At 61.9% G+C, this 57,260-nt stretch carries 52 protein-coding genes (2 of these 52 only partly in view); 33 read left to right on the forward strand and 19 right to left on the reverse strand.

Features of this window, described 5'->3' with window-relative positions; genetic code table 11:
• On the forward strand, positions 1-1,033 hold the 3' portion of the coding sequence (gene thrS / locus RNA01_RS00805) for a threonine--tRNA ligase (protein WP_147177965.1). 974 nt of this gene lie to the left of the window's left edge; 1,033 of the gene's 2,007 nt are visible here — the last part of the coding sequence; its start codon lies off the left edge, out of view; its stop codon occupies positions 1,031-1,033.
• Between the two features lie 115 nt (positions 1,034-1,148).
• Positions 1,149-1,994, forward strand: coding sequence for a lysophospholipid acyltransferase family protein (locus tag RNA01_RS00810; protein WP_147177967.1), 846 nt, complete (start codon positions 1,149-1,151; stop codon positions 1,992-1,994).
• A gap of 10 nt (positions 1,995-2,004) precedes the next feature.
• Here RNA01_RS00810 and RNA01_RS00815 read toward each other — a convergent pair whose 3' ends face one another.
• Positions 2,005-2,952 carry an RgsD C-terminal domain-containing protein gene (locus RNA01_RS00815; RefSeq protein ID WP_147178243.1) on the reverse strand — a complete coding sequence of 316 codons (948 nt, stop codon included), beginning with the start codon at positions 2,950-2,952 and terminating at the stop codon, positions 2,005-2,007.
• Between the two features lie 108 nt (positions 2,953-3,060).
• On the opposite strand from RNA01_RS00815, the gene RNA01_RS00820 reads away from it, so the two are divergent.
• Both RNA01_RS00820 and RNA01_RS00825 read left to right on the forward strand, forming a co-directional pair.
• A complete protein-coding gene (locus tag RNA01_RS00820) occupies positions 3,061-3,645 on the forward strand; it encodes a nitroreductase family protein (RefSeq protein ID WP_147178244.1) in 585 nt (194 codons plus the stop codon).
• Positions 3,645-4,250: a flavin reductase family protein gene (locus RNA01_RS00825; protein WP_147177968.1), complete on the forward strand. Its 606-nt coding sequence runs from the start codon at positions 3,645-3,647 to the stop codon at positions 4,248-4,250. The genes RNA01_RS00820 and RNA01_RS00825 overlap by 1 nt, the downstream gene beginning before the upstream one ends.
• A gap of 5 nt (positions 4,251-4,255) precedes the next feature.
• Here RNA01_RS00825 and RNA01_RS00830 read toward each other — a convergent pair whose 3' ends face one another.
• The gene (locus tag RNA01_RS00830) at positions 4,256-5,011 is read right to left on the reverse strand and encodes an aldolase/citrate lyase/malate synthase family protein (RefSeq protein ID WP_147177970.1); all 756 of its coding nucleotides are present in this window, start codon (positions 5,009-5,011) and stop codon (positions 4,256-4,258) included.
• Positions 5,012-5,098: 87 nt separating this feature from the next.
• Here RNA01_RS00830 and RNA01_RS00835 point away from each other — a divergent pair, with 87 nt between their 5' ends.
• Positions 5,099-6,232 (forward strand): DUF2336 domain-containing protein, encoded by a 1,134-nt coding sequence (locus RNA01_RS00835; protein ID WP_147177972.1) that lies wholly within the window; start codon positions 5,099-5,101, stop codon positions 6,230-6,232.
• Between the two features lie 27 nt (positions 6,233-6,259).
• On the opposite strand, the gene RNA01_RS00840 is transcribed toward RNA01_RS00835, so the two are convergent.
• From RNA01_RS00840 to RNA01_RS23865, 4 genes are all read right to left on the reverse strand, one after another.
• Positions 6,260-6,709 (reverse strand): hypothetical protein, encoded by a 450-nt coding sequence (locus tag RNA01_RS00840; protein WP_147177974.1) that lies wholly within the window; start codon positions 6,707-6,709, stop codon positions 6,260-6,262.
• 114 nt (positions 6,710-6,823) lie between these two features.
• Positions 6,824-8,053, reverse strand: coding sequence for an AI-2E family transporter (locus RNA01_RS00845; protein WP_147177975.1), 1,230 nt, complete (start codon positions 8,051-8,053; stop codon positions 6,824-6,826).
• Complete coding sequence (locus RNA01_RS00850) at positions 8,050-8,403, reverse strand: hypothetical protein (protein WP_147177977.1); 354 nt, start codon at positions 8,401-8,403, stop codon at positions 8,050-8,052. Before RNA01_RS00850 ends, RNA01_RS00845 begins: the two co-directional genes overlap by 4 nt.
• A gap of 60 nt (positions 8,404-8,463) precedes the next feature.
• On the reverse strand, positions 8,464-12,492 hold the full coding sequence (locus tag RNA01_RS23865) for a putative Ig domain-containing protein (RefSeq protein WP_210245719.1): 4,029 nt from the start codon (positions 12,490-12,492) through the stop codon (positions 8,464-8,466).
• 127 nt (positions 12,493-12,619) lie between these two features.
• Between RNA01_RS23865 and RNA01_RS23870 the strand changes: the two genes are divergently transcribed.
• Positions 12,620-12,958, forward strand: coding sequence for a hypothetical protein (locus RNA01_RS23870; RefSeq protein ID WP_210245720.1), 339 nt, complete (start codon positions 12,620-12,622; stop codon positions 12,956-12,958).
• A 197-nt stretch (positions 12,959-13,155) separates the two neighbouring features.
• Here the strand turns inward: RNA01_RS23870 and parE are convergent, their stop codons facing one another.
• On the reverse strand, positions 13,156-15,225 hold the full coding sequence (parE, locus tag RNA01_RS00870; RefSeq protein WP_147178246.1) for a DNA topoisomerase IV subunit B: 2,070 nt from the start codon (positions 15,223-15,225) through the stop codon (positions 13,156-13,158).
• 220 nt (positions 15,226-15,445) lie between these two features.
• Here parE and RNA01_RS00875 point away from each other — a divergent pair, with 220 nt between their 5' ends.
• From RNA01_RS00875 to RNA01_RS00900, 6 genes are all read left to right on the forward strand, one after another.
• Positions 15,446-16,336 carry an alpha/beta hydrolase gene (locus RNA01_RS00875; RefSeq protein ID WP_147177979.1) on the forward strand — a complete coding sequence of 297 codons (891 nt, stop codon included), beginning with the start codon at positions 15,446-15,448 and terminating at the stop codon, positions 16,334-16,336.
• 157 nt (positions 16,337-16,493) lie between these two features.
• Positions 16,494-17,267, forward strand: coding sequence for a triose-phosphate isomerase (gene tpiA, locus RNA01_RS00880; RefSeq protein WP_147177981.1), 774 nt, complete (start codon positions 16,494-16,496; stop codon positions 17,265-17,267).
• 103 nt (positions 17,268-17,370) lie between these two features.
• On the forward strand, positions 17,371-17,772 hold the full coding sequence (gene secG / locus RNA01_RS00885; protein WP_147177983.1) for a preprotein translocase subunit SecG: 402 nt from the start codon (positions 17,371-17,373) through the stop codon (positions 17,770-17,772).
• 134 nt (positions 17,773-17,906) lie between these two features.
• Positions 17,907-19,544 (forward strand): CTP synthase, encoded by a 1,638-nt coding sequence (gene pyrG, locus RNA01_RS00890; protein WP_170253315.1) that lies wholly within the window; start codon positions 17,907-17,909, stop codon positions 19,542-19,544.
• A gap of 325 nt (positions 19,545-19,869) precedes the next feature.
• On the forward strand, positions 19,870-20,820 hold the full coding sequence (locus RNA01_RS00895) for a GGDEF domain-containing protein (RefSeq protein ID WP_147177987.1): 951 nt from the start codon (positions 19,870-19,872) through the stop codon (positions 20,818-20,820).
• Between the two features lie 300 nt (positions 20,821-21,120).
• Positions 21,121-21,654: a DUF992 domain-containing protein gene (locus tag RNA01_RS00900; RefSeq protein WP_147177989.1), complete on the forward strand. Its 534-nt coding sequence runs from the start codon at positions 21,121-21,123 to the stop codon at positions 21,652-21,654.
• Positions 21,655-21,753: 99 nt separating this feature from the next.
• Here the strand turns inward: RNA01_RS00900 and RNA01_RS00905 are convergent, their stop codons facing one another.
• The 7 genes from RNA01_RS00905 to RNA01_RS00935 all read right to left on the reverse strand — a co-directional run bounded on the left by RNA01_RS00905 (position 21,754) and on the right by RNA01_RS00935 (position 30,159).
• A complete protein-coding gene (locus RNA01_RS00905; RefSeq protein ID WP_147177991.1) occupies positions 21,754-22,989 on the reverse strand; it encodes a TadE/TadG family type IV pilus assembly protein in 1,236 nt (411 codons plus the stop codon).
• Positions 22,990-23,190: 201 nt separating this feature from the next.
• Positions 23,191-24,687, reverse strand: a complete 1,497-nt coding sequence (locus RNA01_RS00910) for an SLC13 family permease (protein WP_210245721.1) — start codon at positions 24,685-24,687, stop codon at positions 23,191-23,193.
• A 9-nt stretch (positions 24,688-24,696) separates the two neighbouring features.
• Positions 24,697-25,920, reverse strand: coding sequence for a molybdopterin molybdotransferase MoeA (locus RNA01_RS00915; protein WP_147177993.1), 1,224 nt, complete (start codon positions 25,918-25,920; stop codon positions 24,697-24,699).
• Positions 25,920-26,405: a cyclic pyranopterin monophosphate synthase MoaC gene (gene moaC / locus RNA01_RS00920; protein ID WP_147177995.1), complete on the reverse strand. Its 486-nt coding sequence runs from the start codon at positions 26,403-26,405 to the stop codon at positions 25,920-25,922. Before moaC ends, RNA01_RS00915 begins: the two co-directional genes overlap by 1 nt.
• Complete coding sequence (gene trpC, locus RNA01_RS00925) at positions 26,405-27,217, reverse strand: indole-3-glycerol phosphate synthase TrpC (RefSeq protein ID WP_147177997.1); 813 nt, start codon at positions 27,215-27,217, stop codon at positions 26,405-26,407. The genes moaC and trpC overlap by 1 nt, the downstream gene beginning before the upstream one ends.
• Positions 27,218-27,227: 10 nt before the next feature.
• The gene (trpD, locus tag RNA01_RS00930; RefSeq protein WP_147177999.1) at positions 27,228-28,250 is read right to left on the reverse strand and encodes an anthranilate phosphoribosyltransferase; all 1,023 of its coding nucleotides are present in this window, start codon (positions 28,248-28,250) and stop codon (positions 27,228-27,230) included.
• A 19-nt stretch (positions 28,251-28,269) separates the two neighbouring features.
• Positions 28,270-30,159 (reverse strand): peptidylprolyl isomerase, encoded by a 1,890-nt coding sequence (locus RNA01_RS00935; protein ID WP_147178001.1) that lies wholly within the window; start codon positions 30,157-30,159, stop codon positions 28,270-28,272.
• A gap of 274 nt (positions 30,160-30,433) precedes the next feature.
• Here RNA01_RS00935 and RNA01_RS00940 point away from each other — a divergent pair, with 274 nt between their 5' ends.
• Positions 30,434-33,070 carry a cation-translocating P-type ATPase gene (locus RNA01_RS00940; protein WP_235916336.1) on the forward strand — a complete coding sequence of 879 codons (2,637 nt, stop codon included), beginning with the start codon at positions 30,434-30,436 and terminating at the stop codon, positions 33,068-33,070.
• Positions 33,071-33,164: 94 nt separating this feature from the next.
• Here RNA01_RS00940 and gltA read toward each other — a convergent pair whose 3' ends face one another.
• On the reverse strand, positions 33,165-34,454 hold the full coding sequence (gene gltA / locus RNA01_RS00945; RefSeq protein WP_147178003.1) for a citrate synthase: 1,290 nt from the start codon (positions 34,452-34,454) through the stop codon (positions 33,165-33,167).
• A gap of 409 nt (positions 34,455-34,863) precedes the next feature.
• Between gltA and RNA01_RS00950 the strand changes: the two genes are divergently transcribed.
• Entirely contained in the window at positions 34,864-37,302 is a 2,439-nt protein-coding gene (locus tag RNA01_RS00950) for a ComEC/Rec2 family competence protein (protein WP_235916338.1), read from the forward strand.
• Here RNA01_RS00950 and lexA read toward each other — a convergent pair.
• Positions 37,283-37,990: a transcriptional repressor LexA gene (gene lexA, locus RNA01_RS00955; RefSeq protein ID WP_147178250.1), complete on the reverse strand. Its 708-nt coding sequence runs from the start codon at positions 37,988-37,990 to the stop codon at positions 37,283-37,285. The two genes, RNA01_RS00950 and lexA, sit on opposite strands and share 20 nt — an antisense overlap.
• A 201-nt stretch (positions 37,991-38,191) precedes the next feature.
• Between lexA and RNA01_RS00960 the strand changes: the two genes are divergently transcribed.
• The 16 genes from RNA01_RS00960 to RNA01_RS01035 all read left to right on the forward strand — a co-directional run bounded on the left by RNA01_RS00960 (position 38,192) and on the right by RNA01_RS01035 (position 51,896).
• Positions 38,192-38,734, forward strand: coding sequence for a DUF1003 domain-containing protein (locus tag RNA01_RS00960; protein ID WP_147178005.1), 543 nt, complete (start codon positions 38,192-38,194; stop codon positions 38,732-38,734).
• A gap of 45 nt (positions 38,735-38,779) precedes the next feature.
• Positions 38,780-39,673, forward strand: coding sequence for a VOC family protein (locus RNA01_RS00965; protein ID WP_147178007.1), 894 nt, complete (start codon positions 38,780-38,782; stop codon positions 39,671-39,673).
• The gene (kdsA, locus tag RNA01_RS00970; RefSeq protein ID WP_147178009.1) at positions 39,673-40,518 is read left to right on the forward strand and encodes a 3-deoxy-8-phosphooctulonate synthase; all 846 of its coding nucleotides are present in this window, start codon (positions 39,673-39,675) and stop codon (positions 40,516-40,518) included. The genes RNA01_RS00965 and kdsA overlap by 1 nt, the downstream gene beginning before the upstream one ends.
• A gap of 178 nt (positions 40,519-40,696) precedes the next feature.
• On the forward strand, positions 40,697-41,971 hold the full coding sequence (eno, locus tag RNA01_RS00975) for a phosphopyruvate hydratase (protein ID WP_147178011.1): 1,275 nt from the start codon (positions 40,697-40,699) through the stop codon (positions 41,969-41,971).
• Between the two features lie 142 nt (positions 41,972-42,113).
• Positions 42,114-42,434 carry an FtsB family cell division protein gene (locus tag RNA01_RS00980; RefSeq protein WP_147178013.1) on the forward strand — a complete coding sequence of 107 codons (321 nt, stop codon included), beginning with the start codon at positions 42,114-42,116 and terminating at the stop codon, positions 42,432-42,434.
• A 145-nt stretch (positions 42,435-42,579) separates the two neighbouring features.
• Complete coding sequence (gene pdhA / locus RNA01_RS00985) at positions 42,580-43,626, forward strand: pyruvate dehydrogenase (acetyl-transferring) E1 component subunit alpha (RefSeq protein WP_147178015.1); 1,047 nt, start codon at positions 42,580-42,582, stop codon at positions 43,624-43,626.
• Between the two features lie 15 nt (positions 43,627-43,641).
• Positions 43,642-45,015: a pyruvate dehydrogenase complex E1 component subunit beta gene (locus tag RNA01_RS00990; protein ID WP_147178017.1), complete on the forward strand. Its 1,374-nt coding sequence runs from the start codon at positions 43,642-43,644 to the stop codon at positions 45,013-45,015.
• Positions 45,016-45,030: 15 nt separating this feature from the next.
• Positions 45,031-46,374 carry a pyruvate dehydrogenase complex dihydrolipoamide acetyltransferase gene (locus tag RNA01_RS00995; protein ID WP_147178020.1) on the forward strand — a complete coding sequence of 448 codons (1,344 nt, stop codon included), beginning with the start codon at positions 45,031-45,033 and terminating at the stop codon, positions 46,372-46,374.
• An 18-nt stretch (positions 46,375-46,392) separates the two neighbouring features.
• On the forward strand, positions 46,393-47,031 hold the full coding sequence (locus RNA01_RS01000) for an SGNH/GDSL hydrolase family protein (RefSeq protein ID WP_147178022.1): 639 nt from the start codon (positions 46,393-46,395) through the stop codon (positions 47,029-47,031).
• A gap of 93 nt (positions 47,032-47,124) precedes the next feature.
• Positions 47,125-47,364 (forward strand): HP1242/YdcH family protein, encoded by a 240-nt coding sequence (locus RNA01_RS01005; protein ID WP_147178024.1) that lies wholly within the window; start codon positions 47,125-47,127, stop codon positions 47,362-47,364.
• A gap of 75 nt (positions 47,365-47,439) precedes the next feature.
• The gene (lpdA, locus tag RNA01_RS01010; protein ID WP_147178251.1) at positions 47,440-48,885 is read left to right on the forward strand and encodes a dihydrolipoyl dehydrogenase; all 1,446 of its coding nucleotides are present in this window, start codon (positions 47,440-47,442) and stop codon (positions 48,883-48,885) included.
• A gap of 65 nt (positions 48,886-48,950) precedes the next feature.
• Complete coding sequence (locus RNA01_RS01015) at positions 48,951-49,205, forward strand: GlsB/YeaQ/YmgE family stress response membrane protein (RefSeq protein ID WP_147178026.1); 255 nt, start codon at positions 48,951-48,953, stop codon at positions 49,203-49,205.
• A gap of 149 nt (positions 49,206-49,354) precedes the next feature.
• On the forward strand, positions 49,355-49,669 hold the full coding sequence (locus RNA01_RS01020; protein WP_210245722.1) for a hypothetical protein: 315 nt from the start codon (positions 49,355-49,357) through the stop codon (positions 49,667-49,669).
• A gap of 41 nt (positions 49,670-49,710) precedes the next feature.
• Positions 49,711-50,676, forward strand: coding sequence for a lipoyl synthase (gene lipA / locus RNA01_RS01025; protein WP_147178028.1), 966 nt, complete (start codon positions 49,711-49,713; stop codon positions 50,674-50,676).
• Positions 50,677-50,909: 233 nt separating this feature from the next.
• Entirely contained in the window at positions 50,910-51,437 is a 528-nt protein-coding gene (locus RNA01_RS01030) for a P-loop NTPase family protein (protein ID WP_307725721.1), read from the forward strand.
• A 9-nt stretch (positions 51,438-51,446) separates the two neighbouring features.
• Entirely contained in the window at positions 51,447-51,896 is a 450-nt protein-coding gene (locus RNA01_RS01035) for a type II toxin-antitoxin system RatA family toxin (RefSeq protein ID WP_147178032.1), read from the forward strand.
• Between the two features lie 6 nt (positions 51,897-51,902).
• Here the strand turns inward: RNA01_RS01035 and RNA01_RS01040 are convergent, their stop codons facing one another.
• From RNA01_RS01040 to RNA01_RS01050, 3 genes are read right to left on the reverse strand one after another with little or no spacing between them, the layout of a single operon-like run.
• Entirely contained in the window at positions 51,903-53,156 is a 1,254-nt protein-coding gene (locus RNA01_RS01040; RefSeq protein WP_147178034.1) for a family 8 glycosyl hydrolase, read from the reverse strand.
• 19 nt (positions 53,157-53,175) lie between these two features.
• Complete coding sequence (locus RNA01_RS01045; protein WP_147178036.1) at positions 53,176-53,673, reverse strand: CinA family protein; 498 nt, start codon at positions 53,671-53,673, stop codon at positions 53,176-53,178.
• Complete coding sequence (locus tag RNA01_RS01050) at positions 53,670-54,881, reverse strand: bifunctional 2-C-methyl-D-erythritol 4-phosphate cytidylyltransferase/2-C-methyl-D-erythritol 2,4-cyclodiphosphate synthase (protein WP_147178038.1); 1,212 nt, start codon at positions 54,879-54,881, stop codon at positions 53,670-53,672. Before RNA01_RS01050 ends, RNA01_RS01045 begins: the two co-directional genes overlap by 4 nt.
• 186 nt (positions 54,882-55,067) lie before the next feature.
• Here RNA01_RS01050 and dusB point away from each other — a divergent pair, with 186 nt between their 5' ends.
• The 3 genes in view from dusB to ntrC are tightly spaced (each overlapping or abutting the next) and all read left to right on the forward strand, a layout consistent with a single transcriptional unit that may run on beyond the window.
• Positions 55,068-56,057 (forward strand): tRNA dihydrouridine synthase DusB, encoded by a 990-nt coding sequence (gene dusB, locus RNA01_RS01055; RefSeq protein WP_170253326.1) that lies wholly within the window; start codon positions 55,068-55,070, stop codon positions 56,055-56,057.
• Positions 56,054-57,190, forward strand: a complete 1,137-nt coding sequence (locus RNA01_RS01060) for a two-component system sensor histidine kinase NtrB (protein ID WP_147178040.1) — start codon at positions 56,054-56,056, stop codon at positions 57,188-57,190. Before dusB ends, RNA01_RS01060 begins: the two co-directional genes overlap by 4 nt.
• Positions 57,187-57,260: the 5' end (the start) of a nitrogen regulation protein NR(I) gene (ntrC, locus tag RNA01_RS01065; protein WP_147178042.1), read on the forward strand. 1,378 nt of this gene lie beyond the right edge of the window; 74 of the gene's 1,452 nt are visible here — the first part of the coding sequence; the start codon lies at positions 57,187-57,189; the stop codon falls past the right edge of the window. The genes RNA01_RS01060 and ntrC overlap by 4 nt, the downstream gene beginning before the upstream one ends.

A 57,260-nucleotide genomic window follows, 5' to 3' on the forward strand; every position in this document is an offset into this window, starting at 1 on the left:
GTTCAAGGTGACCGTCGCTGGCGACGATACTGATGACGAGCGCGTCTTCGCCCTGAAGCCGATGAACTGCCCGGGTCACGTGCAAATCTTCAAGCACGGCTTGAAATCTTACCGTGAACTCCCTGTTAGACTTGCGGAATTTGGTAACGTACATCGTTACGAGCCGTCCGGCGCCCTGCACGGTTTGATGCGCGTGCGCGGTTTCACCCAGGACGATGCGCATGTGTTCTGCACAGACGATCAGCTGGCCGCCGAATGCCTGCGGATCAACGATCTCATCCTCTCCGTTTACGAGGATTTCGGTTTCAGCGAGGTCATTGTCAAGCTTTCCACCCGGCCAGACAAACGCGTCGGTTCCGACGAACTCTGGGACCGCGCCGAAAGCGTCATGATGCAGGTGTTGAAGCAGATCGAGGCGCAGTCGGGCGGGCGGATCAAGACCGGCATTTTGCCGGGCGAGGGCGCCTTTTACGGGCCGAAGTTCGAGTACACGTTGAAGGATGCCATCGGCCGCGAATGGCAATGCGGAACGACCCAGGTCGACTTCAACCTGCCGGAGCGATTCGGTGCCTTCTACATTGACCAGAACTCGGAAAAGACCCAGCCGGTGATGATCCATCGTGCTGTCTGCGGCTCGATGGAGCGCTTCCTTGGCATTCTGATCGAGAACTTCGCCGGCCATATGCCGCTTTGGTTCGCGCCGGTTCAGGCGGTGGTTGCGACGATCACCTCCGAAGCCGACGACTATGGCCGCGAAGTGGCCGAGGTGCTGCGCGATGCCGGTCTTGCTGTCGAGACCGACTTCCGCAACGAGAAGATCAACTACAAGGTCCGTGAGCATTCCGTGACCAAGGTTCCGGTGATCATCGTTTGCGGCAAGCGCGAGGCGGAAGAGCGCACCGTCAACATTCGTCGCCTCGGTTCGCAGGACCAGGTGTCGATGACGCTCGACGAGGCGATCGCCGCGCTGAGCGCTGAGGCGACGCCGCCGGATATGAAGCGCAAGCTTGCCGCTCGGGCCAAGAAGGCCTGACCAAGACAGAAGGGCAGGGCCGAAGGCTTTTCGGCCCTGTCAGACGGTTGTCATCCTGTTGCCATAAGGCATGGCCGTACACGATCGATCCATACTTCGGGTGCGGGGGAAGCCGTTGCGTTTTGAAGAACTGTCCTACGCGAATGAACGCGATCCACGTTTGAAGCGCTGGTTTATCCGCTCGATCGAGGGCGTCTCTGGGCGTGATCGATTCGCCCGTCTCTACGATATCTGGCGCAAGGACATCGTCGGCAAGACCGACCGTGTGTTCGGCAAGATGCTGGACCTGATCGACATCAGGCTCGTCGCACATGGCGCTTGGCCGCCCGTCGACATGCCCTCTGGTCCGGTCGTCATGGTGGCCAACCATCCGTTCGGCATCGGTGATGGTATCGCCGTTCTCGCTCTGGCCGAACAGTTGGGACGGCCATTCCGCGTTCTGATCAATGACGAGCTTCTCAAGGTGCCGGAGATGGCGCCCTATTCGCTTCCGGTTTCCTTCGAGGAGACGAAGGAGGCGATGGCAATCAACATGCGGACACGCCAAGAGGCGGTGCGACTGCTGAAGGAGGGCGTGACCATCATCGTTTTCCCGGCCGGCGGCGTTGCCACGGCGAAGAAAGGTTTGGGGAGGGCCGAGGACCTACCTTGGAAAGTCTTCCCGGCCAAGCTGATCCAGGCGGCCTGCGCCAATGTCATCCCTGTCTACTTCGAAGGCCAGAACGGCCGGCTTTTTCACATCGCTAGCAAGATTTCGCTGATGTTGCGGATCTCGCTGCTGATCCGTGAATTCCGCCGGCTCTCCGGCTCGACCATCACCGCCCGCATCGGCGAGATCATGGACTGGGACCGACTGAGGATGGTCGGTGACCGAAAGGCCCTGTTGGGGGAACTGCACCAAGCCGTTTTCGCCATGGCGCCGGTGGCGGGACGCTCGGCGAGGCCGCGACTCGCCGGTTGAGCAATCGGGGTCACTGCGTCAGCAAGACTTCCACGTCCTCGTTGCGGCCGGCATTGACGGCGAAATCCTTCTGATAGATCTTGTCCTTGTTGCGGGCCACTGCGGTGTATTCGCCTTCGGCCAGAACCATGACAGGGAAAGCGCTGACGCTTTCGGCGACGACGTCTCCGGAGCCAGCCAGCACCGACCACGCGGTGTCGGCGATCGCTTCGCCGCCCGGTTCCGCCACCAGCTTAAGGTTGATCTGCGAGGCATGATGCTGCATCACCGCTTCGGTGAGCTTGCCCGCCTCTATCTTGATGTCGGCGCGCACCACGGCATTGACCGAACCGTACTCCGATACGATGTGGTATGTGCCGGCATTGAGCCGAATAATGGTATTGGGCGGAACGTTTGCCAGCACCAAGCCTCGCTCGCCATCCGCTTGCACTTCGGAGGAGTAGACGTCGAACCTGAGATCCTTGACCGGGATGCGGGCATCCGGTCCTGACACAGCGTTGAGGATTATGCCGCCGGCGTCGAGCACCAGCACCTGCTTTTCCACTTCACCTTCGCCTGGAACCGTCAGTTTCTTGGTCGCCCCGGCGCGGCCGAAGGCAACGTTGACGAAATAGTCGCCCGGCGCCAGCTGGAAATCGGCGGCGCCGCCCTCTGCACTGGCGACAAGCGGCAGCTTACCATCGGCCCCGGGGATCGGGCTGAACACCCGCCACGACAATCCCTGCTGCATCGGCTCCCCATCGCTTGTCAGTCTCGCCTCCATGCTGACATTGCGCGCTGTCTGAGTCTGGATCGCTCCGCCCAGCGTGGCCGAGAAGGCGTTGAGCTTCGGCATCTTGGTCGAGCCATCAAGCTGCTTGAAGGACTTGAACGCATCTTCCCCATGCGCCGGCGTCAGTGCGAGAAAGATCGTCGCTACGACCGAAACGAAGCGGGCAGCACGGGATAGGCGATTCATAGGTGACACGGCAGGTTGACTTCCTCTCCAATGGCAGCAAGTTCAATCCGAAAGCGATGGCGATTTCAAGACGTCGCAGGTGTCAGAAGAGCCGTGAAAGTGCCGAATATGAAAAATGACATGAAACTTATCGATTATCTCGCGGTTCGCCGCTCTGTGCCCGCCTTCCAGATGTGCGAGCCGGGTCCGTCGACCGCGGAACTGGAGAACATGCTGACGCTTGCCGTTCGTGTCCCGGACCATGGCAAGCTGGCACCTTGGCGGTTCGTCGTCTATCGCGGTGCGGCGCGCGTCGAGATCGGCGAAGCCCTGTTGAAAATGGCGCTCGAGAAAAATCCCGCGCTGTCGGACGAAATGATCGCTGTCGAGCGGGCCCGTTTCACCCGCGCTCCAGTGGTGATCGGCGTGATCAGCACCGCCGGTCCACACGCGAAAATTCCTGAGTGGGAACAATTGATGTCGGCCGGCGCCGTCTGCCTCAACCTACTGATGGCCGCCAACGCACTCGGTTATGTGTCGAACTGGCTGACCGAGTGGTTCGCCTATGACGAAAGAGCTTATCCGCTGCTCGGCGTTCGGTCCGGCGAGAAGGTCGCCGGCTTCATTCATATCGGTTCTACCACCTTCCCAGTCACCGAGCGACCGCGTCCGGCGCTTGCCGATGTGGTGAGCTGGATGGGCGAAGGGGCCTGATGTTCTACGACACGACGAGCAACGCCCACGGACTGGCGCACGATCCCTTCAAGGCGATCGTTGCGCCGCGCCCGATCGGCTGGATCGGTACGAAGGGCAGGGACGGCGCGTTCAACCTGTCGCCCTATTCCTTCTTCAACGCCGTTAGCGATCGGCCGAAGATCGTCATGTTCTCCTCGAGTGGTCGTAAGGACACGCTGCGCAACGCGACTGAGACCGGCGTGTTTACCGTCAACTATGTCAGCGCCAATCTGGTTGGTGCGGCGAATGCGTCTTCTGCCGCCGTGCCCTACGGAACCGACGAATTTTCCCTGTCCGGGCTGACGCCGGTGATGGGGCAACTGGTCGATGCGCCTCTGGTCGGGGAAGCTTATGCCGGGCTCGAATGCCGCGTCACCGAGATTCATACACTAAGAACCGTCGACGGTACACTCTCGGACAGTCATGCTGTCTTTGGCCAAGTGGTCGGCATCCATATCGATGAAAAGGTGATACGCGGAGGCCGCTTCGATGTCGCGCTTGCCCGGCCCGTGACTCGCCTTGGCTATATGGACTACGCGGAGGTCCAACCGGTCTTCGAACTGCTTCGTCCGAAGGCGCCGTAGCGCGGTCAGCGGAAAGCCGCGGCTATGTCCTGCAAGTGATCCGGATTCCCGGTGATCAGTGCGCCGAAGCCATTGGCGCGCGCATCGGCGCAGGCACGAGACAGAGGCGTGGCCAAGAGATTCGGGTCGAGCCAATCCAGTGCAGTGACCCCGGCCGTGGTGGCTGCAAGGGCGGTAAGCCCGCGACCGAGGGAAATGGCGTCCGTCTGTATCTGTGCCCGTTGCCCGGTGTCGATCCCCATCTGATCAGCAAGCATGGCGGCTCTCCACCCGATCCCGCGCAGGCGCGTCGATTTTCCGGCGAAGCTTCCGGCAGCCAGCAAGCCGGAAGGATTGTCTCCCATGATCGCCACCAACGCTGTGGTGCCGGGTTCCCGCCCGGCCATGACCTCGGCCACCGACAGGGCGATGTCGATTCGCTGCAAGTCGGCTCCGGCGCGCACGCCGGTGACCAGTAGCCCGTCCGGCCGGGCCGGGATGATGACGGAGAGCCTTGCATCGAGTGAGTCGGCGTCGAGGGCGGAATCCGCCGTCACGAGGAGCGCGGTTTCACCGTCCGTCTGTCGGAAGCGGGTGAGCATCTCTGCGGCAATGGTCCAGTTCTCCGCTTGTGCACCCGGAGCGACGGCCACGGCCTCGGCGTTTGAGGGTGGGGGCTCGGACGAACTGGCCGCCGGAACGACGAGGATCGCGCGCAGGCTGCGGCCGCAAAGATGGAGGCTTTCGGGGGTGGGCAAGACGACCTCGACGTTAATGAACATGGTGAACCAAATCTAAACGTTTTGCCGCTAGCTTCAAACCATGGCTGATGCGGCTATGCGTGTTCTCTTCGCGGATTGGGTTTTTCGGTGATCGTTGCGGCTTTTCTTCGGTGGGTGGAAACGGCAAAGGCGGGAGACAGGGCGCGTGCGGCCAATGCTCTGGCGAGGGCCTACCTGCGCTCCGCCATGGCACCGGCCGAACGTCAGGCCGCGCATGTGGCGATGACCTATCTGCTTGACGATCCGTCGCCCCGCGTTCGTCTGGCGTTGGCCGAGGCGCTCGCGCCTTCGGCCGGTTCTCCCCGTGCCCTCATGATTTCCCTCGCGGAGGACCAGCCGGCAATCGCCTCTCTGGCGATCCTTCAGTCGCCTGTACTTAGTGATTCTGATCTCGTCGACCTGGCCGGGCGCGGCAATGGTCTGACGCGTGCGTTGATCGCCGCCCGCCCCAATCTGTCGCGCGGGGTGGCCGCTGCGCTCGCGGAGATCGGCGATGCGGAGGAGGTTGCCGTCCTTCTGGAGAACGGTTCCGCGTCGATCGCACGGGTCACGCTCAGGCGGATCGCCGAACGCCATGGGGCAAATGACAGCGTACGCGCACATCTGCTCGATCGCGCCGATCTGCCGGCGGCTGTGCGCCAATTGCTGGTGCAGTGTGTTGCCGCGGCGCTTTCCGGTTCCGCTTTCGTTCAAGCTGCCGTCGGATCAGCGCGAATTGGACGCATCACCCGCGAGGCGGGATGCGCTGCGACGATCGCCATTCTCGGCTCGGTGAGCATCGATGAGTTGCCGCTCCTGGTCGAACAGTTGCGTGCCGAGGGACGTTTGACCCCTGCCTTCCTGATGCATGCCCTTTGCGTTGGTCGTACGGACTTCTTCGCCGCCGTGTTGACCGCTTTATCGGGGCTTGAGGAACGGCGTGTGCGCGCGATCCTGGCCACCGCGCGCTATCACGCGGTTCGGGCGCTGCTCGAGTCAATTGGGCTTACGCGTGACATCAGTCCTGTCTTCGTCGAGGCGATCATGCTCTGGCGTCGCGCCGTGCAGTCGGCTGACCACTCGGTGGACAGTATCGCGCCGCTGCTTATCCATCGCCTCGATAGCCTCGGCTCGCTCTCGACCGTGGCTGCCGACCTCATGGATATGGTGGCGAAATTGGCGATCGCCGAGGAACGGCGGCGCGCGCGCGACTATGCCAACGATCTGGCGCTCGCAGCCTGACTTGTCGCCTTGGTGGTGGGCCATTCTTTACGGTGAAATCTTCTTTGCAACCCAGGAGTAGCTGCTGGCGACGACGTGCAACGGCGTCTCGAACACCATGCGGATGTCCGCTGTGTTGGGGATTACCCTGCGGATCTTGCTAACGGCGCGCGCGGCGAGCGACTGGCGCTCCTCTTCCGGCAATGTGGCTGCCGGGCCCGGCAGCGACGGCGCTTCTGTGGACGCGGCGTTGTCGGTCGTGGGGTTTGCCGTGCCGGCGGGTGGAGCCGGAATCTCCGCCGTTTGGCTCTCCGGGGGCTGGCATACGGCGACCAGCATGGGATAGCTCACGCCCGTGAAGCCCGCCAAAACTCTTTCCGATGCGGCATCGCATAGCTCGACCGACACGAAGTGCTCCTGCGCGGTGGAAACGTAGTGGCATTCGGTCACGTTGTCGTCGCAGCCGAGGATGGTCATGACGATTAAGGCGGTCTGCATGGGCTTGTCCGGTCTTTATGGTGGGGCACCCGGCTAGGCAGGTGAGACAAGTTCAAACAGAGGATTGCAGCCAAAGCAAGACGGATAGCGCTACGGCAACGAGCGCTGCGGCCATCAGTTGCGTGGGCGCGCGCGATCCAGTGCAACGGTTACCGCCGGGGTCTCAACCGCTGCGGTTGCACCAGCCTCGTTGGCAAGACCGGCGGCGCCGGTTTCCGCCGGGTCGGCCAATGCCACTTCGCGCATCCATTCACGCCAGATCGAGACGATCAGGGCCATCAACACCGGACCGATGAAAAGTCCGAGAAATCCCATTGTCTTCACGCCTCCGACCAGACCAAAAAAGGTTGGTAGGAAGGGGAGCTTGATCGGACCGCCGACGAGGCGGGGCCGGATGGTCTTGTCGACGATGAAGAGTTCCATCGTACCCCAGATGAACAGGGCCGTGCCCGGAATATAGGCGCCGCTGGCGACCAGGTAGACCGAGACCAGCGTGAAGGAGAGCGGAGCCCCGCCGGGGACAAGGGCCAAGACCCCAGTCAGCACGCCAAGCGTCACGGGTGACGGAACCCCGGCCAGCCAGTAGGCGGTGCCAAGCACAATTCCCTCGCCGATGGCGATCAGAGTCATGCCGGTGACTGTGGAACTGATCGTGGCAGGCACGACGCGCGATATGCGCTCCCAGCGGTTCGGCAGAATGCGCTCACCCAGAAGGTCGATCTGGCGGGAGAAGTTCGTACCGTCGCGGTAGACGAAGAACAGGGCGATCAGCATGAAGAGCAGCGTCAGTGCCAGATGGAACACGCCATTGCTAGCCGCGATCAGTGCCCGGTAGATATTGCCTATATTGGCGCCGCTGACGATCTGGATCAACTCGCCAATCGCGCCAGGAGAGCCGATATGCTCGCGCCATTTTTCCGACATCCATGTACCGACGCCGGGAAGGCGGATGATCCAGTCCGGCGGCGGCGCGCCCACCCGGTTGACCTCGATCGCCCAGCCGATCCATTGGCGAAGCTCATCGACCGTATAGGTGATGGCGATACCGATCGGGATGATGAGGAAAGCGAGGATGGCGAGCAACGCGAGTGTCGCGCCAAGTGTTCGATTGCCGCCGATCAGATCCAGTAGCCTGCGATAGAGCGGCCAACTGGCAAAGGCTATGACGAGGGCGGCGAGCACCGGCACAACGAAGCCATGGAAGAAGTAGATCGCCGCGATGACGATCAGTACCAGCAGCCAGCGGGCGGCGGAAATCGGAGTGATGAGCGCCGACCTACTCGGTGACGTAGGCCCGAGCCATCGGAGGCTTCGTTGCAGCTTGGGTTCTTCAGCCTTGCTCACGTCGATTCCCGGATCCGGTTTGTCTGGTACCCAAGCATATGGGGCATTCTCGGCGGGTGCGCAAGCGCGCAGGTCGAAGATCGAGTCCAGTCTATCGGGATTGGCTTGCAAGGCAGAAGCGAACCGCCTTGTTGGGTTCCATGCCGCGATGATTGGCCGTCCGGGTTCATGGATAGCCAGTGCTCATTGGGGCGATCCCTGGCCGGTTGCAGAGTCCGGTGGCTGTCGGCCGACGACCAAATATCCAGATTGTCCGCGAAGGCCGCGCGGTCCTGGATGAAGCGGAACCGCGCCTCGGGCTTGGTGCCCATCAGCGCATCGACGGCATCGCGCGTGCCTTCGAAATCCACCTCGTCGACCTCGACCTTTTTGCCCTTGAACCCGCCCGACCGGTCCGGTGAGCGGCCGTTCTAGAAACGGCCGCTCAGGTCAAGGTGAAACGTCTGGTTCAAGAGCCCGTCGCCGTTGAAGGCGGCGCGGTAGCGCGAGGAGAGTGAGGCGTTCTCCATGCCGATCAGGGTGAGGCCAAGGCCGAGGACAACATTGTTTTTGCGGTCGGTCATGCCCGGGATGACGTAGTCGATGGGCCAACTGCTGTCGGCATAGGTTGCGCTGGTGTCGCCGCTGTCGAACAGGCTGTGGGAGAAGTCGAGCGTAAACTCAGGCTTCAGCACTGCGTTGTCGAGCATGATGGCATAGGAGATGTCGAACCCGAGCGTCGCCGTCAGCGTTTCGATGGTCTGCCGCGCGAGCGACGCGTTCTCCCAGCCTGCGCCGGTTTCCGTGACGGAGTCGAGCACGGAACGGGACGCGCTGATGCGGCCGTGGGGTGAGAGCGTCCAGCCGTCGGCAGTCCAGTCATAGCCGCCGCCAAAGGCTGCGAAGAACTGATGGCCGTTGCGGTCCGCCTCGGCTTCAGCCGCATTGGCGGTGATCCGCAGTGATTTGAAGTCGAGCAGGCCGGCGCCGGCGAGACCGTCGAGGTAGAAGCCGCCGCCCAGCGTATAGAGACCATAGGTGGTCAGGCTGGCCGCCCTGTTGCGGCTCGTGGTGCCGTTCGAACCGATATCATCCTTGTCATTGGCGAAGCCGAGACCGAGGCCAGCGATGAAATGGTCACTCACGCGGTAGTCGAGGCCGGCGGTGACGTTGACAGTCGTGTAGTCCGAGCCGCTTGCGCCGGTGTTGGAGGCGTCGTCACCGAGCATGATCGAGCCAGCGGTCCAGAAGGCGAGGCTACCGCCCGCGATGGGCGAGCAGCCGGCATTGGCGCTGACGGGCGCGGTTCCGCCGTGGCCGTCGCCGGCATTCATTTGCAGGTTGTTTTCCAGGCACGCCTTGCCGCGCAAGGAACGCAGGTGATCCTGCACTGTGTCGATCTGTACGTCCGCGAGGCGAGCGGCGGCCCGCGCCTGCGCCTCAACGAGGCCGACGAGATCGGCGTCGTTGTTGAGCAGCGGCCGGGCGCTGACTGTCAGCGTTACCGTCGCGGGCGCCGAAGTGCCGCTTGCGCTGGTCAGTGTGTAGGTGGCTATGGCGGTGCCGGAAAAGGTTGGGTTCGCCGTGAAGCGCAGTTTGTATCGGCCCGACGAATAGGCGGCGGCGAAGGCTGCGCTAGCCGTCGAGGCTGCGGTGTCTTCGAGGACGATATAGGCCGTGCCGGAGCTTGGGGGCGACAGTGAAACGAGCGTGGCGCCGGTGAAGGGGCCGCCGCTGGCGCCGGTGGTCAGGTCGATTAAGCTGGTGAGGCCGGGGGTCGCGGACGCATTGATCGATGGGGCCGTTATGCCGCCGCCGTGGACGGTGAGGCTGAGGGCCGTGCTGGATGAGACGCCGAGAGCGTCGGTTGCGCTGAGCGTGAGCGGGTAGGAGCCGTTCTCCGTCGGCGTACCGGAAAGCGTCGCGGACGACGCATCGAAGGTAAGGCCATTCGGCAGGGTTCCAGACATGGCGAAGCTGTAGGGCGCGGTTCCGTTGCTGGCGGTGAAGGCCTGCGAGAAGACGTTTCCGACATTGGCGCTCAAAGAGCCGGACGGCGAGATGGAGAGCGTCGGGGCGCTGACCGTGATCAAAACCGTCGCCGGGGCCGATGTGCCGATGGCGTTGGTGGCGGTATAGGTGAAGCTATCGGTACCGGAATAACCGGATGTCGATGTATAGGTGATCGACGTGCCGCTGGCGGTCGCCGTGCCGTGCGCAGGCGCGGAAGCGGTCGATACACTCGTTGCCACACCGCCGCCGAGCGACAGGGTTATGGCGTTGCTGGAGGAATTGGCCGCGACGGTGGCCGAAACGGCCGAGGCGGTCGGGGCCAGATCTGTGGCGACAATCGAATAGGCCTGCGATCCGGTGGCGCCATTGGCGTCGGTCGCGGTCACGGTGAAGGAAGTCGTGCCGGTGGCGGACGGTGTGCCCGAGATCGCCCCCGACGCTGTGTTCAGCGACAATCCTGCGGGAAGGGCGCCGGCGGTTATGGCATAGCTGTAGGGCGCGGTTCCCAGACTTACCGACAGGCTGGCGCTATAGGCGGCGCCGACCGTGGCCGACGGCAGCGACGTGGGGCTGAGCGACAGCGTCGGCGCGCTGACCGTGATCGTGACGGTCGCGGCTGACGATGTGCCGGTGGCATTTGTCGCGGTATAGGTGAAACTGTCCGTGCCGGAATAACCGGATGTCGGCGTATAGGTGATCGTCGTGCCGCTGGCCGCCGCCGTGCCATGCGAAGGCGTGGATGCAACCGCGACACTGGTCGCGGCACCGCCGCCGAGCGACAGGGTTATGGCATCGCCGGAGGAATTGGCCGCGACGGTGGCCGAGACGTTCGCAGTCGTCGGGGCCTGTTCGGCCACGGCGATCGTATAGGCGCGCGATCCGGTCGCGCCAAGGTCGTCGGTCGCGGTCACGGTGAAGGAGAAGCTGCCATCGGCTGTCGGCGTGCCGGACAGGACGCCGGCAGACGACAGCGACAAACCGGCGGGCAGGGCGCCGGCGGTGACGGCATAGCTGTAGGGCGCGGTTCCCAGACTTGCCGACAGGCTGGCGCTATAGGCGGATCCGACCGTGGCCGACGGCAGCGACGTGGGGCTGAGCGACAGCGTCGGCGCGTTGACCGTGATCGTGACGGTCGCGGCTGACGATGTGCCAGTGGCATTTGTCGCGGTATAGGTGAAGCTGTCGGAACCGAAAAAGCCAGCTGTCGGCGTATAGGTGATCGCGGTCCCGCTGGCCGCCGCCGTGCCATGCGAGGGCGCGGATGCAAGCGCGACACTGGTCGCGGCACCGCCGCCGAGCGACAGGGGTATGGCGTTGCTGGAGGAATTGGCCGCGACGGTGGCCGAGACGTTCGCGGCGGTCGGGGCAGCTTCGGCCACGGCGATCGTATAGGCCCGCGATCCGGTGGCGCCAAGGTCGTCGGTCGCCGTCACGGTGAAGGAAGTCGTGCCGGTGGCGGACGGTGTTCCCGAGATCGCCCCCGACAATGTGGATAGCGACAAACCGGCGGGCAGGGCGCCGGCGGTTATGGTATAGCTGTAGGGCGCCGTGCCGAGGCTGGCTGACAGGCTGGCGCTATAGGCGGATCCGACCGTGGCCGACGGCAGCGACGTGGGGCTGAGCGACAGCGTCGGCGCGCTGACCGTGATCGTGACGGTCGCGGCTGACGATGTGCCGGTGGCATTTGTCGCGGTATAGGTGAAGCTGTCCGTGCCGGAATAGCCGGATGTCGGCGTATAGGTGATCGCGGTGCCGCTAGCGGTCGCCGTGCCATTCGCTGCATTGGTGGCCACCGCGACACTGGTCGCGGCACCGCCGCCGAGCGACAGGGTTATGGCGTTGCTGGAGGAATTGGCTGCGACGGTGGCCGAGACGTTCGAGGCTGTCGGGGCCTGTTCGGCCACGGCGATGGAATAGGCCTGCGTTCCGGTTGCACCATGGACATCGGTGGCGGTTACGGTGAAGGAAAACGTGCCGGCGGCGGTCGGCGTGCCCGAGATCGCGCCCGCGGACGACAGCGACAGGCTGGTGGGCAGGGCGCCGGCGGTGACGACATAGCTATAAGGTGCGGTGCCGTTGGCGCTGCTGAGCGAGGCGCTATAGGCGGTTCCGACCGTTCCGTCCGACAGGGTGGTTGGACTGATGGTGAGCGTCGGCGCGCTGACCGTGATCGTGACGGTTGCGGCTGACGATGTGCCGCCGTCGTTAGTGGCGGTATATTTGAAGCTGTCGGAACCGGAATAGCCGGATGTCGGCGTATAGGTGATCGCGGTGCCGCTGGCGGTCGCCGTGCCATGCGCTGCATTGGTCTCCACCGCAACGGTGTTGGCAGTGCCGCCGCCGAGCGACAGCGTGATGGCATTGCTGGTCGAATTGGCTGCGACGGTGGCAGAGACGTCCGCGGCGGTCGGGGTAGGTTGGGAGGCGACCGTGAATGTGACGGTCACGACATCCGCTCCGGTTGATAAGGAACAAATCACGTCAACCCAGGGGACATTCATAGTCACCGTATAAGTTCCCGGTGTCGTCGGGGTGCCGACGTACCGCAAATAAGCTTCGAATGAAGAGCCGGACGTGTCCGCCGATAAAGACAGGCCGGGCACGGAGCCTGACGTAATCGTGGGCGCCCCGTTCAAGTCGGCAGCATTACAACTACTGTTTGGTCTGACATCATGTGTAATGGAACTGGACACCGGCGTTCCCGCCGTGAGCGAAACGTTATGGCTGGCCGAGGCGGCGAACACTGGTGGCATGGCGGCCAGAAGACCGGCCATAACCACCACGCCGCGAAAGCCGAACCTCTGTGGCCGGGCTAGAAAACCAATGAAAGCCAGCAAAAAGCGCAAGCACCGACGAAGCAACGGCATAAAAATAAACTTTGATCATCAAGTGCCCGCTTTAAATAAATCCTGAAAAACAGATTCGAGCGGTAATGGATTCTTTCCGCGATGGAAACCGCGGCAGAGAGCTAAAAAGACAATGCACCAGAAAAAGCCGTCTCTTTACAGATCGGCCGTCAAGGCCGCGTTCCGGACGACACAATCGCAACCCCCCAGCGGTTGTGAAGACAATCCTGCCATGCTCCGTTGTGTCGTTCCTCGGGCAACGCCTCAGATGTCGAGATTGTCGGCAAACGCCGCGCGTTCCTGGATGAAGCGGAAGCGGGCTTCGGGTTTGGTGCCCATCAGCGCATCCACGGCATCGCGCGTGCCTTCGAAATCCACCTCGTCGATCTCGACCTTGAGCAGCGTGCGCTTGGCCGGATCCATGGTGGTTTCCTTCAACTGCGCCGGCATCATCTCGCCAAGGCCTTTGAAGCGTCCGACCTCGACCTTCTTGCCCTTGAACACGGTTTCCATCAATTCGGCGCGGTGGGCGTCGTCGCGGGCGTAGACCGTCTTGGCACCCTGGCGGATAACGTAGAGTGGCGGCACCGCCAGATAGAGGTGGTTGCCACGAATCAGTTCCGGCATTTCCTGATAGAAGAAGGTGATCAACAGAGATGCGATATGGGCGCCATCGACGTCGGCATCGGTCATGACGACGATGCGCTCGTAGCGCAGATCCTCGTCGCGGTATTTCGACCGTGTGCCGCAGCCGAGCGCCTGGATGAGGTCGGCGATCTGCTGGTTGGCCATCAGCTTTTCGCGGCTCGCGCTGCCGACGTTGAGGATCTTGCCGCGCAGAGGCAGGATGGCCTGATTGGTGCGATTACGGGCCTGCTTGGCCGAGCCGCCGGCCGAATCGCCTTCGACGATGAACAGTTCGGCGCCTTCGGCGGTGTTCTGCGAGCAGTCCGCCAGCTTGCCGGGCAACCGCAGCTTGCGCACGGCCGTCTTGCGGTTGACTTCCTTTTCCTTGCGCCGCCGCAGGCGTTCCTCGGCGCGCTCGATTACCCAGTCGAGCAGCTTGGCCGCCTCGTTGGGATTGTCGGCGAGATAGTGATCGAACGGATCGCGCAGCGCGTTCTCCACCAGGCGCTGGGCCTCGACGGTGGCGAGCTTGTCCTTGGTCTGGCCGACGAATTCCGGCTCGCGGATGAACACCGACAGCATGCCGACGGCCGAGATCATCACGTCGTCGGTGGTAATTTCCTTGGCGCGCTTGTTCTGGGTCAGTTCGGCATAGTTCTTCAGGCCCTTGGTCAGCGCGATGCGCAGGCCGGCCTCGTGTGTGCCGCCTTCGGCGGTCGGGATGGTGTTGCAGTAGGAATGCACCAGCGGATCGCCGCCGTACCAGGTGATCGCCCATTCCATCGCGCCGTGGCCGCCGGTCTTTTCGGTCTTGCCGGCGAAAATTTCGCGGGTGACGGTGAAATCCTTGCCGAGCGTGGCGGCCAGATAGTCCTTCAGGCCGCCGGGGAAATGGAAGACAGCCTTTTCCGGGATGTCGCCGCCTTCCGGCACCATGCCCGGATCGCACGACCAGCGGATCTCGACGCCGCCGAACAGGTAGGCCTTCGAGCGGGCCATGCGGAAGATCCGACCCGGATCGAATTTCGCATGGTCGCCAAAGATCTGCGGGTCGGGGTGGAAGCGTACGCGCGTGCCGCGACGATTGTGCACTTCACCCAGTTCCTCCAGGCCGCCGATCGGCACGCCGCGCGAAAAACGCTGGCGATAGAGCTTGCGATTGCGCGCCACCTCGACTTCGAGCAGGTCGGACAGCGCGTTGACCACCGAAACGCCGACGCCGTGCAGACCGCCGGAAGTCTCGTAGGCCTTGCCATCGAATTTGCCGCCGGCATGCAGCTTGGTCATGATCACTTCGAGTGTCGACTTGCCCGGCACCTGCGGGTGCAGTTCGACCGGGATGCCGCGGCCGTTGTCGGTAACGGTAAGGAAGCCTTCGACATCCAGATGCACGTCAATGAAATTGGCGTGGCCGGCAACCGCTTCGTCCATCGAATTGTCGATGACTTCGGCAAACAGGTGATGCAGAGCCTTTTCATCGGTGCCACCGATATACATGCCGGGGCGCATGCGCACCGGCTCCAGCCCTTCGAGCACACGGATCGATGAGGCGCCATATTCACTGTCGCTGGCCATCACTGACGCGGTCGGCGAAGCGGATGGCGCGGCGCGCGGCGTCTCGGCCTTCGGAGCGGCCGCAGGCGAGGAGGGGGCGTCCATCGGCTTGGGTGCAAGCGGCAGGGCGGCGAAAAGATCGTTGTCGTCCATGGTGTCGTTCAATAATCTGTCCGTTGCGTCGGCTTTGTCGGCAGAGCCGGAGGGGGCGCAGGCTGCCTCACGCCTTGGTCGCTCTTGCGAATCAGCGTGATATTGCCAGAAAGGCGGGGCAGGCGCGACTTTGCCGGCAGGCTGTCGCGTAATTTCGCCAAGCTTTGCGTGTCAGCGTCGGCGAAGGCAAGGCCTGACTCGAAAAGGAGTGCCCGCTTCTATGCAGATGTCCACAGCTCATTTCCGCGCGGCGGCGCTCTTGCTTTGCCTGTCGGGGCTCTTTTGCGGTGGCCTGGTGCGAGCCGAGGCGCTCCAGCCGTTCAAGGACGCACTGTTTTCCGACCAGCCGTTGCTCGAAACCCGTGACGGGGGCGATTTTCAGGTGGTCGACTACCAGGAAATGCGCGACATCAACGGGCGCGATCAGATCCCCGAGCGACGGGTGAAATCGAAATATGTCGATCTCGGTGTCAAACGCCAGCAGGTCAACGAGACGCTTCAGTTCGCCGCCGGCAATCTGGATGTGGCGCGGGTCGGTCCCGCCAGCGGGGCGGCCTTTACGGTAATCTTTATCCACGGGCGCGGCGGCGACCGGCGCCTCGGCGTCAACGACTTTTCCTTCGGCGGCAATTTCAATCGCCTGAAGAACCTCGCCGTGCAAAATGGCGGCGTCTATTATGCCCCTTCCGTTCGCTCCTTTGATGTCGCGGGCGTCCAGGCGATTGCCGGCCTGATCGGGTATGCCGCAGCCCAGTCGCCTGGCCGTCCGGTCGTGCTTTCCTGCGCTTCGATGGGTAGTTTCATCTGTTGGGGCATAACCCGCGACGCGGGCGTCGTCGCCGATCTCGCCGGCATGGCCATCCTCGGCGGGGCGACGGATCCGGATTTTAACAAGAGCGCCGCCTACAAGGCGAAGCTGCCGATCTTTTTCACCCATGGCAGCCGCGACAGTGTCTATGCCGCGACCGATCAGATTGCCCTCTACGACCGGCTGCACAAGGCAGGCTATCCGACCCGTTTCACCCTTTACGAGACGGGCTCGCACGGCACGCCGGTACGGATGAGCGACTGGCGCGCCGTCCTCAACTGGATACTGGTACAGCGTCGATAGTGCGGTAGTCCTCTCAGCCGTTGCTAATTCAAAGCGCAGAAACGCGCCTGATTTTCACCATGACGCCCGATTTTGCGGCATTTTCTCCGTCATGTGCTTTCCTTCCCCCCGTCGATTTGCTAGGCCCGGCGAAACGTTGATGGGGTGGGTTTTGATCATGACGACACCGAATGTCCGTCCGCTTGTCGCGGGTAATTGGAAGATGAACGGCACGCGCGCCTCGCTCGACCAGATCAAGGCCATGGCCGAGGGCGTCAAGGGCCCGCTTTCGGAAAAGGTCGAGACGCTGATCTGCCCGCCGGCCACGTTGCTCTATGTCGCGACCGCGCTCTGCGACGACAGCCCGCTTGCGATTGGCGCACAGGATTGCCACCAGAACGCTTCGGGCGCCCATACCGGCGACATCTCGGCGGAAATGATCGCTGACTGCTTCGGTACCTATGTGATCGTCGGTCATTCCGAGCGCCGCACCGACCATGCCGAGACCGACCATCTGGTGCGCGCCAAGGCGGAAGCCGCCTATGCCAGTGAATTGACCGCCATCATCTGCATTGGCGAGACGGCGGATGAGCGCAAGACCGGCCAGACACTCGATATCCTTAAGCGCCAGCTTTCCGGCTCGGTGCCGGATGCGGCGACCGCCGAAAACACCGTGATCGCCTACGAGCCGGTCTGGGCGATCGGCACGGGGCTGACCCCGACCACCGCCGATGTTGCGGAGGCACATGCCTTCATGCGCGCCGAACTGGTCAAGCGCTTCGGTGATGCGGGCGCCAAGATGCGCATCCTATATGGTGGCTCGGTCAAGCCGTCGAACGCAAGGGAACTGATGGGCGTCGCCAATGTCGATGGCGCGCTGATCGGCGGAGCGAGCTTGAAAGCTGCGGATTTCCTTGCCATATACCGCGTCTACGAGGACCTTTCCGTCTGAAAAGGCGGTGGGCGCGGCCCATAAGGGCTTTCTTTGCCGTGGCCTCTCATGTAAAGAGCGCCCAACCGATTGATAGTGCCCGTCGCGGGCAGGTGGAAAATTCATGCAGACCGTATTGATTGTCATTCATCTCATGATCGTGCTGGCGCTTGTCGGCGTCGTGCTGATCCAGCGTTCCGAAGGCGGCGGTCTCGGTGTCGGCGGCGGCTCCGGCTTCATGTCGGCGCGCGGCACGGCCAATGCGCTGACCCGCACCACGGCGATCTTGGCGACGCTATTCTTCATCACTTCGCTCGGTTTGGGTCTTCTGGCCCGCTACGAGGCCAAGCCGACCGATATTCTCGATCGTATTCCGGCCGGTACGGCCGCGCCGACGGGCAATGTGCTCGACCAGCTCCCGGGGGCGGCTCCGGCGACTACGACGGCTCCGGCTGAAAACGGTGCAACCGCACCGGCGCCTGCAGCCCCCAAGGCTGATCCGAACGCCGTACCCACCGGCAACTGATCGCTTGACTTCTCATCGCTCCGGCGGGCTCTCGGGTCCGCCGGTTTTCTTTTGTGCATATTCCGCCTCGCTTGACAAAAAAGTGGGAAGAAACCCATTTTGGGCTGGCGGAATCGAATTCGAAACGGTATCCGGTGAAGCCCATGGCGCGATATGTATTCATCACTGGCGGCGTGGTTTCCTCTCTTGGTAAAGGAATTGCGGCCGCGGCACTCGGAGCTTTGCTGCAGGCGCGGGGTTACCGCGTTCGTCTGCGTAAGCTGGACCCCTATCTCAATGTCGATCCCGGCACGATGAGTCCGACCCAGCATGGGGAAGTCTTCGTCACCGATGACGGCGCCGAGACGGACCTCGACCTCGGTCATTACGAACGCTTTACGGGGCGTTCGGCCACCAAAACCGACAACATCACCACTGGTCGGATTTACAAGAACATCATCGACAAGGAGCGGCGCGGCGACTATCTCGGCGCAACTGTTCAGGTCATTCCCCATGTCACCAACGAGATCAAGGATTTCGTCGTCGAAGGCAACGAAGACTATGACTTCGTGATCTGCGAGATCGGCGGCACGGTCGGCGACATCGAAGCGATGCCGTTCATGGAGGCGATCCGCCAGCTCGGCAATGACCTGCCGCGCGGCACCGCGGTCTATGTCCACCTGACCCTGATGCCCTATATTCCGGCGGCCGGCGAGTTGAAGACCAAGCCGACACAGCATTCGGTCAAGGAACTGCAAGCGCTTGGCATTCATCCCGACATCTTGCTGGTACGCGCCGACCGCGAAATCCCGGAAGCCGAACGCCGCAAGCTGTCGCTGTTCTGCAATGTGCGCGCTTCGGCCGTCATCCAGGCGCTCGACGTCGCCAATATCTATGACGTGCCGATGGCCTATCACAAGGAAGGCCTCGACAATGAGGTTCTGGCCGCCTTCGGCATCGAGCCGGCGCCAAAGCCCCGTCTCGACCAGTGGGAAGAGGTCTGCAACCGCATCCGTACGCCGGAGGGCGAGGTGACCATTGCCATCGTCGGCAAGTACACAGGCCTGAAGGACGCCTACAAGTCGCTGATCGAGGCGCTCTATCACGGCGGCATCGCCAATCGCGTCAAGGTCAAGCTCGAGTGGATCGAGTCGGAGGTCTTCGAAAAGGAAGACCCGGCGCCTTATCTCGAGAAGGTCAACGGCATTCTTGTGCCCGGCGGCTTTGGCGAGCGCGGTTCGGAAGGCAAGATCCACGCCGCCCAGTTCGCCCGCGAACACAAGGTTCCCTATTTCGGCATCTGCTTCGGCATGCAGATGGCTGTGGTGGAAGCAGCCCGCCATCTCGCCGGCATCGATAAAGCCTCCTCTACCGAATTCGGCAAGACCGATGAACCGGTGGTCGGTTTGATGACCGAATGGATGAAGGGCAATGCGCTGGAAAAGCGCGCCGCCTCCGGCGACCTCGGTGGCACCATGCGTCTCGGCGCCTACAAGGCCTCGCTGAAGAAAGGCACCAAGATTGCAGAGATCTACGGCTCGACCGAGATCTCCGAGCGTCACCGTCACCGCTACGAGGTCAATGTCGACTATAAGGACCGGCTGGAATCTTGCGGCCTCATTTTCTCCGGCATGTCTCCGGACGGCTTGTTGCCGGAAACCGTCGAATACCCCGACCACCCGTGGTTCATTGGCGTCCAGTACCACCCGGAACTGAAGTCCCGTCCGCTTGAGCCGCACCCGCTGTTCGCCAGCTTCATCGAAGCGGCGGTGGAGCAAAGCCGGTTGGTCTGAGCGGCTTTTTCAATTCTGCAGGAAATGCAAAACCCGGCGAAGACGCCGGGTTTTTTTAGGCTGCCGGCGATCCTTGGCTGATGTTCATCGGCGCATGAGCGCGTCGCCTCGCCTTAATGTGACAATGAGCACGCCAAGCCATCCGCTCTTCCTCAAGGGGCATCCTGGCCGCCGGACAGTTTCAGAGGCGACTTTTTTATTTTAGAACATTGAAACTTTCTAAGGATTTCCAGGGTATAAAAGGCTGGCGTAATTGCTGGAGCGCAGTCGGATCAACAGCCTTGGAGGAGGATGCCGGCTGCGACAACAACGGGATGTAACAAGCATGGCCGTACCGCAGAGCCCTTGTTTCGCAGACACTCGAATTAAAGGCAGGGTGCCGTTTTCGCGTGAAGAATTGCATTCCATTCTGTCTGCTTTGCCGGATCCGGCATTTGTCCTGACTCGAAGTGGGCGTTATGCCGCGATCTTTGGTGGGTCTGACGCGCGCTACTATCACGACGGAAGCAGTTTGATAGGGCAAAGTCTTTTTGACGTCATCGCCCATGAAAAGGCGCGATGGTTCACCCTGCAGGTCAGGGAAGCACTCGATTCAAGGGCCTTGCGCATCGTTGAATACAGCCTTTCGGGTAATGATGTGAAAGGGCTTGAGGATTCAGGGCCAGACGCTCCGATCTGGTTTGAGGGACGCATACAGGCGCTTGATTTTCTCGTCGACGGCGAAGACGCCGTCGTCTGGATTGCGAGCAATATCACTGAGAAAAACGCTGTCGAAAAACGGTTGCGCATTCAAAGCGAGACGTGCCCACTGACCGGCGTCTTCAATCGTAGGAAATTGCTGGAGGTCCTGGCTCAGCACTTCGAGCTGTTTACTCGGAATCGCATTCCGACATCGGTACTGATGTTCGATATCGATAACTTCAAGACGATCAATGACCATCTGGGCCATCAGGTGGGTGATCATGTCTTGGTCGCGGTTGCCGATGTGTGTCGGCAAGAGTTGCGCAAGTGCGATTATATCGCGCGCCTTGGAGGCGACGAGTTTGTCGTCCTGATGCCGGCCACGCGCCATGACCATGGCATCATCGTTGCGGACAGGCTGCGTCATCTCATTTCGTCCCGGCTTGAGGAGACATTCAAGCGGATCTGCACGATCAGCGGTGGTCTGACTGAGTTCTCGCCGCCAGACGTGTCATACGAGGCCGTCTTGCGGCGCGCCGATGACGGTCTCTATCGCTCGAAACGGGGCGGCCGGGATCAGGTCAGCGTCGTTTAAAGCCGTTCATGTCGCCGCCCGCTCCGTCTGGAATAAAACTCATGAATGCTGTGGATCTTCCGCGCCGATCCGTCTGATCCCTGCGATGGAATTGGGGGGATGCCGTATGCCGAGGGAGGCCGGCCCGGCCGGAACGCTTGCGCTCTGCGCGATACGCGAAGTGTGCGCCTTTCCACTGGCACGGGCGCCCTTTTGCCGCCGTCATTGGATCATTCTTTCGCCACGTGCGTTGACCAGAGTACACCCCTGCATCGGCCGACCGGCGCAGGCGGAAAATGAAATGACAAAGGGAATTCCGAGATGAATAAGACAATCACCATGGCGATCGCCGCACTGCCCGTGCTGCTGTCAGCCGGCATGGCCGTTTCCGCCGACGTGGTCACGGCGCGCGAGCCGGTTCCGGTCTACCAGGAGACCGACCGGGTCGACGGTGTGAAGATCGGCTATTTGACTTGCGATGTGGCCGGCGGCGTCGGCTACGTGCTCGGCTCGGCCAAGCAGGCAGAGTGCGTGTTTTCCTCGGTTATGGGTGGCGAGGCGCAAGACCGCTATTCCGGCACGATTCGCAAGATGGGCGTCGATGTCGGTTTCACCACGCGCTCTAAGCTGGTCTGGGCTGTTTTCGCCCCGACCGCCGGCTACCACCAGGGCTCGCTCGGCGGCCTCTATCAGGGCGCGAGCGTTGAGGCGACCGTTGGAGCGGGCGTTGGCGCCAATGTACTGGTCGGCGGGACCTCCGGTTCGATCCAGTTGCAGACGGTGAGCGTTACCGGCCAGCTCGGCCTCAACCTCGCCGCCACTGGCACTTCGGTAACGTTGACACCGGAAAAGTGATAGGTCGCTGCGACAGGGGCATTTGTTCCGGTCGCAGTCAGAAAAGCAAAAGTCCGGCTTATGCCGGACTTTTGCCGTGTTTCAGCTGCGGTCTGCGGCTTACTGGATCAGTCGCACATAAGCGCCGGTGGAGGGGGTGCTAGAGCCGCTGGTATAGGGTTCCAGCAGCCAGTTGGAGGAGTTCATAATCATCTGGTTCACGACCAACGTGATGCGGTTTACCTGATTGGTGGTGGAGTTGTAGGTCACGTTCCGGTTGGGCAGATAGATGATGCCCTCTAGAATTTCCCCCTTGGAACCGTTGAAGATATATTGCTGTTTATTGGCGTTGTTCGAGGCGTCGCTGGTTTTCTCGAACATCAAAAGGCCCTTGTAGGTCCCGGTGGTCGGCGCTGTAGCCGTGAATGTAAGCTCGCCGTTGGCGCGGATCTCGGAGTTGACGTCAGGGAAGTAGAAGCTGACACCTTGCGCGTTCACGGTTGCGCCGCTGTTGATGATCATGCGGCCCTTGATAATATGCAGGCCTGGCTGGAAGGTGATTGTTGGGCTTCCGTTGAAGGTGGTCGCGCAATGCACGCCGGGCTTCAGCGTGATCCTCTGCCCGTCCATGGTGCCGCTTGTGGTGCAGCTCGAAGAGACCATTGGTTCCGGCAGCGTGCCGGCATAGGGATCAGCGGCGGGCGTACAGCCCACTTCCAGATTGCTAAGCGTGCCGCCGTTCTTGATGTAGTTTGTGCCCTTGACACAGAATTTCGCGGTATCGATCTTTGCGCCGGAGTTCATAATGAAAGCAGGCGACGCCTTGGAGTGCACGTTCACACGGCAGGTCTTGGAATAGATATTGGCGCCGGAATTGATCAGCACGTCCTGTCCCTGGCTGGCAAGGACGTAGATGCAGTCCGTGCTTGCGGCGCTCTCCTCGCTGGCGAGTGCCGTCGCCGAGACTTTAAGGTCGAAGGAGGGGAGGCCGGCCAGTTGCAGGAAGTTGGTCTTTATCGAGCCGCTATAGGTGCCCGTCAGGCTCCCGTCAGCATTCTCCGCAAGCAGGACATCTTCTATGTCGAGGGGCTCGTCACTGGCTTTGGACAGCATTGCAGATGCGATAGCAAAGCGGGCGTTTTTGTCTGTCGTGCCTGCGGCAGCGAGCACTGCGGCGTCGATCAGACCTTGCAAACGTTCCTTTTCGGCGAAGGCGCGGGCCACGTCCACCGCGCCGCCTGCGGCGATCAACAAGATCGGCAGTATAAGGGCTGTAAGGATAGCGAAATTACCGTCTCTGTTCGTCAATATATGTATAAACCGAGCGGAAAATCCGCTGGGGGAATTCAGGGTCATGCTTCTTTTCTCCGGATGCAGTAGGGTCACTGCAAATTTGAATTTTTTTTGCACTGTAACGATGCAGCGTTAAAATGCGGTGTCTGATCTATCACCGTGTCGTGCGTCGTGCATTTTTCGCGAGGGGAAATTCGACTCTCTGCCGCTGAGGTGCGTTTGGGATCTGTCCGCTCGCGTTGTCGGCGCGGTAAGGCGCCTGATCTAGCGAAGGACCGAGAGGACTGGCCCCAGGGTGAGGGCGCCAGCCGCGACCAGGATGACCGAGATGATGTTCATGTAAACACCCGCCTTCATCATGTCGGCGACACGCAATTCACCAGTCGAAAAGACGATCGCGTTCGGCGGGGTGGCGACCGGCAGCATGAAGGCACAACTGGCGGCGAGCGCCACGGCGGAGGCAAGCACGACGAGATCGATGCCGGTCGCCGCCGCCATGGTGGCGACGATCGGCAGTAGGGCCGCGACCGTCGCGGTATTGCTGGCAAGCTCGGTCAGCAGCACGACGGTGAGTGTCAGTATCAGCAGGAAGGCGAAAGGCGACAGTCCGTCCAGTCCGGCAAGCGCGGCGCCGATCCATTGCGCAAGGCCGCTTCTATCCATCGCCGAGGCGAGAGACAGCCCGCCGCCGAAGAGCAGCAAAACGCTCCAGGGGATCTGCTGGGCGTCCTGCCAGCGCAACAAGAACTGGTTGCGTCCGGCAAGTCCGTTCGGGATCAGGAAGAGCGCAAGGGCGCAGGCCAAGGCGATGCCGGGATCACTGAGGTTTTGAAGACCCGGAATGGCGTTGAGCAATGGCCGGGTGATCCACAGCACCGCAGCCGTCAGGAAAACAATGGCGATCCGCCATTCGGCCGGGCTCGCGGGCGTGCCGCTGGCCAGCCGCGACACCACGGCGTCGGCCTTCATCGAGGCGGAGAACTCGGCGCTGACGGGAAAGGCGAGACGCGTCAGTACCAGCCAGCCGATCGGCAGGAAGACTATGACGAGCGGAATACCTACGGCGGCCCAGGCGGCAAAGGACAGATCGATGCCGTGGCTTTCGGAGAGGTAGCCGGCCAGGAGAGCATTGGGCGGAGTGCCGATCAGCGTGCCGATTCCGCCGATGCTCGCGCCGTAGGCAAGACCGAGCAACAGCGCGCGGGAGAAGCGGTGGACATTCTCGTCATCGGCGCCGTGCCCCTCCGCCAGGGCGGATATGACAGACGTCGCGACCGGCAGCATCAGCACGATGGCCGCCGTATTGCTGATCCACATGGAGATCGTGCCGGTGGCGACCATGAAGCCGAGCACAAGACGGCGCGGTTCGGTGCCGATCGCATGCACGACCGAATAGGCAAGCCGCCGGTGGAGGCCCCAGCGCTTGACGCCGGCGGACAGCAAAAAGCCGCCGAGGAAAAGAAATACCAGCGGATTGGCATAGGGCGAGGCAGCGGCATTGATCTCGCCCTCCCCAATCAGCGGAAGCAGGATGAGTGGCAAGATCGCGGTGATCCCGATCGGTATCGGTTCCGTCGACCACCAGATCGCCATCAGCAGCGCTAACCCCAGGGTGTGCCAGCCTTGGGTTGTCAGGCCGGCGGGTGGCGCGATCAGCAGTGTCGCCAGCAGAACGGCCACACCGGCCAGGAGGCCGATCAACGCGGAAGGGGCCATCAAGGCAGCGGGGCGTTCCGTCGGTGGGTTTACCGGCTCGCCCATCGTACCCCCTCAAAAATCGAGTGCGCGCAACAGGAGCACCGGCGTTTCCGCTCCGGCCGGATGTTCCGGCGCGTGCGGTGGGCGGATGATCAGGCAGTCGGAATTGGCAAAGATTTTCATCATCGACGAATCCTGCTTGCCGTAGCTCTCCACCAGGAGTTCACCTTCAGCATTGCGCGACAGCCGCGCTCGCAGATAGTCCTGCCGTTTGTCGTTCGGCGCAAGCGCGGTCGTGGTCCGCGCCGAGGCCAGACGCGCCGACGACGGACGCCCAGTCAGCCTTGCCAGCAGTGGTTCGAGGAACAGCAGGCCACAGACCATGGAGGAAACCGGGTTGCCGGGCAGGCCGAGAACACGCATACCATGGAGATCGCCGACCATCAGTGGCTTGCCCGGGCGCATGGCGATCCTCCAGAAGTCGAGCCGCATGCCGGCGGCGAGCAGCGTCGACTGGACGAGGTCATGGTCGCCGACCGAGGCGCCGCCGAGCGTCACCAGAACATCGACCTGAGCGGTCTTGGCCTTTTCGACGGCGGCGGTGATCTCGGCGCGGTCATCCGGCACGATGCCGAGGTCGATCACCTCCGCACCGGCCTGACGGGCAAGCGCGGCGATGCCGAAGGTGCTGGAGCCGATGATCTGATGCGGCCCCGGGGTTGTGCCGGGCGGCACCAGTTCGTCGCCGGTGGCGAGAATAGCGACCCGTGGTCGGGCGAAGACCTCGACTGTCGGGTGGTTCATTGCCGCGACCAGCATCAACCGGCTGAAATCGAGCCGCGTTCCGGCCGAAAGCACCGTCTCGCCTTCAGCGAAATCCTGCCCGCGTGGCCGGATGTGTCGACCGGCCATTACCGGAAAGGTCGTGCGGATCGCATGATCGTCCAGCTTTTCCGCGTCCTCCTGGATCAGTATCGCATCCGCACCCTTCGGAACCGGAGCCCCGGTGAAAATGCGCACGGTTTCACCCGGACCGACCGTGCCGGCAAAGCCGTGACCGGCGGCCGAGGTGCCTATTACCTTAAGGCTTGCACCGGGCTCCGGCGCGTCTGCGGCGCGCAGCGCATAGCCATCCATGGCGGAGGCGTCGAACGGTGGCTGGGTCAATCTTGCTTTGATGTCGGCGGCAAGCACGCGGCCATCGGCCTCGCCGAGTGCCAGCGGCTCGCGACGATCGATCGGCGCTGTGGCGTTCAGCAGTCTGTCCTGGGCCTCTTCGACCGAGAGCAACGACATCAACCTGCCTCCGGACGGTGGAATGTGCCTGACTTGCCGCCGGTCTTTTCGAGAAGCCGGACGCCGCCGATCTCCATGGCCTTGTCTGTTGCTTTTGCCATGTCGTAGACCGTCAGGCAGGCGACGGAGACAGCCGTCAACGCTTCCATCTCGACGCCGGTCTTGCCGGTCAACTTGGCGGTCGCGCTGATGCGAAGGCCGGGCAGGGCTGGGTCTTCTTCGATCTCCACGGTGACCTTGCTCAGCATCAGCGGATGGCAGAGCGGAATGAGGCTTGCGGTTTGCTTGGCGGCCATGATGCCGGCGATCCGCGCGGTAGCGATCACATCGCCCTTCTTGGCATTGCCGGCGCGGATCAGATCCAGTGTCGCCTGCGCCATTTTGACATAACCTTCGGCGGTCGCGCTGCGGGCCGTTTCGGCCTTGTCGCCGACATCCACCATATGCGCCTCGCCAGAGGCGTTTATGTGGGTGAGGCCGGTCATCAGGCGACCTGGGCCGGGGGCTGGCCGGTCAGCAGCAGACGGGTGGCGGCTGCCACATCCGCCTGACGCATCAGGCTCTCGCCGACAAGGAAGGTGGAGATACCGCAGGATTGCAGACGCTGGCAGTCCTCGAAGGTGAATATGCCGCTCTCTCCGACCAGCAGGCGGTCGGACGGAACCATGGGCGCCAGCCGTTCGCTGACCGATAGGCTGACCTCGAAGGTGCGCAGATTGCGATTGTTGATCCCGATCATCGGCGAGCCGAGCTTCACCGCCCGTTCGAGTTCTTCTTCGTCATGCACCTCGATCAGCACGTCCATGCCAAGCGCAAAGGCCTCATCCTCGAGCCGCCTAGCTTCGTCGTCGGACAGGGAGGCCATGATCAGCAGAATGCAGTCGGCCCCATAGGCGCGGGCCTCATGCACTTGGTAGGGCTCGAACATGAAGTCCTTGCGCAAGGCCGGAAGGGCGCAGGCGGCGCGGGCCTGGACCAGATAGTCAAGCGAGCCTTGGAAGCTTGGCGTATCCGTCAGCACGGAAAGGCAGGCGGCACCGCCGGCCTCATAGGCCGCGGCAAGGGCAGGCGGATCGAAATCCGGGCGGATCAGGCCCTTGGAGGGACTGGCCTTCTTGATCTCGGCGATCAGACCGAAATCGCCGGCCGCGTGGCGCGTGGCAAGCGCGCGATGGAAGCCGCGCGGGGCGGCCTGTTCTGCGGCAAGCGCCTTGAGGTCGGCAAGCGAGCGAACGGCCTTCGCGGCGGCGATCTCTTCGCGCTTGTAGATTTCGATACGCTTGAGGATGTCTGCCATGGCTTTCGTGTCAGTCCCGTGGTGCCTGGTTGGAAATGGCGATCAGTTTTTCGAGCGCCTGGGCGGCGGAGCCGCTGTCGAGCGACTGCGATGCCAGCGTCATGCCCTCGCGAACGCTGGTCGCCTTGCCGGCGACGATCAGCGAGGCGGCGGCGTTGCAGAGCGCCACGTCGCGATAGGCGTTTTTCGCGCCGTCAAGCACGGCTTTGAGCGCTGCCGCATTGAAGGCACCATCACCGCCGCGGATCGCGTCGAGTGTAACGGTGGGTACGCCGAAGTCCTCCGGTGTCAGTTCGAAGGTCGTGATCTCGCCGTCCTTCAGGGCCGCGACCTGGGTCGGGCCGGTGGTGGTGATCTCGTCTAGACCGCTGCCATGGACGACCCAGGCACTTTCCAGCCCCAGATCGCGAAGGGCCTCGGCACCGGGCAGCAGCCATTCCGGCGAATAGACGCCGAACAGTTGGCGCTTGACGCTGGCGGGGCTCGAAAGCGGACCGACGATGTTGAAGATTGTCCGGGTTCCGAGCTCGACGCGGGCCGCGCCGACATGGCGCATGGCCGGATGATGAAGCTGGGCAAACATGAAGCCGATACCGGCTTCGCGAATACAGCGGGCAATGGTTTCCGGGTCAATGTCGAGACGCACGCCAAGAGCAGAAAGGCTGTCGGCGGCGCCCGACTTGGAACTGAGGGCACGGTTGCCATGTTTGGCAACCGGCACGCCCGCACCGGCGACGATCAGGGCCGCCAGTGTCGAGATGTTGTAGGTATTTGTGCCATCGCCACCGGTACCAACGATGTCGATAGCATCGGCCGGAGCGTCGACGGGGACCATCTTGGAGCGCATGATGGAAACAGCGCCGGCGATCTCGTCAACGGTTTCTCCACGGACGCGCAGCGCCATCAGAAAACCGCCGATCTGGGCCATGCTGGCCTCGCCCGACATCAGGACTTCGAAGGCGCCGCTCGCTTCCTCGCGGGTGAGAGCATGGCGGGTTGCGACTTTGGCGATATAGGGCTTCAGACCGGACATATGTTAAACTCCCCCGTCCTCAGCGGACCATCGCCTGTTCGGCGAGCTGCTGGTTAATCGTCACGCCATAGTCATTCTGCAACCGGTTGACCATCTGGTCGAGAATGTCGTCACCGGCGGCCTTGGCAATTTGGGTGATTTGAGCGTCGTCGTTCGCAAGGGCATCAGTCCTCGGCTGATCCTGGACGTCCGTCACCTTGAGCAGGATCTGGGTTTCCGGATCACCGCCCGTCGCGCTAGCCACTGTGCCGACCGGGCCGGAGAAGGCGGCGATTATGGCTGCCGGACCGAGGACCGCGTCTTCAGTCTGGCGGCGGATGCCGGCCTTGGTCTCGACCGCGATGCCAAGTTCGGCGGCGATCACGTCAAGCGTTTCGCCCTTGGCAGCACGTTCCTTTAGGCTTTCGGCCTTGGCGCCGAGTGCGGTCTTTTGCTGCTCGGCGACCCAGTCGGCCGTCGCCTTCTCGCGGACCTCATCGAGGGAACGATCGTGCTCGGCGAAGATGTCTTTCACTTCGAGCCAGATATAACCATCCTTGCCAGTATTGATCGGTAAGGCCTCGACGCCGACGTCGGTCGTGAACACTTCGGCCATGAGCGCGGCACGTTCGGGCAGGTCGGGAACGTCGCTACCGCTCTCGTCCTTACCGTTGCGGTCGGCCGCCTTGACGGAGATTGCCTTGAGTTTGAGCTGGCTGGCCGCCTCCTCAAGTGTCGAGCCACCGGCGCGCAGATCCTCGAACTGGTCATGCATGCTGGCGATATCCTCGATCGCGGCCGCTTCGGCCAGCGCCTCTCGGATTTCATCCTTGACCTCGTCCAGAGGACGGGTGCGGCCTTCCTTGACATTGGTTATACGGAGAATGACCGGCCCGAGCGCGCCATCAACGACGTCGGTCGTGCCGCCTTCCTTGGTGATGGCGAATGCAGCGGCGGCAAGCACGGGATCGGGAAGCTTTTCACGGGTGAAATCGCCAAGAAGTACGTCACTTGCGGTCTTGCCCTGATCGGCGACCAGCTGATCGAAACTGGTGCCAGACTTCAATTCCGTCGCTGCGGCCTCTGCCATTTCCCGGGTCTCGAAGGTCAGCTGCTCGATCGTGCGGGTTCCAGCAATCTCGTAGTTCTTCTTATGAGCCTCGTAATCCTGGCTGATCGCCGCGTCGGGAACCGCCGCCTTGTCGGCTATGTCGGTCGGTTCGAGTTTTACATAGGAAAAGCTACGGTATTCCGGCGCGCGATACCGTGCCTTGACCGTTTCGAACCATGCGGCGAGGGTCGCATCGTCGGCGGCCTTGATCGGGTCGATATTGGCATTGGTCAGCAGAAGATAGCTGATAGCGCGGCTTTCATTGCGATAGGCCTTGAGGGCATCGACAAGTACGTGCGGGGCGACGAAACCGTCGGAGGTCGCCTCGACGATCTGACTGCGGATGGCCACCTTGGAGCGCTCCAGGATATAGTCATCTTCGCGCAGGCCGGCATTGCGCAGCCGCGTGGTGAAGAGATTACGGTCGAACTGGCCGCTCTCTGTCTTGAAGGCCGGATCCTCGGCGATCAACTGGGCGAGACGGTCCTTGGACAGGCCGAGGTTCATGTCCTCGGACAACTGGTCGAGGGCGGCACCAGCGGCGAGCTGGGCATAGACCTGGTTCGGCACGCCGAGCGCCTTGGCCTGTTCCGTGGTGAGCTGGGTCCCGAAGCGGCGGCCTAGGTCGGAAAGCTGGCGCTGGTAGGCAAGACGGAACTCGCTGGCGGAGACCTGTTGGTCGCCAACACTGATGACGGTGTCCGTTGCCGCGCTGAAGAGTGATGCGGAAATGCCCCAGATCCCGAAGGACGCGACCAAGAGGAGCATCAGCAGTTTGGCGACCAGGGTATGGGCAGCTTTTCTCAGAACTTCGAGCATCGGAACTCAATTACCTCATTACGGGCCTTCGCAGACGGCGAAGCGGTTGACGTTCCTTAAAACAATCCGTTGCGGAAATGAAGGCATGTTCAGTGAAAAGGCGGCGGCCGGCCGCGCATCGCGGGGAAGCCGCCTTCGGTGACGCGGCGTTTGCGCCGTCGTTCGATGATGTTCGTGGATTTCGAAATGGAGAAGTAATGACGCGATCATTATAGGTACATACAAGATGCAAGATGGTGGCCTCGGGCTACTTCGCCACCGCATGGGAGCTGGGATGATTGATATCGATAACGGCAGAAGACAAGCGGATAGGGCGACCGGCCTGACCGGGGAGCAGGCCGCGCGTGCGCTCGAACGGTTCGGGCCAAACCGCCTGCCTGTCGGCGCAAGCCCATCTTTCATCAAGGTTCTCGCTCTACAGTTCCTCAGCCCGCTGATCTATATTCTCATGGGGTCCGCCGTGCTCTCGGCGCTGATCAGCGAGATCACCGACGCGCTGTTCATCGCCGTTGTGTTGATGCTCAATGGGATTGTCGGAGCGATCCAGGAATATTCGGCGGGTAAATCGGCGGCGGCGCTGCGGGCGCTGGAACAGCCGCATGCGACGGTGATCCGCGACGGTGCGCGCCAGACGATCGATGCGGCCGGGCTGGTGCCTGACGATCTGGTTCTGCTGGAATCGGGTGAACGCGTGCCGGCCGACATCCACCTCATCGACGTAAACGGTCTGCAATGCGACGAGGCCGCACACACCGGCGAGTCGCGCGCAGTTGCCAAGGATGCTGGCGATCTGGTCTTTGCCGGAACGATCGTGACACGGGGGCGGGCCCGCGGTCTGGTGGTGGCGACCGGCAGCCGGACCGAACTCGGGCGCATTGCGGGGGCCATCCAGGAGCGGTCGAGCGCCAAGCCGCCGCTGATGATCCGTATGGAGGATTTCACCCGGCTGATCGCGGTGTCGGTCGGGGTGGCCATCGTCTTCCTGATTGCCGTCGGGCTCTGGCGACAGATGCCGATCGGCGAATTGCTCACCATGTCGATCGGGCTTGCCGTCAGCGCCATCCCGGAGGGCTTGCCGATCGCCATCACGGTGGCGCTGGCGATCGGCATGCGCCGGATGGCGAAGGTCAATGTCGTGGTGCGTAATCTGCCGGCGGTCGAGTCGCTCGGCTCCTGCACCATGATCGCAACCGACAAGACCGGTACGCTGACGCTCAACGAACTGACGGTCACCGACATATGTCTGCCAGACGACAGCCATTGGCTGTTCGATACCGGTGCCGACCCCATTGCCGGCGGGATCCACAACGGTGACGGCGCACACGGTCCGGCGACCCAGGCGGTCCAGCGTCTGTTGCTTGCCGCCTCCCTTCCGAACGAAGGCGAAATCACTCGCAACCACGGCGGTGGTTTGGACCAGATGGGGGATACGGTGGACGTCGCGCTACTGGCGGCGGCCCACAAGGGCGGGCTCAGCAAGCGAGATCTGATGGACCGATACCGGCTTGAGAAGCGCATCCCCTACGAGCCTGAACTGAAATATGCGGCATCCTTCCATTTGGACAAGGACCATGTGCATATCTTCGTCAAGGGCGCGCCGGAAATGCTGAGGACCATGTGCGGCACCATGCAGGTCGGGGACCAGACGGTGCCGGTCGATCATGCGCTGTTACATCGGCAGATGGATGCGATGACGCGTAGGGGGCTCAGGGTCCTGGCCTTCGCCGAGGGCCGCTTGGCCCATAGCTGCAATGGCGATTATGGCGACCACATGCTGTTCGACCTCAATTTTCTTGGCTTTGCCGGGATGCAGGACCCGATTCGGCCGGAGGTGCCGGCGGCACTTGCCGCCTGCCGTACCGCCGGCATCGAAGTGGCGGTGATTACTGGCGACGATCCGCGGACGGCAACCGTGATCGCCCGCGAGGCCGGGCTCGTGTTCGCGCCCGAGGACGTCGCGACCGGCGATCAGGTCGCCGAGGCGCTGGCAGTTGGGGAAAGTGTGCTCGACGAACTCACTCGGCATGTGCGCGTGTTTGCCCGGATGAAGCCCGACCACAAGCTCGCCGTCGTCCGCTCGCTCGCCCGCAACGGGCATTATGTGGCGGTGACTGGAGACGGGGTGAATGACGCGCCGGCGCTCAAGCACGCGCATGTCGGCGTGGCGATGGGGCGGGCTGGAACGGATGTCGCCAAGGAGAGCGCAGACATTATCCTGACCGACGACAATTTCGCGTCGATCGTCGCTGGCATCCGTGAAGGGCGGGTCGCCTACAGCAATATTCGCAAGGTCGTGTTCATGCTGGTGTCGACCGGTGCGGCGGAAGTGCTGATTTTCCTTTTCGCCATGATCCTTGGCACACCGATGCCGCTGACGGCGGTGCAGCTTCTCTGGCTGAACCTCGTCACCAACGGCGGCCAGGATGTAGCCCTGGTGACGGAACCGGCGGAAGGTGATGAGCTTCAGCGTCCGGTGCGCCGGCCTGAGGAATCGCTGTTCGACCCGCTGATGATCCGCAGAATCGTCGTGGCGACGCTGCTGATGGGAGGCGGCGGCTTTGGCCTTTTCTATTGGTTGATTTCGACCGGAACCAGTGAGTTTGCCGCGCGCAACCTTCTGCTTGTGCTCTTTGTGCTGTTTGAGAACTTCCAGTGCATCAACAGCCGCTCGGAGCGGCGATCTGTCTTTCGTCAATCATTGCTCTCGAACCCATTCCTGTTGATCGGAATTATCGGTTCGCAGGCATTGCATATGGGTGCCATGTATATGCCGGGCTTGAACAACCTCCTTGGCGTTGCTCCAATCTCGCCGGAGCAATGGCTGTGGTTGCTTGTCCTGGCCTCCGGCCTGCTGGCGGTGAGCGAGTTTGAGAAGATCATCTACCGCCGGCAGTTGGCGGCTCGTCTCTGAAGCAGGCCGGAGGCAGACCAAAGAAGGCGCAAACCCAAGAAAAAAGCCGCCGGATTGCTCCGACGGCTTTTCACTTGACTGGGCTCTGCTGCGCTCAGCGCTGCGAAACCGGTGTATAATCGCGCTTCGGTGCGCCGGTGTAGAGCTGACGCGGACGGCCGATGCGCTGCTGCGGATCCTCGATCATCTCGTTCCACTGGGCGATCCAGCCGACGGTGCGGGCGAGAGCGAAGAGAACGGTGAACATGGTCGTCGGGAAGCCGAGGGCGCGAAGCGTGATACCCGAGTAGAAGTCGACGTTCGGGTAGAGCTTCTTTTCCTTGAAGTAGGGATCGTTGAGCGCGATCTTTTCGAGCTCGAGTGCGACCTGCATTAGCGGATCATCCGAATGGCCGGTGGCTTCCAGCACTTCGTACATGGTCTTCTGCATGATCTTGGCGCGCGGGTCGTAGTTCTTGTACACGCGATGACCAAAGCCCATCAGACGGAACGGATCGTTCTTGTCCTTGGCGCGGGCGATGTATTCGGGAATGCGGTCAACGGTGCCGATTTCCTGCAGCATGTTGAGGGCTGCCTCGTTGGCGCCGCCGTGGGCCGGGCCCCAGAGGCAGGCAATGCCGGCCGCGATGCAGGCGAACGGGTTGGCGCCCGAGGAGCCTGCGAGGCGAACGGTCGAGGTCGATGCGTTCTGCTCGTGGTCGGCATGCAGGATGAAGATGCGATCCATGGCGCGAGCCAGAACCGGATTCACCTTGTAATCGTCGCACGGTACGGCAAAGCACATGTGCAGGAAGTTCGCAGCATAATCGAGATTGTTGCGCGGATAAACGAAGGGTTGGCCGATGTGGTACTTATAGGCCATTGCGGCGATCGTCGGCATCTTGGCGATCATGCGCAGCGAGGCGACCATGCGCTGATGCGGATCGGTGATGTCGGTGGAGTCGTGGTAGAAGGCGGACAAGGCGCCGACGGTGCCGACCATGACAGCCATCGGGTGGGCGTCACGGCGATAGCCGGAGAAGAACTTGGACATCTGCTCATGCACCATGGTGTGGTGCGTGACGCGATAGTCGAAATCCTTCTTCTGCACGGCGGTCGGCAGTTCGCCGTAGAGCAGCAGGTAGCAGACTTCGAGGAAGTCGCCTTTTTCGGCGAGCTGTTCGATCGGATAGCCGCGGTGCAGCAGAACGCCTTCATCGCCGTCGATGTAGGTGATCTTGGATTCGCAGGACGCCGTAGAGGTGAAGCCCGGGTCGTAAGTGAAGGCGCCGGTGTTCTTGTAAAGGGCGCCGATGTCGATGACATCGGGCCCGATCGTACCGGTCTTCACGGTCAGGTCGACCGATGTTTCCCCGAGTTTCAAAGAAGCGCTTTTGTCCGTCATGCTAATCCTCCGGAATTGGCGGGAAGGCGTCCGAAAGGGCGCCTTGGGGTTAAGCGTAGGGATGTAGCTATATGATCCGGAAGTTAATGCCAAGCTATCCGAAGGGCAAATTGTGCGTCGCGAAAGGCCCTGAAACATGAATTGGTTTGGGCTAAATCGATTGAATAATTTTGACGGGAGATAGCTTTCCTGAACACGCATAGCTTGTTAGTTTGGCGCGGCGCCAAGACGCCTCCGGTCTCCGGCTAGAACCGGCGCGGATGCGGCGGTGAGGGAGCGGAACGTGGAGGTTCTGTCCGATCGACAAGGTTCGGCGACAAGGGGCGATGGGGTGCCAACCCCGCCGGTCATTCCGTGTGTCATGTTCCCTGTTGGGCCGGCTCGTCGTCGGACCACCGCTGGTTTCTCGGTGCGTGTGCGGGCCCTGTCGCGAAGGAGCCGGGAACGCTTTTCCACAGCACTCGGCCAGGAGGAGGACCATGGTCATTTCTTCCTCTTTGTGCCGGTCTTCCTCGGTGTTGGCGCGGTGTGCTGGTTTTCGCTCGGTCGGCCGGCGCCCACACTGGTCATTGCGGTCCTGTTTTTCATTGCGGTTGCAGTCTTCGCCCTTGCCGGATCGGGGCGGCGGGTGGGGCGCTGCGGTCTTGCCGCGGTGTCGCTGTGGCTGGCGGGCATGCTTGCGGCCGACTTCGAGTCGCGTCGTATGGCAACGACGATCCTCGATACCGGCGTAACGACGGTATTGACCGGCATCGTCGAGCGCCGCGAGCCCGGCGCGAACGGTGAATGGCGCTATGTCCTGCGCCTCTCATCCACCGCCGAACCACGGCTGAAGCGTCCGCCCGAACGGGTTTCGCTGGTGGCACGGGGCAGGCATCAGCCGGTCCTGCTTGGGGAGCGGTTGACGGGCAGGGCCAGGCTTTCACCACCCTCCGGACCGGCTTTGCCCGGCCTCAACGATTTCGCCTTCGCCAACTATTTCGACGGGGTTGGTGCCGTCGGATTCTTCCTCGGGGCCCCACAGGGGTTGGGATCAGCAGCGGAATTGGGCGAGGAGGGGGATTGGTCGATCGGCGAGCGTTGGCTCTTTTCCCTGCGCGACGGTATATCGGAACGTCTCCGCAATGTCATTGGTGGCGATGCGGGCGCCTTCGCCACGGCAATCATCACTGGCGAGCGGCGCTCCATGTCACGCGCGACGACAGAAGCGTTGCGGCTTTCGGGCCTTGCCCATATCACCGCGATCTCCGGCCTTCACATGGCGCTCGCCTCGGGCATCTTCTTCGTTGGGTTGCGCATGCTGCTCAGCCTCCTGCCGGGGGTCGCCCAGGGGTTTGCGATCAAGAAGCTGGCTGCTGCGGGCGCGCTGATGGCCGCCTTCGCATATCTCCTGATCTCCGGCCATCAGGTGTCCGCTGTCAGAGCCTTCGTGATGACCGCGATCATGCTCGTCGCGGTGTTGTTTGACCGCCCAGCGGTCAGTCTGCGTAATCTGGCGATCGCGGCGATCGTCATCATCGCCATTACACCTTCGGCGGTGATGGGGCCGAGCTTTCAGATGTCATTCGGCGCGACGGCGGCGCTGATTGCCGGCTATGCGGCGTGGCGGGCACGGCCGCGGCGTAATGCTCTCAAATTCAAATTTCCCGGCGCAGGCTTGCTCGGGGCCACGGGCCGACTGATCGGCGCGACATTTCTCACCTCGCTGATCGGTGGCCTGTCGACCGCCATCTTCGCCATCGCTCACTTCCACCGGTTGGCGCCGCACGGCATGGAGGCCAATCTGGCGGCCATGCCGATCATCTCCCTTATGGTCATGCCGGCCGGGCTCGGCGCGATGCTGCTTATGCCCTTCGGGCTCGATGCCCCGCTGCTTTGGCTGATGGGGCTCGGTCTCGACTGGGTCCTTTTGATTGCCCGGGCCGTGGCCGGATGGGACGACGCGATCGGATTTACCCGGATGCCGGCGTGGTTTCTACCGTCGGCTGCGACTGGTTTGCTGCTTATGACGCTGTTGCGGACACGCTTGCGCCACGTCGGAACGGTGCTGTTTGCTGGCAGCATCACCATAGTCGCAATGGCGCCAGCGCATGCGCCGGCGGAGGTGGTGATCTCGGAGGATGGAGGGCTGGTCGGTCTGCGCGTGGCGGAGAGGCGGCTTGCGACCAATCGCGTCCGCCCGCCGCGTTTCGTTTTTGAGCAATGGCGTGCCGCACTCGGCCTCGACGAGCATGTCGCCCCGGAAGAGCTCAGCATCCAGACCGAAGCAAAACCGCTGCCGCACCGCGCATCTGCCCCGTCTGCTGTGGGGGCTGATAGACCACAAACAGACACCCGTCGCCAGGAGCGGCAGTGGTCGAACGATGAACTGATCGCAGTGGGCAAGCGGATGCAAACGGCCTTGCAGGACGATGGGGTGGCGCGTTTTCGTTGCGAACCCAAAGCCTGGTGTGTGGCGCGGTTGAGCGGTGGCTGGACGATCGCGACGGTAGACGAAACTGCCTTTGTCGGCCCCGCCTGCGACACGGCGGACATCGTCGTCACCGCTCGCCGTATGGCCTTTCCCTCTTGCCGCTCCGGCGCGCGGCTGTTCACTGCCGAAACGCTCAGGGCCACGGGCGCGGTGGAGTTACACCTCGGACGCCTGGACATTCGCGAGGTGGTTGTGACCACATCCTTATCCGAGGATTTGCGCCCCTGGTCCGTTCACCGTCTCTATGACTGGCGCACCAACCGCTTTCTCGAGCCGGGCATGCCGGGCAGTCCGAACTCGCCGAAACCTGTTGATCCTGCGAAGCATCCAGGGGTCGTGAGGGTCCGGGATGACGTCAATGATAGCGGCGAATGAGACCGACCAGCTTGCCCTGGATCTTGACCCGATCCGGCGGGAAGATTCGGGTTTCATAGGCTGGATTGGCAGCTTCCAGCGCGATCGAGGCGCCGCGACGACGGAAGCGCTTCAGGGTCGCTTCCTCCTCGTCGACCAGCGCGACGATAATGTCGCCCGGATTGGCGCTTGCGGCGTTGCGGATGATGACGGTGTCGCCGTCGAGAATGCCGGCCTCGATCATCGAGTCACCCCTGACCTCGAGCGCATAGTGCTCGCCGGCGCCAAGCATCTCCGCGGGAACGGTGATGTCGTGGGTGTTGTTCTGGATCGCGGAGATCGGCACGCCGGCGGCGATGCGGCCCATGACGGGAACGCTGACCGAATTCGACGTGTCCTCAACGGCCTTAGACGCGACGGCAGGTGTCTTGCCGAGGCTGCCTTCAATCACGCTTGGCGAGAAGCCCCGGCGTGGCTGCAAGCTCGACGTATAGGCCTCGGGCAGCTTGATCACTTCGAGCGCGCGGGCGCGGTTCGGCAGGCGGCGGATGAAGCCGCGCTCCTCAAGCGCGGTGATCAACCGATGGATGCCCGACTTCGAGGCGAGGTCGAGCGCATCCTTCATTTCGTCAAATGACGGAGGGACGCCCGATTCCTTCATCCGTTCGTGGATGAACAGAAGCAGTTCCTGTTGCTTGCGCGTCAGCATATTGCAGTGCCCCAATTGGTGAAACAAATACAGAACAGACACTATCTGTTCCATTTGTGTTCCGCAAGGGGATAAAAAACCGTGAAGAAATCGAAACTTTGATGAAGGAACGGCTACACGACCGCTTTCGCATGGAGGCCATTGTCATGGCTGCGTTTTGGCGCGATGAGTTGGGCAAATCGTATTGGAGGCGTCGCATCGATGTTGGGTGATCTGGAAGGCAAACTGCTGGGCAAATCAGCGAATGAGTTGAACGCGGCCGAACGGCGAGTCCTGAAGCGCGCGCGGGAGCGACGGACGCTGTCGACCAATGCAAGCGAGGATTTTCAGGCTGCTGCAACGCCCAGCCAACGGCTGGCCGATGCGATTGCCCGCGTCGGGGGCTCCTGGACCTTCATAATCGCCTTCCTGGTGTTCCTCGTCGCCTGGGTAATCCTCAATACCGTCATTCTGGCGTCGGGAGCCCTTGATCCCTATCCGTTTATCTTCCTCAACCTGCTGCTGTCGATGCTGGCGGCAATCCAGGCGCCGGTGATAATGATGAGTCAGAACCGTCAGGCGGCGCGGGATCGCTACATGGCAGCCAAGGATTACGAGATCAATCTCAAGGCCGAGATCGAGGTTCTGGCCCTGCATCACAAGATCGACATGCAGGTGCTGACTGAACTGCAGGCGACCCGCGCGGACATTGCCGCATTGCGGCAGGTCGTCGAGACCCTTTCATCCTCTGGCCGGAGCCTTTAGGTAGGCTCAGGGATTATCTGCCAGGGGCCAAGGAGAATATTTCAAATGACAGCGAGACCGCAGGGCGTGGGCGCAATCGATCATCTTGTCTTGCCGGTGACATCGCTCGAGGCGACGCGTGACCGGCTGACCGGATTGGGTTTCACGGTTGCGGCTGATGCGCGCCATCCGTTTGGCACAGAGAATGCCTGCGTTTTCTTCGGCGACGACACCTATCTGGAACCGTTGGCGATTGCCAGCCGTGAGGAGTGCGAAGCGGCGGCCAAGGCCGGCAATACGTTCGTCGCGCGTGACCAGGCCTTTCGCTTCCGCAATGGGCAAGAGGGGCTCTCCGCGATCGTGATGAAGACCGGCGATGCCGAGGCGGATCACAGGCGTTTCGTCGCTGCCGGCTTTTCCGGCGGACCGATGCTGCATTTTGAGCGCGCCTTCAAGATGGCGGACGGCTCCGAGGTGGTTGGCGGCTTCAAGCTCGCCTTTGCCGCCGACCTGCGTTCTCCCGATTTCTTCTTGTTTGCCTGCGAGCGGGTCAATCCGCTGCCGGCGGATCGTGGCACGCTGGCCCGGCACGAGAACGGGGCGCTTGGCCTTTCGACGGTGGTGCTTTGCGAGGAAAACCCGAGTGATTTCCAATATCTGCTCGAAGGGGTTTTCGGGCAGCGCGAGGTCGAGGCACATTCATTCGGCCTTATGTTGCAACTGGCGAATGCCAAGGTTGAGGTGCTGACCCCGACGGGTCTTTCTGGCTACTTCGGGATCGATACCAAGGCCGGCGGACGCGGGCTCAAGGGCCTGCTTCTGGTCGTCAAGGTTGCGAATATCGGCGTGACAGAGCGGCTGCTCGCTGCTAATGGCGTCGCATACAGCCGCCATGGTGCGCGTCTGGTCGTTCCGCATGAGGCGGGGCAGGGCGTGCCCTTCGTGTTCGAGGAAGTTTGATGAGCAATCCGACCAATTCCGAAGTCGTCGTCGGCGAAGGTGCCGCCAAGGTCGTCTTTTCCAATTCCAAGCGCTTCTCGCTGATCGCCGGTCCGTGTCAGATGGAAAGCCGGGATCACGCCTTCATGGTCGCCGGCAAACTCTCCGAGCTTTGCCGTGAATTGAACCTCGGCCTGGTCTACAAGTCGTCCTTCGACAAGGCGAACCGCACGTCGCTGTCGGCCGAGCGTGGCATCGGCCTGGAAAAGGCGATGGAAGTTTTTACCGACCTCAAGAAGGAATTCGGCTTTCCGGTGCTGACCGACGTGCACACCGAAGAGCACTGCCGGCTGGTCGCTCCGGTCGTCGACGTTCTGCAGATCCCGGCTTTCCTCTGCCGCCAGACCGACCTGTTGGTCGCCGCCGCCGAGACCGGCCGGGCAATCAATGTCAAGAAGGGCCAGTTCCTTGCTCCTTGGGACATGAAGAACGTCCTCAACAAGATCAATGCCAGCGGCAATGCGAATGTCATGCTGTGCGAACGTGGCGCGTCGTTCGGCTACAACACGCTGGTGTCCGACATGCGCTCGCTGCCGATCATGGCGGCAATGGGCGCGCCGGTCATCTTCGACGCCACCCATTCGGTGCAGCAGCCGGGAGGCCAGGGTAGTTCCTCGGGTGGTGAACGGCGGTTCGTGGAGACGCTGGCGCGCGCAGCCATTGCCGTCGGCGTTGCCGGCGTGTTCATCGAGACCCATCAGGACCCAGACAACGCACCTTGCGACGGACCGAACATGATCGCTTTGGAAAACATGCCGCGCCTGCTCGAAAAGTTGCTTGCCTTTGACGCGATCGCCAAAGCCTGATCTCGCTCGCGCCAAAAAAAGTCATCGCTCATGAACGCCGGCCTGTGGCCGGCGTTTTGCGTTCATGCGCGAGTCCGGCATCGTCTATGGGCTTCTGTCATGTCGCCGCCATTGTATTTTCCGCATCATCGATTAAGACAGGCCATCCTCAATCCCCACCCAAAGCAGGGAGGCCCTCATGACTGCCATCACCGACATTATCGGCCGCGAAATTCTCGACAGCCGTGGCAATCCGACCGTTGAGGTCGACGTCTATCTGGAAGACGGCAGCATGGGCCGTGCGGCGGTTCCCTCGGGCGCCTCGACAGGCGCACACGAAGCCGTCGAACTGCGTGACGGCGGTAGCCGTTATCTTGGCAAGGGTGTTGAAAAGGCGGTCGAATACGTCAACACCGAAATCTTCGACGCGATCGGTGGCCTGGATGCGGAAAACCAGATCCAGATCGACAACCTGATGATCGAACTGGACGGTACGGCCAACAAGTCGCGCCTTGGCGCCAACGCCATCCTCGGCGTTTCGCTTGCCGTCGCCAAGGCGGCTGCCGAAGCCTCCGGCCTGCCGCTGTACCGCTACATCGGCGGCACCAACGCCCATGTCCTGCCGGTTCCGATGATGAACATCATCAACGGCGGCGCGCATGCCGACAATCCGATCGACTTCCAGGAGTTCATGATCATGCCGGTCGGCGCCGACACCATGCGCGACGCGGTGCGCATGGGGTCGGAAGTCTTCCACGTGCTCAAGAAGGAACTTGCCGCACAGGGTCACAACACCAATGTCGGCGACGAGGGCGGCTTCGCCCCGAATCTCAAAAGCGCGCCGGAAGCGCTCGACTTCATCATGAAAGCGATCGAGAAGGCCGGTTACAAGCCCGGCGAGGACATCTTCCTCGCGCTTGATCCGGCATCGTCGGAGTTCTTCAAGGACGGCAAATACGACCTGCAGGGCGAGGGGCGCGTGCTCGACAGCGCTGAAATGGCGGCCTACTACGCTGATCTCGCCGCCAAGTATCCGATCATCTCGATTGAGGACGGCATGGCGGAGGACGACTGGGATGGCTGGAAAATCCTGACCGACAAGATCGGCAATTCCTGCCAACTGGTCGGTGACGACCTGTTCGTCACCAATTCCGCGCGCCTGCGCGACGGCATCAAGATGGGCGTGGCCAACTCGATCCTGATCAAGGTCAACCAGATCGGTTCGCTCAGCGAAACGCTGGACGCTGTGTTTACCGCACACACGGCGGGTTATACCGCGGTCATGTCGCACCGCTCGGGCGAGACCGAGGATTCGACCATCGCCGACCTCGCTGTCGCCACCAATTGCGGACAGATCAAGACGGGCTCGCTGTCGCGCTCTGACCGCCTGGCGAAATACAACCAGCTGATCCGCATCGAGGAGATGCTCGGCCCGCAGGCCCGCTACGCCGGGACTTCGATCCTGCGCGCCTGATTACGCCGCCGCCGCTTGTTTGAAGGCCGTACCCCGATAAGGGGTGCGGCTTTTTTCTTTGGTCGCGGATTACGGTCAACGGTCGGTTAAACTATCACCGATAATTTGCTGGGATAGTTTTGCGTTTCAAGGCACCCTTCGCATGTGGACCAGGCACCATAAGAATAGAAAATTCGGACGCCTCATTCTTCCAGCCGTCACCATCGCCTTTCTCTCCTACTTCGGCTATCATTCGATCCATGGCGATTACGGTCTGCGGGCGGCCCAGGAATTCGAGCGTCAGCGCATCGCGCGCAGTGCCGAGCTGGCGGCGCTGGTCGAGCATCGCCAGCAGCTGGAGCGGCAGGTGGAATTGCTGAGCGACGGTTCGCTCGAGCGAGACATGATCGACGAGAAGGCGCGATATCAACTCAACATGTCGCGGCCGGACGAGATTGTCATTTTTGACAGTTTCCTCAATTAACCGAAATCTGGTTAATTGGAAATTTTTCATTGAAAACATACAATTATCGTGAATGCGAGCCATGCATTTATGGCATTGCGGGCGCGGTCATTCTTGCCTAGACTGTTGCTCAATCAAGATCCGACATAACCCTAGGGAGGGATGAATGGCGCCGCGAAAATCCGCGATTGCTACCGGCCGTAAAACTTCGGCCAAGCCTGCCAAAAAGGATTTCAGTGAGGGCGCGATCGCCGAGTTCGATCGTGAGGCCGAGCTTGCGTCCTATCGTGAGATGCTGCTGATCCGGCGTTTCGAGGAAAAGGCCGGCCAACTCTATGGCATGGGCTTCATCGGTGGTTTCTGTCACCTCTATATCGGCCAGGAAGCCGTCGTCGTCGGCATGAAGATGGCGCTCAAGGATGGTGATCAGATGATCACCGGCTATCGTGACCACGGCCATATGCTGGCATGCGGCATCAGTGCGCGCGGCGTTATGGCGGAACTCACCGGGCGTCGCGGCGGTCTGTCCAAGGGTAAGGGCGGCTCGATGCACATGTTTTCCAAGGAAAAGAATTTCTACGGCGGGCATGGCATCGTCGGCGCGCAGGTGCCGCTCGGAACCGGGCTGGCCTTCGCTAACGCCTATCGCGGCAACGGCAATATCTCGGTCGCCTATTTCGGTGATGGTGCGGCCAATCAGGGGCAGGTGTACGAGAGCTTCAATATGGCTGAGCTGTGGAAGCTGCCGGTCATCTATGTGATCGAGAACAATCGCTACGCTATGGGGACCGCCGTTTCGCGCGCCTCGGCGCAGACGAATTTTGCCCAGCGCGGTCTGGCCTTCAATATTCCGGGTCTGCAAGTCGACGGCATGGATGTTCGGGCGGTCAAGGCTGCGGGCGAGCAGGCGGCCGAATTCTGCCGTTCGGGCAAGGGGCCGGTCATTCTCGAGATGATGACCTACCGCTATCGCGGTCACTCCATGTCCGACCCGGCGAAGTACCGCTCTAAGGATGAGGTCCAGAAGATGCGCTCCGAGCACGATCCGATTGAGCAGGTGCGCGTTCGTCTGCTCGAAAAGGGCTGGGCGAGCGAGGATGAGCTCAAGGCTATCGACAAGGACGTGCGCGACATCGTCGCTGACAGCGCGGATTTCGCGCAGTCTGATCCGGAGCCGGATGCATCCGAACTCTACACCGACATTCTGCTGTAATCGGGGAGGGAACCCATGCCTATCGAAATTTTGATGCCCGCCCTTTCTCCGACGATGGAAGAAGGCACGCTTTCCAAATGGGTCAAGAAGGAGGGCGATACCGTCAAGGCTGGCGATGTGATCGCCGAGATCGAGACCGACAAGGCGACCATGGAAGTGGAAGCCGTCGATGAAGGCGTGCTCGGCAAGTTGCTGATCGCCGCCGGCACCGAAGGCGTCAAGGTCAATACGCCGATCGCCGTTCTGTTGCAGGATGGCGAAAGTGCTTCGGATGTCGCAGTGCCAAAGGCCGCCCCGGCTGAGGCTGCGCCGACACCTGTTGCTGCATCCGCCGCCGCATCTGCGCCCGTTCCGGCCGCGCCGGTCTCTGCGCCGGCCGCCGATCCGGATATTCCGGCCGGCACCGAAATGGTGACGATCACGGTGCGTGAAGCGCTGCGCGAGGCCATGGCCGAGGAGATGCGCGCCAATCCGGACGTCTTCGTTATGGGTGAGGAGGTTGCCGAATATCAGGGCGCCTACAAGATCACCCAAGGCCTGCTGCAGGAGTTTGGCGCCAAGCGCGTCGTCGACACACCGATCACCGAGCACGGCTTTGCCGGCGTCGGCGTCGGTGCGGCCATGGCCGGTCTTCGTCCGATCGTCGAGTTCATGACCTTCAACTTCGCCATGCAGGCGATCGACCAGATCATCAATTCGGCCGCCAAGACGCTCTACATGTCGGGCGGCCAGATGGGCGCGCCGATCGTGTTCCGCGGCCCGAACGGTGCGGCCGCCCGCGTCGGCGCCCAGCACAGCCAGGACTATGCGTCCTGGTACAGTCATATTCCTGGCCTCAAGGTCATTCAGCCCTATACGGCGGCTGACGCCAAGGGCTTGCTGAAGGCTGCGATCCGCGATCCGAACCCGGTCATCTTCCTGGAGAACGAAATCCTCTACGGTCACTCGTTCGAAGTGCCGAAGCTGGATGACTTCGTCCTGCCGATCGGCAAGGCGCGCGTTCATAAGGTCGGCAAGGATGCCACCATCGTCTCCTTCGGCATCGGCATGACCTATGCGGTCAAGGCAGCCGAGGAACTGGCCAAGGACGGCATCGACGTCGAGATCATCGATCTGCGCACCATCCGCCCGATGGACCTGCCGACCGTCATCGAATCGGTGAAGAAGACCGGCCGCCTGGTCACCGTCGAGGAAGGCTATCCGCAGTCGTCCGTCGGCACGGAAATCGCCACCCGCGTGATGCAGCAGGCCTTCGACTATCTCGATGCGCCGATCCTGACGATCGCCGGCAAGGACGTGCCCATGCCCTACGCGGCAAACCTCGAAAAACTTGCTCTGCCGAATGTCGGCGAAGTGGTCGAGGCGGTCAAAACCGTCTGCTACAAGTAACGGGAGGGTCAGCACATGCCGATCAATATCACGATGCCGGCACTCTCCCCGACCATGGAAGAGGGCAATCTTTCCAAGTGGTTGGTCAAGGAAGGCGATAAGGTCAAGTCAGGCGACGTGATCGCCGAGATCGAGACCGACAAGGCTACGATGGAAGTCGAAGCTGTCGATGAGGGCACGGTCGCCAAGCTGGTCGTTCCGGCCGGCACGGAAGGTGTCAAGGTCAATGCCCTGATCGCCATCCTCGCCGCTGATGGCGAGGATCTGGCTGCGGCCGCTGCCAGTGGCGGTTCGGTTGCGCCGGCAAAGGCCGAGGCTGCTGCCGAGGTCAAGGCGGAGGCGGCTCCTGCGACTGCTGCGCCGACCACCGACAAGGCTCCGGCACCCTCGACGCCAGCGGCGGTCGCACAGTCCGGCGCGCGCGTGTTCGCTTCGCCGCTGGCTCGTCGCCTTGCCAAGGAAGCCGGCCTCGATCTGAAGGCGGTCTCCGGTTCCGGTCCACATGGCCGCGTCGTCAAGAGCGATGTTGAAAAGGCGGCTTCGGGCGCTGTCGCCAAGGCTGCTCCGGCAATTGCGGGTGCATCTGCATCTGCTGCGGCCGCAGCGACCATGGCCAAGGGTGCCTCGGAAGAGGCCGTGCTCAAGCTATTCGAACCCGGTTCCTACGAGCTTGTACCGCATGACGGCATGCGCAAGACGATCGCCAAGCGCTTGGTGGAATCCAAGCAGACCATTCCGCATTTCTACGTCACCGTCGATTGCGAGCTGGACGCGCTTTTGGCACTTCGCGCCCAGCTCAACGATGCGGCTCCCCGCAAGGAGGGCGCAGCAGCCTACAAACTCTCGGTCAACGACATGATCATCAAGGCGATGGCCATGGCGCTGACGGCTGTTCCGGATGCCAACGTCTCCTGGACCGAGAGCAATATGGTCAAGCACAAACATGCCGATGTCGGTGTCGCCGTGTCGATCCCGGGCGGTCTGATCACACCGATCATCCGTCATGCGGAACTGAAGACCCTGTCGAGCATCTCCAACGAGATGAAGGATCTGGGCCGCCGCGCCAAGGAACGCAAGCTGAAGCCCGAGGAATACCAGGGCGGCACCACGTCGGTGTCGAACATGGGTATGATGGGTGTCAAGCAGTTCTCCGCCGTCATCAATCCTCCGCATGCGACGATCCTTGCGGTCGGCGCCGGCGAGGAACGCGTGGTGGTGAAGAACGGAGAAATGAAGATCGCCAATGTCATGACCGTGACCTTGTCGACCGACCATCGTTGCGTCGATGGCGCGCTCGGGGCCGAACTGCTCGGCGCCTTCAAGCGCTACATCGAGAACCCGATGGGTATGTTGGTCTGATAGCGGAGGTGCTCTGCGATGAAATCCGTTCTCTGCTATGGCGACAGCCTGACTTGGGGGTACGATCCCCAGACCGTTGGCCGGCATCCCCATAGCGAGCGTTGGCCGAGTGTTCTGGGAGCTGCGCTTGGTCCTGAGGTCAATGTCATCGCCGAAGGCCTGAACGGGCGCACGACCGCTTATGACGACCATCTCGCCGATTGCGAGAGGAACGGCGTGAAACTGCTGCCGAGTGTGCTGGAAAGCCACAAGCCGGTGGATCTGGTGATCCTGCTACTCGGCACCAATGACATGAAGCGGGGCATCGCCGGTACGGCGATCGCCGCGACCAAGGGGATCGACCGGCTGGTCAAGTTGATCCGGCATCACGATTGGGGATTCGGCTTCGAGGTGCCGGAGATCCTGATCGTTGCGCCGCCGGCGATCTGCGAGACGGCGAACGCGCATTTCGCGGCGATGTTCCGCGGCGCGCTCGACGAATCGGCAATGCTGGCGAGTTTCTACCGGGATCTCGCGGACGAGACTGGCTGTGGTTTTTTCGATGCCGGTTCTGTGGCGGTGACCAGTCCGCTCGACGGGATCCATCTCGATGCGGACAATACCCGAGCGATCGGTCGGGGGCTCGAACCGGTGGTCCGCATGCTGATGGGAATTTGATGGAATAGCCGGCGAAAGTTGATCAAGATCAAGGGGGTGGCATTTTCGGGCGAATAGGCTACAGGTATCGACCGACAACAGAGGAGATACCGAATGTCGAATACCCCGCACGAAATCCACGACGAGTTTCCGGAATTTGCGGACAAGATTCATGCGCTCAAAGTGAGCGACGAGCAGTTCGCGAAGCTGCTTGAAGACTACCGCGACGTGAACCGGACCATCCATCGTGCGGAGACGGAAGTCGAGCCGTTGGGCGATGTTGAGATGGAAAACATGCGCAAGCAGCGCATGGTTCTGAAGGATGAAATCTACGGGATGCTGACCAAGGCCTGATACGGTCCGGCTTCATCCCTCGGAGGGGCTCCGCCGTACGGTGGGGCCCTGCCGTCAAAGAGGAGATGAATGCCAGTGTCCAATGCCTATGACGTGCTCATTATCGGCTCCGGCCCCGGTGGCTATGTCGCCGCTATTCGTTCAGCCCAACTGGGCTTGAAGACCGCTATCGTCGAACGGGAGCATCTGGGCGGCATTTGCCTTAACTGGGGCTGCATCCCGACCAAGGCGCTGTTGCGCTCCGCCGAAATCCTCGACCTCTCCAATCACGCCAAATCCTACGGCTTGACGCTCAACGGTACGATGACCGCTGACGTCAAGGACGTGGTGGCCCGTTCGCGCGGCGTGTCGGCCCGTCTGAATGGCGGCGTCGGTTTTCTGATGAAGAAGAACAAGATCGACGTGATCTGGGGTGAGGCTAAGCTCACCAAGGCGAACGAGATTGTCGTCGGCAAGCCATCCAAGCCGGCTGTGCAGCCGCAGAACCCGGTTCCCAAGGGCGTGCTGGGCGAGGGTACCTACACCGCCAAGCACATCATCGTCGCCACCGGCGCACGTCCGCGCGCGCTACCGGGTATCGAGCCGGATGGTAAACTGATCTGGACCTATTTCGAGGCGATGAAACCCGATTTCATGCCGAAGTCGCTGGTGGTTATGGGGTCCGGCGCGATCGGCATCGAATTTGCCTCTTTCTACCGCTCGATGGGCGTTGATGTCACCGTCGTCGAACTGATGCCGCAGATCATGCCGGTCGAGGACGCCGAGATTTCGGCGATCGCTCGCAAGGCGTTGGAAAAGCGCGGCCTGAAGATCGTCACCGAGGCGAAGGTCTCCAAGGTCGAGAAGGGCACAGATTCGATCACCGCGCATGTCGAGACCAAGGATGGCAAGGTCCAGACGATCACGGCCGACAGGCTGATCTCGGCCGTTGGCGTACAAGGCAATATCGAAAATCTCGGTCTCGAGGCTCTTGGCGTCAAGACCGATCGCGGTTGCATTGTCATCGACGGCTACGGCAAGACCAATATAGCGGGCCTCTACGCCATTGGTGATGTCGCCGGCCCGCCGATGCTCGCTCACAAGGCCGAGCACGAGGGCGTGGTCTGCGTCGAGAAGATCGCAGGCCTGCCGAATGTCCACGCCACCGACAAGAGCAAGGTTCCCGGCTGCACCTATTGCAATCCGCAGGTCGCCTCCGTCGGCATGACTGAAGCCAAGGCCAAGGCTGAGGGCCGTGACATCCGCGTCGGCCGTTTCAACTTCAACGCCAATGGCAAGGCAATCGCGCTCGGCGAGGACAATGGCCTCGTGAAGACGATCTTCGACAGGAAGACCGGCGAATTGCTCGGAGCCCACATGGTCGGCGCCGAGGTAACCGAACTGATCCAGGGCTTCGTGGTGGCTATGAACCTCGAGACGACCGAGGAAGAGTTGATGCATACGATCTTCCCACATCCGACACTGTCTGAAATGATGAAGGAAAGCGTGCTCGACGCCTATGGGCGCGTGCTCAACGCCTAAGGGCAAGTTGTGGGGCTGTGTCCCGCCACCTATGTAGGGGCGGGACTTCAACGAAGGAGTTGGTAATGACGACATTTCAGATCGGCTGGTTCCTGACGATCATCGTCGGCGGCCTTGCCGGATGGCTTGCGGGCAAATTTATGGGCGTTCGCTTCGGGTTGCTGATGAACATCCTCATCGGCGTTGTCGGCGCCGTTGTCGCGTCCGCCATTTTCCGGCGTTTCGGCGTCGGGGTGGAGGGGGACTGGCTGGGCTATCTGGTCACCAGCTTTGTCGGCGCGAGCATTTTGCTGTTCGTGGTGAAACTGGTGAGGCGCTGAGGGCAAGGACAGCCGGCGCGGTTCTTTGGAGGAGGCAGGTCATGGTCGCAGGCATTGGCAGAAAAATCGTTTGTCTCGTTGCTGCAATGACGGCATTCGCACCAGGTGCGGTCTTGGCGGATTCCTGTTGGGACCATAATGGGTCGTTGATGCGGCTCACCGCCGCCGGCAACCAGCGCGCTTTCTATTACGAATATCCCAAGCAGGGTATGCGTGGTGCTGGGGTGCGGCAGGGGACGCTTCTGTTCAATGGCTCCAACGTCAATGGCTGGTATTCCGGTACGGCGCGGGTCTTTTCGAAATTCTGCCCGGGTTCTCCACTTGAGTATCATGTCGAGGGACCGGTCGATCGTAATCAGACGCGGGTGACGCTCCGCGGTACCCGCGAGGTGATGGAGCGCTGCCAGGCGACCGGACGTCGCACCACAGACACGCTGGTTTTCACCTACAGCCATCAATGCTAAGAGCGCCGGGCAAGAGCCCAGCAGGCGCGGAGTAACGACACGTGGTTACCATTCTCGACAAGATCAACGACCCCCAGGCGCGCGTGCGCCATCCGGAAAAGGCCCACCGGCCGGACACCGAGGTGATGCGCAAGCCCGAGTGGATTCGCGTGAAGGCGCCGACCTCCAAAGGGTATGCGGAAACTCGAGAGCTGGTACGCAGCCACAAGCTGGTGACGGTTTGCGAGGAGGCGGGCTGCCCGAACATTGGCGAGTGCTGGGACAAGAAGCACGCGACTTTCATGATTATGGGCGAGATCTGTACCCGCGCCTGCGCCTTCTGCAACGTCGCGACCGGCAAGCCGAACGCGCTGGATCAGGATGAGCCGGAGAATGTCGCCAAGGCCGTCAAGCAGATGGGCCTGCAGCATGTCGTCATCACCTCGGTCGACCGCGATGACCTGGAGGATGGCGGCGCCGAGCATTTCGAGAAGGTGATCTGGGCTATCCGCGCGGCATCGCCGGAGACGACGATCGAAATTCTGACGCCTGACTTCCTGAAAAAGCCGGGCGCGCTTGAGCGTGTCGTGGCCGCTAAGCCGGACGTCTTCAACCACAATATGGAAACCGTGCCGGGCAATTATCTGACGGTGCGTCCGGGCGCCCGGTATTTCCACTCGGTCCGCCTCTTGCAGCGGGTCAAGGAACTCGACCCGACGATGTTCACCAAGTCCGGCATTATGGTCGGCCTCGGCGAAGAGCGGAACGAGGTTCTGCAGTTGATGGACGATCTGCGTACCGCCGACGTCGATTTCCTGACCATCGGCCAGTATCTGCAGCCGACTCGCAAGCATCACCAGGTGATGAGCTTCGTCACACCGGATGAGTTCAAGTCTTACGAGACAGTCGCCTATGCCAAGGGGTTCCTGATGGTGTCGTCGAGCCCGCTGACGCGCTCGTCGCATCATGCGGGTGACGATTTCGCCCGGCTCAAGGCCAATCGTGAGAAGCTCTGGTCCTCCCGATAGCCCGCAGGCTTGGCGAATGGCGCTAGCTGCTCCCTGTCGATGATCCTCGCCTTGGCGAGCCTGTACCGTCCGCCTGCTGCTGAAGCTGGCGTGACATTCTTCGCATTGCGCCGGGACGGTCAAGTGACTGTCATGCGGACTTGTTACAGCATCCGCGAAAGCTGATGCGACACATGTTTCGTGAGGTCTGAATGGTATCCCGTCCGGTTGATTTGGCCGAAGGGGCGCGCTTGGTGCCGAATGCCGAGCGCATTCTGGTGATCGGCTGCTCGGGCAGCGGCAAGAGCACTCTGGCCCGGGCGCTGGCCGAACGTTTTCAGCTGCATTACATTTCAATGGACAGGGATGTGTTCTGGTTGCCCGGCTGGCAACAGCGGCCCCGCGAGGGCGCCAACCGGAGGATTGCCGAACTCGTCGCATTAGCCCGATGGGTGACGGACGGAACGAGCCCGAGAACTCTGCCGGAACGCCTGGCACGCGCGGACCTCGTAATCTGGCTGCGTCCGCCTCGCCGCGTATCGCTCTGCGGCGTCGTTACTCGCTGGTTCCGCTATGCCGGTCGCACGCGCCCGGAAATGGCTGAGGGCTGTCCGGAACGGGTGGATCTGGAGTTCCTGCGTTATATTTGGCAATTCGAACGCAACGAGACGCCGAAGATTATCGAAAAGCTGGCGGCGGAGAGGCGTGAAATTCCGCTTCTGGTGTTGAAATCGCATGGCGACAGTCGCGGACTACTTGCCAATCTCGACCGGCGACATTAGCTCTCGGAAATGCCGCAGTTTGAAACCCGCCGTATCGTCAGACATTCGCCCGAGCGGATGTACGCTCTCGTTGCTGACGTGGAGCACTATCCCGAGTTCCTGCCGCTCTGCGAGGCGCTGAACATCCGTTCGCGGCGCGAGCGTGACGGCAAGGAGCTGCTGGTGGCGGACATGACAGTCGGCTACAAGGCGATACGTGAGACCTTCAGCACCCAGGTGCTGCTCAACCCCGCCGAACTGGCCATCGATGTTAAGTACATCGAGGGGCCGTTCCGTTATCTCGACAATCGCTGGCGTTTCGAGATGAACCGTGACGGCGGTTGTTCGGTGCATTTCTTCATCGACTACGAGTTCAAGAACCGCATTCTCGGTGCGTTGATGGGGTCGATGTTCGACCGCGCCTTCCGCATGTTCGCTGAAGCCTTTGAGGCGCGCGCCGACGAGATCTACGTGGATTAACGGCGTTCAGGGCTTCGCCCAGTGACCGGTGACGGTGATCATCGCCATCAGTTTCAACGTGTTGCCGAAATAGTCTTCCGCTGTCGCCGGCCTGCTGTCCATGGCCGCCCACAGGGCGTCGAGCCAGTCCTCATTGTCTTTGTCAATCATGGCCGATACCGCGAGCATCGAGACGAAAGCCATCCCGCCGTGACCTGCGTCGGGGGCGGGCTTTCCGTCCAGGCGATAGGTGTCGGCGAAACGTTCCGGCTTGCCTTTCGTCGTCTGCCTTGCCCAGGCGTTCAGCGGCCGCAGTGCTTTGCGGGCCCGTTCGTCGCCGGTTAGCAGGAAATCGAGGCCGACGCGCCAGGGGTAGCGGGCAGCGTTCCAGGAAAATCCGCCATCGTAATCACCTTCGAGAAAGCCTGCCGGCGCAGGCTTGGGGTGCTCCGGAAGACCGACGATGAAATCGGGCATGAGGCCGGTGCGGCGGGAATACTTGTGGCCGACAGTGTCGATAATGCCATAGATCGTGTCGCGCAAATCGAGCCAGCGCTTGTCTGCCGTGCGCTCGGCGAAAGCGGCGAAGTGCGACTGCATGAAGTCCGACGAGCGGGTCGTTGCGGCATAGGTTGTTTCATCTGCCGCCTTGGCCCAATCGCCGATCAGCAGAATATCGCCAGGCTGTCGGACCTCATGGGCTAGGATGGCGGCAATCACGCGCCGAGCCTCGGCGCCGTAATCGTATGCTCCACCATTTCCCCAACGGCTCTCGGCCAAAAGCAGCGCATAGGCAATATCGAGATCGCCATCGGTCGCGCTGTTCGATCCCCCGACGTCCTTACCGGCGTTCGAGCAATCCTCAACCTGGTTCCAGGCCATCAGGCCTGGGTCGGAGTTTGCCGGGTGGTCGTGGAAGTAGAGCACCATGCCGTCGAACAGGCGTTGGGCGTCAGGATCGAAATCCGCCATCATGACGGTTGCGAGCATGCCGTAGCCATGCGCCTCGGAGACCGTGATGGTCGTCTTGGCCGAGCCTCCGTAGGTGGGTTTCCCATCACCGTCAGTCCGCACCAGCACGCGGCCTTCGCCGCAGCCCTCACGAAGATAGATCGATTTCCACTGGCCATAGAACGCAGCAAGAGCCCGATCAAGCGCGGGCTGGTCAGGGGTCGGAGCGATGGATCCGGGCGCATAGGGGGACGGTGCGGCCGAAGCTGCGGAGGCTGCCAGGCAAAGCGCGACGGCGGCCTTTAGCAATGTCCACGAGGTTGACGCCATCCAGCCTGTCCCGTTCATCTCACCTTGCCAGCTCGCCGAGCATCTCGAGCGCAGTTCTGACGGTCGCCAAGCGAATTCCCGATCGCCCCAGGTCACCATAGCACATCTCGCGATGAAGCACGGTGCCGTCGTGTCTTCTTGCGGCCACGTGCACGAGGCCGACAGGCTTTTCGTCACTGCCGCCGCCGGGACCGGCAATACCCGTGACTGCGACTGCGACATCGCATCTTGACCGTTGCAGAGCGCCGTTGACCATCTCAATGGCTGTAGGACGCGACACCGCGCCATGGTGCGCCAGGGTTTCGGCCGAGACACCGAGAAGGTCGATCTTTGCCTGGTTGGAATAGGTGATGAAGCCACGATCGACGACGGCGGATGAGCCGGCAATCTCGGTGAGAGCGCCGATGATCAGTCCGCCGGTACAGGATTCTGCTGTGGCGACCGTCAGTTTGCGGGCGGTGAATCCGGCGATGACACCGGCCGCGGCCACTTCAATATCGGCTGGATAGAGGCTCATTGCCCCGCTCCGCGAAAAACAACGGTCGCGGTGGCGATCGCGGCAATGCCTTCGCGCCGTCCAACAAAGCCGATGGTCTCGTTGGTGGTCGCCTTCACCGAGCAGCGGTCGAGCGAGATCTCGAGAATTTCGGACAGCTTCTCGCGCATGGCCTGGCGATGCGGGCCGATCTTTGGCGCTTCAGCGATCAGCGAAATGTCGGCATTCATGATCGTACCGCCGGCGTCGCGCACGATCCGGGCCGCATGCTCGAGAAAGATCCGGGACGGCGCACCCTTCCATTGCTGGTCCGATGGTGGAAAATGATCGCCGATGTCGCCTGCGCCGCAGGTGGCAAGCAGAGCGTCGGTCAGGGCATGCAACGCCACATCGGCATCGGAGTGGCCCTTCAGTCGTTGATCGTGCGGGATGAATATGCCGCACAGTGTTACGCCATCGCCGGATTCGAGTTGGTGGACGTCATAACCGTTGCCGGTCCGGACGTCGGGCAGGGCTTGGCTGTTGAGCTTGGCATCGGCCATGGCAATATCCCTCTGCACGGTCAGTTTCACATTGTCAGGCGCCCCTTCGACCAGTTTTACCGGCAGGCCCGCCCATTCGGCAATTGAGGCATCGTCGGTGAAGTCGGTCCGACCGGAGGCTTCCGCCGCCTCATGTGCCTTGAGTATTGCGGCAAAGGCGAAGGTCTGCGGCGTCTGGGCGGCGAACAGGTCATCGCGAGGCACTGTTTCGGCTACCAGCCCGGCTGGATCGCCGCGCTTCAGCGTATCGGTGACGGGCGTCGCCGGAAGAACGCAGACATGTCCTTCCTTGATCTCTCTGGTGATGCGTTCCAGCAGCGCAGTGTCAAAGAACGGCCGCACTGCGTCGTGGATCATCACGTGGGTCACACCGCAGTCGGAAAGGGCGCGCAGACCTGCCAGGACGGATTGCTGCCGTGTTTTGCCGCCGATGGTAACGGAGATCCTGCCGCCGTCGATGAGACCGCCCCGCGCCGCATCGAAGAGTCCGGCATCGTCCGGATGAATGACGGTCACGATGCGCGCCGTTCCCGACCAAGCCAGGAATTTCTCCAGCGTGCGGGTGATGACTGGGATTCCACCGATCCGCCGATATTGCTTCGGCCCTTCGATGGATTGGCCCGCGCGTTCACCGCGCCCGGCGGCGACAACGATGATGCCGATGACTATATTGGTGCATTGCTGCATTGCAGTGTCCGGTCTTGACATGGGGGTGCCGAGGGTGTGGTCTACCTATTGCTGGGGCGATATTCTACCATCTGTTTGAATTTAGTTACGGACCCAAGGAAAGCCCTTGGCAAGGTGATTTTTAGTGGCTAAAAATGAAGCAGATTGATTTGTTGCCCGAAAGATAGTCACTTGAGCTCAAGCTCCATGCAAGCACCCTTCGACATCGGCCCTGTGTCGATCCGCAATCGCGTGATCCTTGCTCCGATGTCAGGTGTCAGCGATCTGCCGTTCCGGCAGCTTGCGTGGCGCTTCGGCGCCGGCTTGGTCGTTACCGAAATGGTGGCCAGCAAGGAACTGGTCCATAATGCGGCTGAATCCTGGTCGCGGCTGAAAGGGGCGGGGCTGACGCCGCATATGGTGCAGTTGGCCGGCCGCGAGGCGCATTGGATGGCGGAGGCGGCGCGGATCGCCGAAGCCAACGGCGCCGACATCATCGACATAAACATGGGGTGTCCGGCGAAAAAGGTGATCGGCGGCTATTCCGGTTCGGCGCTGATGCGCGATCCTGATCATGCGCTGTCGCTGGTCGAGGCGACGGTCCGTGCCGTTAAGGTTCCGGTGACGCTTAAGATGCGGTTGGGCTGGGACGAGAATTCGATGAATGCTCCCGAGATCGCTGCGCGTGCCCAAGCGGTCGGTGTGCAGATGATTACTGTTCATGGACGCACCCGGATGCAGTTCTATGAGGGGCAAGCCAATTGGGATGCGATCGCTGCTGTGCGCGATGTCGTCACGGTGCCGCTGGTGGCCAATGGCGATGTCGCAAGCCGCGAGGACGCCGAGGCCATCCGCCGTCGCTCCGGCGCCGACGCGGTGATGGTCGGGCGTGCCTGCCAGGGGCGTCCCTGGCATGCCGGTTGGATCGCGGGGCATGACGGACCCGGGCGCGGAGAGATTCCCGCTCTGGCAGTCGAGCACTATGAGGCGATGCTCGCACATTACGGCTCCGACGTTGCGGTTCGTCATGCGCGCAAGCATGTCGGCTGGTATCTCGATCGATTCGCCCCGGATGTGCCGGCGGCTGAGAAAGTGGAAATCATGACGTCCAGGGATCCGGCTTTCGTCGCGAAGGCCTTGGCGCGTTGCCTGGCGCAAGCGGCAATGGGCGCGGACCGGCGGCGGGAGGCTGCATGACAGGCGACAACCTTAACAACGGCGTGGCGATGGCGGTCATCAACGCCATGCAGCACCCGGTCATCATGGTCGATGCCGAGGGCCATATCAGCTTTGCCAATTGGGAGGCCGAGGCCTTCTTCGGCGCGAGCGCCAGCCATTTGGCGCGTCATCGCATTTCGACCTTCATCCCCTTCGGTAGTCCGCTGCTGGCCCTGATCGAGCAGGTGCGGGAGCGTCGGGCGCCGGTCAACGAATACCGTGTCGACCTCAGTTCGCCGCGGCTCGGTCAGGAAAAACTGGTCGATCTTTATGTGGCTCCGGTCCTCAGCCAGCCGGGCAGTGTCGTCGTCGTCCTGCAGGAACGCTCGATGGCCGACAAGATCGACCGGCAACTCACCCATCGCACGGCCGCGCGTTCGGTGACAGGTCTCGCCTCGATGCTGGCCCATGAGATCAAGAACCCGCTTTCGGGCATCCGCGGCGCCGCCCAGTTGCTGGAGACATCGGTGCCTGACGAGGACCGGCCGCTCACGCGGCTGATCTGCGACGAGACGGACCGCATCGTTTCGCTGGTCGACCGCATGGAGGTGTTTTCAGACGAGCGGCCGGTAGACCGCATCGCGGTCAACATTCATTCTGTCCTGGACCATGTGAAGGCGATCGCCAAGGCCGGCTTTGCCCGCAACATCCGCATTACCGAGAACTACGATCCGTCTTTGCCGGCGGTCTATGCCAATCGCGATCAACTCGTTCAGGTCTTCCTCAACCTGATCAAGAACTCGGCGGAGGCGATCGGCGACCGGCCTGACGGAGAAATACAGTTGACGACGGCCTATCGTCCCGGGATTCGCCTGTCTGTTGCCGGTTCGCGCGAGAAAATATCGCTGCCGCTCGAATTCTGCGTGCATGACAATGGTCCCGGTGTTCCCTCCGACCTGCTGCCACATCTGTTCGATCCCTTCATTACCACCAAGACCAACGGCTCGGGTCTCGGTCTCGCGCTGGTCGCCAAGATCATCGACGGCCATGGCGGCATTGTCGAATGTGAAAGCCAGGCCAACCGAACGACGTTTCGCGTGTTGATGCCCGTCTCCAAGGACATTGCGCTTGACGACACCTTTCCGGCGAAATCCACAGGAAGCACCCGATGACTGCCACGATTCTTGTCGCTGACGACGACGCCGCCATCCGCACCGTCCTTAATCAGGCTTTGACCCGGGC

Source organism: Paenirhizobium naphthalenivorans (genome assembly GCF_007992095.1).
Lineage (GTDB): Bacteria > Pseudomonadota > Alphaproteobacteria > Rhizobiales > Rhizobiaceae > Allorhizobium > Allorhizobium naphthalenivorans.

Coding starts and splice junctions, on each gene's coding strand:
- trpD (WP_147177999.1), bottom strand. CDS start 28,250: ATGTCCGGTCTGAAGCCCTATATCGCCAAAGTCGCAACCCGCCATGCT.
- parE (WP_147178246.1), bottom strand. CDS start 15,225: ATGGACGACAACGATCTTTTCGCCGCCCTGCCGCTTGCACCCAAGCCG.
- dusB (WP_170253326.1), top strand. CDS start 55,068: ATGCAAGCACCCTTCGACATCGGCCCTGTGTCGATCCGCAATCGCGTG.
- gltA (WP_147178003.1), bottom strand. CDS start 34,454: ATGACGGACAAAAGCGCTTCTTTGAAACTCGGGGAAACATCGGTCGAC.
- RNA01_RS00980 (WP_147178013.1), top strand. CDS start 42,114: ATGTGGACCAGGCACCATAAGAATAGAAAATTCGGACGCCTCATTCTT.
- RNA01_RS00965 (WP_147178007.1), top strand. CDS start 38,780: ATGACAGCGAGACCGCAGGGCGTGGGCGCAATCGATCATCTTGTCTTG.
- RNA01_RS00815 (WP_147178243.1), bottom strand. CDS start 2,952: ATGAATCGCCTATCCCGTGCTGCCCGCTTCGTTTCGGTCGTAGCGACG.
- RNA01_RS01020 (WP_210245722.1), top strand. CDS start 49,355: ATGCGGCTCACCGCCGCCGGCAACCAGCGCGCTTTCTATTACGAATAT.
- RNA01_RS01060 (WP_147178040.1), top strand. CDS start 56,054: ATGACAGGCGACAACCTTAACAACGGCGTGGCGATGGCGGTCATCAAC.
- RNA01_RS00875 (WP_147177979.1), top strand. CDS start 15,446: ATGCAGATGTCCACAGCTCATTTCCGCGCGGCGGCGCTCTTGCTTTGC.
- RNA01_RS00935 (WP_147178001.1), bottom strand. CDS start 30,159: ATGCTCGAAGTTCTGAGAAAAGCTGCCCATACCCTGGTCGCCAAACTG.
- RNA01_RS01040 (WP_147178034.1), bottom strand. CDS start 53,156: ATGGCGTCAACCTCGTGGACATTGCTAAAGGCCGCCGTCGCGCTTTGC.
- RNA01_RS01050 (WP_147178038.1), bottom strand. CDS start 54,881: ATGCAGCAATGCACCAATATAGTCATCGGCATCATCGTTGTCGCCGCC.
- pdhA (WP_147178015.1), top strand. CDS start 42,580: ATGGCGCCGCGAAAATCCGCGATTGCTACCGGCCGTAAAACTTCGGCC.
- moaC (WP_147177995.1), bottom strand. CDS start 26,405: ATGACCGGCCTCACCCACATAAACGCCTCTGGCGAGGCGCATATGGTG.
- RNA01_RS00995 (WP_147178020.1), top strand. CDS start 45,031: ATGCCGATCAATATCACGATGCCGGCACTCTCCCCGACCATGGAAGAG.
- RNA01_RS01035 (WP_147178032.1), top strand. CDS start 51,447: ATGCCGCAGTTTGAAACCCGCCGTATCGTCAGACATTCGCCCGAGCGG.
- kdsA (WP_147178009.1), top strand. CDS start 39,673: ATGAGCAATCCGACCAATTCCGAAGTCGTCGTCGGCGAAGGTGCCGCC.
- RNA01_RS00910 (WP_210245721.1), bottom strand. CDS start 24,687: ATGGGCGAGCCGGTAAACCCACCGACGGAACGCCCCGCTGCCTTGATG.
- trpC (WP_147177997.1), bottom strand. CDS start 27,217: ATGGCAGACATCCTCAAGCGTATCGAAATCTACAAGCGCGAAGAGATC.
- RNA01_RS00840 (WP_147177974.1), bottom strand. CDS start 6,709: ATGCAGACCGCCTTAATCGTCATGACCATCCTCGGCTGCGACGACAAC.
- RNA01_RS00960 (WP_147178005.1), top strand. CDS start 38,192: ATGTTGGGTGATCTGGAAGGCAAACTGCTGGGCAAATCAGCGAATGAG.
- tpiA (WP_147177981.1), top strand. CDS start 16,494: ATGACGACACCGAATGTCCGTCCGCTTGTCGCGGGTAATTGGAAGATG.
- lexA (WP_147178250.1), bottom strand. CDS start 37,990: ATGCTGACGCGCAAGCAACAGGAACTGCTTCTGTTCATCCACGAACGG.
- RNA01_RS00830 (WP_147177970.1), bottom strand. CDS start 5,011: ATGTTCATTAACGTCGAGGTCGTCTTGCCCACCCCCGAAAGCCTCCAT.
- RNA01_RS00990 (WP_147178017.1), top strand. CDS start 43,642: ATGCCTATCGAAATTTTGATGCCCGCCCTTTCTCCGACGATGGAAGAA.
- RNA01_RS00915 (WP_147177993.1), bottom strand. CDS start 25,920: ATGTCGTTGCTCTCGGTCGAAGAGGCCCAGGACAGACTGCTGAACGCC.
- eno (WP_147178011.1), top strand. CDS start 40,697: ATGACTGCCATCACCGACATTATCGGCCGCGAAATTCTCGACAGCCGT.
- RNA01_RS01045 (WP_147178036.1), bottom strand. CDS start 53,673: ATGAGCCTCTATCCAGCCGATATTGAAGTGGCCGCGGCCGGTGTCATC.
- RNA01_RS01005 (WP_147178024.1), top strand. CDS start 47,125: ATGTCGAATACCCCGCACGAAATCCACGACGAGTTTCCGGAATTTGCG.
- RNA01_RS00900 (WP_147177989.1), top strand. CDS start 21,121: ATGAATAAGACAATCACCATGGCGATCGCCGCACTGCCCGTGCTGCTG.
- RNA01_RS00905 (WP_147177991.1), bottom strand. CDS start 22,989: ATGACCCTGAATTCCCCCAGCGGATTTTCCGCTCGGTTTATACATATA.
- secG (WP_147177983.1), top strand. CDS start 17,371: ATGCAGACCGTATTGATTGTCATTCATCTCATGATCGTGCTGGCGCTT.
- RNA01_RS01015 (WP_147178026.1), top strand. CDS start 48,951: ATGACGACATTTCAGATCGGCTGGTTCCTGACGATCATCGTCGGCGGC.
- RNA01_RS01000 (WP_147178022.1), top strand. CDS start 46,393: ATGAAATCCGTTCTCTGCTATGGCGACAGCCTGACTTGGGGGTACGAT.
- RNA01_RS00940 (WP_235916336.1), top strand. CDS start 30,434: ATGATTGATATCGATAACGGCAGAAGACAAGCGGATAGGGCGACCGGC.
- RNA01_RS00895 (WP_147177987.1), top strand. CDS start 19,870: ATGGCCGTACCGCAGAGCCCTTGTTTCGCAGACACTCGAATTAAAGGC.
- RNA01_RS00825 (WP_147177968.1), top strand. CDS start 3,645: ATGTTCTACGACACGACGAGCAACGCCCACGGACTGGCGCACGATCCC.
- RNA01_RS00820 (WP_147178244.1), top strand. CDS start 3,061: ATGAAAAATGACATGAAACTTATCGATTATCTCGCGGTTCGCCGCTCT.